Origin of the sequence: Streptomyces sp. HPF1205, assembly GCF_020400825.1 — a bacterium.
Taxonomy (GTDB): domain Bacteria; phylum Actinomycetota; class Actinomycetes; order Streptomycetales; family Streptomycetaceae; genus Actinacidiphila.
In genome coordinates, this window is record NZ_JAINVH010000001.1 from 403699 (window position 1) to 459837 (window position 56139).

Below are 56139 nucleotides of genomic sequence, written 5' to 3' on the forward strand. Positions count from 1 at the left end.
GAGCACGGCGACCTGACCCCGAGCCTGAAGCTGAAGCGGCCGGTGGTGGAGCGGGAGTTCGCCGGGCTCATCGACGAGATGTACGCGGGCTCGCGGGAGGCGTGACGCCGGCCGGCCCGGCCGCCCGTCGTCGCCCGTCCGCCCGTCGTCGGTCGCTCGTCGTCGCCCGGCCGCCCGTCGTCGGCCGGCCCCGGCCCGCCCGTCCGCTGCTCGCGCGCCGGTGCACGATACTGGAGTAATGCCTTCCGTACTCCCCGACGGGGAACCCGTGCCCGCGGACGGCGCCCTCCCGGCGCACGCGCTGGACGGGGCCGCCGGCCGGCCGCTCGGGTTCTACCTGCACGTGCCCTATTGCGCGACGCGCTGCGGCTACTGCGACTTCAACACCTATACGGCCAGTGAGCTGCGCGGCTCGGGCGGCGCTCTGGCGTCCAGGGAGAACTACGCCGACGTGCTGGTCGACGAGGTGCGGCTGGCGCGCAAGGTGCTCGGCGACGACCCGAGGCCGGTTCGTACCGTGTTCGTGGGCGGCGGCACGCCCACCCTGCTGCCCGCCGAGGACCTGGGGCGGATGCTCGGGGCGATACGGGAGGAGTTCGGGCTGGCGCCCGGCGCCGAGGTGACCACCGAGGCGAACCCGGACTCGGTCGACCCGGCCTATCTGGACCGCTTGCGGGCCGCGGGCTTCACACGGGTGTCGTTCGGGATGCAAAGTGCCCGGCCGCACGTGCTGCGGGTGCTGGAGCGTACGCACACGCCGGGCAGGCCGGAGCGGTGCGTGGCCGAGGCGCGCGCGGCCGGGTTCGACCACGTCAACCTCGACCTGATCTACGGCACCCCGGGGGAGTCCGACGACGACTGGCGGGCCTCGCTGGACGCCGCGATCGGCGCCGGGCCCGACCACGTCTCGGCGTACGCGCTGATCGTGGAGGAGGGCACGCGGCTGGCCCACCGGATCCGGCGCGGCGAACTGCCGATGACCGACGACGACGTCCACGCCGACCGCTACCTGATCGCGCAGGAGCGGCTCGCCGCGGCCGGGTTCTCCTGGTACGAGGTCTCCAACTGGGCCACCACGCCGGCCGCCCGCTGCCGCCACAACGAGCTGTACTGGACCGGCGCGGACTGGTGGGGCGCGGGCCCCGGCGCGCACAGCCACGTGGGGGGAGTGCGCTGGTGGAACGTGAAGCACCCCGGTGCCTACGCCCAGGCGCTCGCGGAGGGTCGCAGCCCCGGGGCGGGCCGGGAGGTCCTCACCGCCGAGGACCGCCGCGTCGAACGCGTCATGCTCGAACTGCGGCTCGCCGACGGCTGCCCCCTCGACATCCTGGCGGCGGCGGGCACCAAGGCGGCGGCCCGCGCCGTAAGGGACGGCCTTCTGGAGCCCGCCCCTTACGCTGCCGGGCGCGCCGTCCTCACCCTGCGCGGCCGGCTGCTGGCCGACGCGGTCGTACGGGACCTGGTCGACTGAGCCGGACACGGCCCGCCCGCCACACCCCGCCGGCGCCCGGCCGCCACATGGCGCCGTCCAGCCCGCCACGTGCCACCCGCCCGCCACGAACCGCCGGCCGCCCCGTACCTCCGCCCTTCCGCCCCTCCGGCGAACCGGCCGTCACGGCCGCGACGGGGGCTCCGTCACGAAGTCGATCAGCGCCTCGACCGCGCCCAGCAGTTCCGGCCGCAGGTCCTTGTACGACGTGACCGCCGCCAGGATCCGCTGCCACGCCTCCCCGGTCGACATGTGGCCCCACCCCAGGGCGCGGCAGACCCCCGTCTTCCAGTCCTCGCCGCGAGGGACCCGCGGCCACTCCCGGATGCCCAGCGACGAGGGCTTCACCGCCTCCCAGACGTCGACGAACGGGTGGCCGACGACCAGCACGTCGGGGCCGGTGACGGAGGCGGCGATCCGCGACTCCTTGGAGCCCGGCACGAGGTGGTCGACCAGGACGCCGAGGCGGGCGCCCGGCGAGGGGGCGAAGGCGGAGACGATCGCGGGCAGGTCGTCCACACCCTCCAGGTACTCCACCGCCACGCCCTCGACCCGCAGGTCGTGTCCCCAGACGCGCTCGACCAGCTCCGCGTCGTGCCGCCCCTCGACGTAGATCCGGCCGGCCCGCGCCACCCGCGCCTTGGCGCCGGTGACCGCGATGGAGCCGGACGCGGACAGCAGCGGGCCGCGCGGGGCGGGCGCCGCCCGCGGCCGCACGAGGGTGACCGCCTTGCCGTCGATCAGGAAGCCGCCGGGCGTCATCGGGAAGACCCGCAGCTTGCCGTGCCGGTCCTCCAGGGTGACCGTCAGGCCCTCCGCCGTCTTCTCCACCCGGACCACCGCGCCGCAAAAGCCCGTGCCCACCTCCTCGACCACCAGGTCCGGCTCCGCGGCCACCTCGGGAGGCGGGGCGGACTTCTTCCACGGTGGGCTCAGGTCCGGGTCGTAACTCCTGCTGCGCATGCGGCAGATCGTAGAGCCACCCCGCCTCCCGCGAGCCGAGCCGCGCCCTGGGAGGCGAGCCGCGCCCTTGAGGCGGCGCCCTTGGAGCCGCATCCCTGGAGCCGCGCCTCTGGAGCCGCCCCCCGAGGTGCATCCTCCCCGAGGCGCATCCGCCCGGCACTCTAGGAGGCGAACCGCTCGGCCAGCGCGTCCCGCTGGGCGCGCAGGAAACGGGCGTCGACCACCGCGCCGTGCCCGGGGACGTAGCGGGCGGTCTCGCCGCCCCGGGCCAGCAGCGCGTCCAGGGTCGCGGGCCAGGCGGCGGGAACCGCGTCGTCGCCTGCCTGCGGGTCGCCGGACTCCTCGACCAGGTCGCCGCAGAAGACCACCGTCGGGTCGCTCGCGGTCGCGCCGGGCACGACCACCACCAGGTCGTGCGCGGTGTGCCCGGCGCCGGGGTGGACCAGGAGCACCGGACGCCCGCCCAGGTCCAGCGTCAGCTCGCTCCGCACGGGGTGGGACGGCAGCACCAGCGCCTCGGCGGCCCGGGCGGCCTCCGCCGGGTCGGTGCCGTGGCGCACCGCGTCCGCCCGCAGCGCGTCCCGTTCCCCCCTCAGGCGCTCTCCCAGCGACCGCTCGCCGTAGACGGCGGCCCCGGGGAAGGCGGCCGCGCCGAAGACGTGGTCGAAGTGGCCGTGGGTGAGCACCACGTGGGTGACCTCGCGGCCGGTCAGGGACTCGGCCTGCGCGCGCAGCTCGGCGCCTTCGCGCAGGGTGGACCCGGTGTCGATCAGCAGCACGCCGTCGGCGCCGACGACCAGGCCGATCGTCACGTCGAGGTGGGGCAGCCGGCGGCGCGCGACGCCGTGGGCGAGCTGCTCCCACCCCGGGCCCGGAGCGCCGGCCGGCTCCGTGTCGTGGGCGGATTCGGCGGATTCCACGCAGGCGACGGTATCGGCCCGGCGGCCGTCCCGCCCGTCGCCATGGCCGTACCGGGGGGTGCGGGTACGGACGGACGGGTAACCGATCGGTAGCGGTCTTGCCCCCACCTTGGCGCGTCGCCGTACACTGACTGTCGGAAAGCTGGCACTCGAAACTGAAGAGTGCCAGGCCAGGGGGCTTGGAGCCCGGACGAGGCCGTACGGCAGGAGGTGCGCGATGCTGAGCGAACGCAGACTCGAAGTGCTGCGGGCGATCGTTCAGGACTATGTCGGCACCGAGGAGCCGGTCGGATCCAAGGCGCTCACCGAGCGGCACAAGCTCGGTGTGTCGCCGGCCACGGTGCGCAACGACATGGCGGTCCTGGAGGACGAGGGCTACATCGCACAGCCGCACACCAGCGCGGGCCGCATTCCGACCGACAAGGGATACCGGCTCTTCGTCGACAAACTGGCGGGGGTCAAACCGCTGTCGGCGGCCGAGCGCAGGGCCATCCAGAACTTCCTGGACGGGGCGGTCGACCTCGACGACGTGGTCGCCCGCACCGTACGGCTGCTGGCGCAGCTCACCCGCCAGGTCGCCGTGGTGCAGTACCCGTCGCTGACCCGCTCGTCGGTGCGGCACGTGGAACTGCTGTCGCTGGCGCCCGCCCGCATCATGCTGGTGCTGATCACCGACACCGGGCGGGTGGAGCAGCGCATCGTCGACTGCCCGGCGCCGGTCGGCGAGACGCTGCTGGCCGATCTGCGGGCCCGGCTCAACAGCCGGGTCGTCGGGCGCCGCTTCGCCGACGTGCCGCCGCTGGTCCAGGACCTCCCCGAGGGTTTCGATCCGGACGAGCGTCCGACCGTCTCCGGGGTCCTGGCCACTCTCCTCGAAACCCTCGTCGAGGAGACCGAGGAGCGGATCATGCTCGGCGGCGCCGCCAACCTGACCCGCTTCAGCCACGACTTCCCGCTCACCATCCGGCCCGTGCTGGAGGCGCTGGAAGAGCAGATGGTGCTGCTGAAGCTGCTCGGGGAGGCCAAGGACTCGACCATGACCGTGCGCATCGGGCATGAGAATTTTCACGAGGGGCTCAATTCCACCTCCGTGGTGGCGGTCGGCTACGGTTCCGGCGACGAGGCAGTCGCCAAACTCGGCGTGGTCGGACCGACCCGCATGGACTATCCGGGAACGATGGGAGCGGTACGCGCAGTGGCACGTTACGTCGGACAGATCCTCGCGGAGTCGTAAGTGGCCACGGACTACTACGCCGTACTCGGCGTGCGCCGGGACGCCGGCCCGGACGAGATCAAGAAGGCGTTCCGCCGGCTCGCCCGAGAACTGCACCCGGACGTGAACCCGGACCCGAAGACCCAGGAGCGGTTCAAGGAGATCAACGCCGCTTACGAAGTCCTCTCCGACCCGCAGAAGAAGCAGGTGTACGACCTCGGCGGCGATCCGCTGTCCGCCGCGGGCGGCGGCGGGGCCGGCGGGTTCGGCGCGGGTTTCGGCAACTTCAGCGACATCATGGACGCCTTCTTCGGGCAGTCCTCCCAGCGCGGACCGCGCTCGCGCACCCGGCGCGGCCAGGACGCGATGATCCGGCTGGAGATCGAGCTGGACGAGGCGGCGTTCGGCACCACCAAGGACATCCAGGTGGACACCGCCGTCACCTGCGGGACCTGCAACGGGGAGGGGGCCGCGCCCGGCACCTCCGCGCAGACCTGCGACATGTGCCGCGGCCGCGGCGAGGTCTCCCAGGTGACGCGCTCCTTCCTCGGCCAGGTCATGACCTCGCGGCCGTGCCCGCAGTGCCAGGGGTTCGGCACGGTCGTGCCCACCCCGTGCCCGGAGTGCGCGGGCGACGGCCGGGTCCGCTCGCGCCGCACGCTCACCGTCAAGATCCCGGCGGGCGTCGACAACGGCACCCGCATCCAGCTCGCCGGCGAGGGCGAGGTCGGGCCCGGCGGCGGGCCGGCCGGCGACCTCTACGTCGAGATCCGGGAGGTCCCGCACCCGGTCTTCCAGCGCAGGGGCGACGACCTGCACTGCACGGTCACCATCCCGATGACCGCGGCGGCGCTCGGCACCAAGTGCCCCCTGGAGACCCTCGACGGCATGGAGGAGGTGGACATCCGCCCGGGCACCCAGTCGGGACAGTCCATCCCGCTCCACCAGCGCGGCATCACCCATCTGCGCGGCGGGGGCCGCGGCGACCTCGTCGTCCACGTCGAGGTCGTGACCCCCAACAAGCTCGACGCCGACCAGGAGGACCTGCTGCGCCGCCTGGCCAAGCTGCGCGGTGAGGAGCGCCCCACCGGCCAGTTCGCCCCCGGTCAGCAGGGCCTGTTCTCGCGCCTGAAGGACGCCTTCAACGGCCGCTGACGCGGCCGCGACGGTACGGAGTTACGTAACGGGCCGGCCCGGCCGCGTACGGTCGGCCGGGAGCCTGCCCGGGCCCGGGTGCCGCGGGCGGCTCCCGGGCGGTCCCGCGGCCGGTCCCCCGGCCGCGGGGGTGGCAGGAGCCGCCGGTCGGGGGCGTGGGAGCATGTGGCCATGTCCGCTCTGGAAGACTTCTCGGCGTACCCGATCATCCAGGCGCCGATGGCGGGTGGCGCGTCGAACGCGCAGTTGGCGGCCGCCGTGGGGACGGCGGGCGGCCTCGGATTCCTGGCCGCGGGGTACAAGACACCCGAGGCGATGTACGAGGAGATCCGCCATCTGCGGGACCTGACCTCGCGCCCCTTCGGGGTGAACCTGTTCCTGCCGCAGCCGCCGACGGCGGACCGTTCGGCGCTCGCGGTGTACGCCGAGCAGCTCGCCGGGGAGGCCGCCTGGTACGGCGCCGCGCTGGGCGACCTGGACCGCGACGGCGACGACGCCTATGACGCGAAGGTCGCCATCCTCCTGGAGGACCCCGTCCCCATGGTGAGCTTCACCTTCGGCTGCCCGGACCGGGCCGTGACGGAGGCGTTCCGGAAGGCGGGCACGTACACCGTCGTGACCGTGACCTCCCCGGCGGAGGCGGTGGCCGCCCAGCGGGCGGGGGCGGACGCGCTGTTCGTCCAGGGCGTCGAGGCCGGCGGCCACCAGGGCACGCACCGCGACGACCCCCGGCTCGACCGAGCGGGCTACGGCCTGCTCACGCTCATCGCGCTCGTACGGGAGGCCGTGCCGCTGCCGCTGATCGCCGCGGGCGGCCTGATGCGCGGCGCCCAGATCGCGGCGGCGCTCGCGGCGGGCGCGGACGCCGCCGCGCTGGGCACGGCGTTCCTCGTGACGCCCGAGTCCGGCGCCCACCCCCTGCACAAGCGGGCGGTCGCCGACCCGGTGTTCACGCACACCGAACTGACCCGCGCCTTCACCGGCCGCCCGGCCCGCGGCCTGATCAACCGCTTCCTGCGCGAGCACGGCCCCTACGCGCCGCCCGGCTATCCGCAGGTCCACCACATCACCCAGCCGCTGCGCAAGGCCGCGGCCGACGCGGGCGATCCGCAGTCCATGGCGCTGTGGGCCGGCCAGGGCCACCGGCTGGCCCGCGAGATGTCGGCCGGCGCCCTGGTGGAGACTCTGACCGCCGAGCTGACCGCAGCCCAGGAGGCGGGCGCGTGACCGCCGCCCTGGCGGCGGCCGGAGCGGGCGCCGCCCAGGAGGCCGCCCTGACCGCCGCCCAGCGCGCGGGTACGGGCGCCGCCGCCCAGGAGGCCGGCCCGACGGCCGCCCGCCCCTGTCCCGCCCGCCCGCGCGACACCCCCCTCCGCACCGGACAGGCCCTCGTATGACCGCCCCCGTCTTCCTCGTCGACCCCGCCGACCTGCGCGGCACGCCGTCGCGGCTGACCCTCGGCGGACCGGAGGGGCGGCACGCCGTGTCGGTGCGCAGGCTGCGGCCCGGTGAGGAGATCGTCCTCACCGACGGTGCCGGACGCGGCGCCTACGGGGTGGTGGCCGCGGTGGCGGGCAAGGACACCCTGGAGGTCGAGGTGCGGGAGGTGCGCGAGGAGGCCGCGCCCGCGCTGTCGATCACCGTCGTCCAGGCGCTGCCCAAGGGCGACCGCGGCGAGCTGGCCGTGGAGACCATGACCGAGGCCGGGGTGGACGCGGTGGTGCCCTGGCAGGCCGCCCGCTGCGTCACCCAGTGGCGCGGCGAGCGCGGGCACAAGTCGCTGGCCAAGTGGCGCTCGACGGCCCGCGAGGCGGCCAAGCAGGCCCGCAGGCTGCGCTTCCCGGAGGTCGCCGAGGCGGCGACGACCCGCGAGGTCGCCGCGCTGCTGTCGGCCGCCGACTTCGCCGGCGTGCTCCACGAGGAGGGCGCCGCCCCGCTGGCCCGCGCCGGCCTGCCGGCCGCCGGCTCCCTGGTGCTCGTGGTGGGTCCCGAAGGGGGCGTCGCGCCTGAGGAGCTCGCGGCCTTCGCGGAGGCCGGCGCCCCCGCCTACCGCCTGGGCCCCACCGTGCTGCGCACCTCCACCGCCGGTGTGGCGGCCACCGCTCTCCTCCTGGCCCGCACCGGCCGCTGGGACTGATGCGGCGGGCGGGTCGAAGGGTAAGGGCCAGCGGTTCAGTGGCGGTCCTGCACCGCCGGGTCGGTGAAGCCCACCGCGAAGACGGTCCGCTGTCCCGGCTGCTCGGTCAGGCCCCACAGCTCGTCCACGTGCGTGGTGCCGAGCACCGGCCAGTAGCTCAGCGCCTGCGGGGTGCCCGCCGCCCAGTTGCCGCCGGAGGCACAGGTGGTCGTGGCCCGTGTGTCGCCCACCCAGGTGTGGGAGAAGACGCCGGGCGAGGTCCCGCAGCCCTTGTGGAGGTCGAAGTTGAGGACTCCCGAGCTGTCGGTCCACGTCATGCCGCCCTGCAGGCCGTCGTAGCGGTCCGCGGTCCAGGCGTCCTGGACGACCGACGCGCCGCCGCTCGTGGTGAGCAGCCCCGGCGAGGAGGCCGAGCTCGCCGGGTTGAGCCCGTAGCGCACGATGCGCGCGCCGTTGACGGACCCGTACCACTCGCCGGTGACGAGCTTGTACGGCGTGCCGCCGGTCTTGTCCAGCGACAGCCACGAGAAGCACAGGTGGGCGGGGTCGATCGAGGTGCCGTCGCAACTGGTGGGCGTGCCCGACTGGAAGTAGCGGTGCACCTCCGGCAGGACGTACGGGTAGCCGCAGGCGCTGGAGCGGCCGCCGTGCATGCCGACGGTGGTGACCGAGGAGCCGTAGTCGTCGACCCTGGCCATCTTGTCGAGGTCGAAGACGCGGATGCCGTGCGTGGTGTCGGTGACGTAGAGGTAGTGCGAGTACCAGGCGATGCCGCCGCCGTGGCCGGTGACGAAGTCGAAGTCGGAGGCGCCGGCGCCCGTGCTGGTCGGCTCGACGAGCAGGACGTGCCGGTACTTGCCGGTGTCGCGGTCGATGAACGTCACCTTGACGACGTTCTTGGTCTTGCAGCCCGCGCTCGTCTCGTTCCCCACCAGGGCGTAGTGCCAGCTCACCGCGATCACACGGTCGCCGGAGATCGCGCCGTCCGAGCCGTCCGCGGTGCCGGTCGTGCTCAGGCCCTGCGGGTACCAGTGGGCGGTGGTGTCGTCGGAGTACGCCGACGACCAGCACCAGGCGGTGGACGTCGTCACCGGCGGCAGCGCGCCGGTCTCCGAGCTGCCGGAGCAGCCCCGCATGGACCGCAGTCCCAGCCAGCCGTCGGCCTTCCCGGCCGAGTCCTGGGTGAAGTCGGTGGTGATCACACCGGTCAGGTCGACGTGGTGCGTGAGGTAGGCGGAGTACAGGTTGCCGGTGGCCGCCTCGTAGTCCGTGTCGGTGAGCCGGAACTGGCCCGACGACAGGGTGAGCTGCGTGATGTCGGGCGCGCCGGCCGCGCCCGCCGGGGCGGCGAGCGCGGTGGCCAGTACGGCGCCGAGCGCGGCCACGAGCACCGCGAGCGTCGCGCCGAAGCCCCTGCCGAAGCCCCCGCCCGCCCCCGCGCCGAAGCCCCCGCCGGGCACGGTGCCGGACCCAGCGCCCGGAACCGTGGCCCCGCGCGTCCTGCGGGTGGTGCGTGCCGTACGTGTGCGCCTCACGCCGACCGGTCCCTTCGTCCCCCGGGGGCGAGCCCGTCGGCCCCGGCCTGCCACTGGCGGTCCTGCGGTCTTCCGGCAGGCGACCGTACCCGAATCCCGCGTGCCCGCGACAGGGCGCGGCGCGGGTGACGGACCGTCGGAGCGGGCGTCAACCGCCCGCCCGCGCGGGCTGCTTCGTCCGGGGGCAACCCGTAGGGGACGGTTCGATCGCACGGGGGATGTACGCGGCGGCCGGACGGGGGCAACGTTGGGGGATGGGACGGAACGGGAAACTCTGGGCGGTCGCGGTCCTCCTGGCGGGGGGCGCCGCGGCCGGCGTCACCGCGTGCGATCCGGCGGACGGACTGGCGGCGACCGCCGTGTCCGCCACCACCGACCAACTGGCCACCCAAGCCCTGAAACACGACAAAGTGGACGTGCAGTGGCTGTCCTGCAGCGCCACGCAGGGCAGGACCGAGGACAAGGTCGACTGCCTGGGGCGCACCAAGGACCAGAAGCAGATCTCCGTGAAGGGCTCGGTGACCAAGCAGATGGACGGTGAATGCGTACGGGGCCGGCTGACGGCCACCGTCGGCACCAGAACCGTCTTCGACGTGCGCGGCCTGGGCGAGTGCACGCCCCGGACGTCGGCCGCCCGTACTTCGGCGAAGAGTTGATCCTCGTTAGGGTGGCGGCGTGACGCACCCTTCGCCCAGCCGGCCCTCGCCGCGCGCCCCGCGGCCGGCGCAGCCCTCGTACCTGCGCAACCCGCATCCGCACGGCGACATGATCGCCTTCACGGCGGAGGACGACGTGTGGGTGGCCCCCCTGGACGGCGGGCGCGCCTGGCGGGTCAGCGCGGACAACATGCCGGTCGGCCGCCCGCGGATCTCGCCCGACGGCGAGACGGTGGCCTGGACGTCCACCCGCGACGGCGCCCCCGAGGTGCACGTGGCGCCGCTGGACGGCGGGCCCTCGCAGCGGCTGACGTACTGGGGCAGCCCGCGCACCGCCGTGCGCTGCTGGACCCCGGACGGCGGTCTCGTGGCGATCTCCGCCGAGGGCGAGGCGTCGCCGCGGCGCACGTGGGCCCGGCGGGTGCCGCTGGACGGCGGGCCCGCGGTCAGGCTGCCGTACGGACCGGTGGGCGACGTGGCGTACGGGCCCGGCGGCGCCACGCTGCTGCAGTCGGCGACGATGAGCCGGGAGGCCGCGTACTGGAAGCGGTACCGCGGCGGCACCATGGGCAAGCTCTGGCTGGACCTGTCGGGCGACGGCGAGTTCGAGCGGGTGCACGCCGGGCTGGACGGCAACATCGAGTGCCCCATGTGGGTGGGGGAGCGGATCGCGTTCCTGTCCGATCACGAGGGCGAGGGCGCGCTGTACTCCAGCCTCCCCGACGGCGGCGACCTGCGGCGGCACACCCCCCTCGGGGGCTTCTACGCCCGGCAGGCCGCCACCGACGGCACTCGCGTCGCCTATGTGGCCGCGGGCCGCGTCCACCTGCTCGACGGCCTGGACGGCCCGGCGGATCCCGACACCGCGCCCCCGGTGCTGGAGATCACCCTCGGCGGCCAGCGCACCGACCTGCGGCCGCACCCCGTGCGGGCCGCCGCCCACCTCGGCGAGGCCCGCCCCGACCACACCGGCCGCGGCAGCGCCGTCGAGATCCGCGGCACCACCCACTGGATCACCCACCGCGGCGGCCCGGCGCGGGCCCTGGCCGCCCGGCCGGGGGTGCGCACCCGCCACCCTCGGGTCTTCTCCCAGGGCACGCCGAGCGCGGCCGGATCGCACGCGTCCCTGGACGACCAGTACGTCGTCTGGGTGACCGACGCGGACGGCGACGACGCCCTGGAGGTCGCCCCCGCCACGGGCCTGCCGGCCGGCACCTCGCCGCGGCGGCTCGCCGCGGGCCGGCTCGGCCGCGTCCACGAGATCGAGGTCTCCCCGGACGGCCATCACATCGCGATCGCCTCCCACGACGGCCGGGTGCTGCTGGTGGGCGCCCAGACCGGCGAGGTGCGGGAAGTGGCCGCTGGAGACGCGGGCGACGCCTCGGGGCTGGCCTTCTCCCCGGACTCCGCCTGGCTGGCCTGGTCGCACCCCGGCCCCGGCGCGCTGCGCCAGATCAAGCTCGCGGCGACCGCCGACCTGTCCGTGGTGGACGCCACCCCGCTGCGCTTCACCGACTTCGCGCCCGCCTTCACCGCCGACGGCCGGCACCTGGCGTTCCTGTCCGAGCGCGCGTTCGACCCGGTCTACGACGCCCACGTCTTCGACCTGTCGTTCCCCAACGCCTGCCGCCCCTACCTGATCACCCTGGCGGCGACCACCCCCTCGCCGTTCGGCCCGCAGCGGCACGGCAGGCCGTACGACACCGACGACCACGACCAGGAGGGCGCCGCCGACGACGCGGCCGACTCGCAGCCCGGCGAGGACGGCGAGGACGGGGCGGAGCGGTCCAGGACGCCCGTCACCAAGGTCGACACCGAGGGCCTGGCCGACCGGATCGTGGCCTTCCCCGTCGAGGCGGGCCGCTACTCGGGCCTGCGCGCGGCCAAGGGCGGGCTGCTGTGGCTGCGCCACCCGCTGATCGGCATCCTGGGCGCGGGCCTCGCCGCCCCCGACGCGCGGCCGCCCGGCAGTTCGCTGGTCCGCTACGACCTGGCGCACCTTCGCAGCGAGGAGATCGCCGACGAGGCCGACGACTTCGCGGTCAGCGGCGACGGCGCCAGGGTGCTGATCACCCACGGCGGGTCGCTGCGGGTCGGGCCCGCCGACGGCAAGGCGGACTCGGACGACTCCGACGGCTCGGCCGGCGTCGACCTCAGCCGGATCAGGGTCACCGTCCATCCCGCCGAGGAGTGGCGGCAGATGTACGACGAGGCGCACCGCCTGATGCGGGACAACTTCTGGCGGCCCGACATGGGCGGCGTGGACTGGGACGCGGTCGGCGCCACGTACCGCCCGCTGCTGGACCGGATCGCCACCCACGACGACCTGGTCGACGTGCTGTGGGAGGTGCACGGCGAGCTGCGGACCTCGCACGCCTACGTCTCCCCGCCCGGCAACTGGCGCGACCCGCTGCACCGGCAGGGCCTGCTCGGCGCCGACCTCGCCCGCGACGAGGACGGGACCTGGCGGGTCGCCCGCGTGCTTCCCGGCGAGTCCTCCGACCCGCAGGCACGCTCCCCGCTGGCCGCGCCCGGTGTGGCGGTGCGGGTTGGGGACGCGCTGCTGGCGGTCGACGGCCATCCGGTGGAGGCGGCGACCGGACCCGGTCCGCTGCTCGTCGGGACCGCGGGCAAGCCGGTGGAGCTGACCGTCGCCCCGGCCGGCGGCGGCCCGGTGCGGCACGTGGTCGCCGTCCCGCTCGCCGACGAGGAGGCGCTGCGGTACCACGACTGGGTGGCCGGCCGGCGCGCCCGCGTCCACGAGGCCTCCGGCGGCCGGCTCGGCTACCTCCACGTACCCGACATGGTCGGCAGTGGATGGGCGCAGCTGCATCGCGACCTGCGGGTCGAGGTCGCCCGCGAGGGCCTGATCGTGGACGTCCGGGAGAACCGCGGCGGCCACACCTCCCAGCTCGTCGTGGAGAAGCTGGCCCGGCGCGTCATCGGCTGGGACGTCCCGCGCGGCGGCCGGCCCTCCAGCTACCCCCAGGACGCGCCCCGCGGGCCCGTCGTCGCCGTCGCCGACGAGTTCTCCGGCTCCGACGGCGACATCGTCAACGCTGCCGTGCGCGCCCTGGGCATCGGGCCCGTCGTCGGCACCCGCACCTGGGGCGGCGTCATCGGCATCGACAGCCGCTACGACCTCGTCGACGGCACAGGCGTCACCCAGCCGAAGTACGCCATGTGGCTCGAAGGCCCCGGCTGGGGCGTGGAGAACCATGGCGTCGACCCGGACGTCGAGGTCGTCAGGACCCCCCAGGACTGGGGCCGCGCCCGCGACCCCCAGCTCGACAAGGCCGTCGAACTCGCCCTGGCCGCCCTGGCCGCCGAACCGCCCAAGTCCCCTCCGCCGCTGCCGTGACGGGGGCCGCGACGGCGGCTGTGACGGGGGCCGTTACGGCGGCTGCGGCGGGGCCGGTCGCGGGCGCCGGCGCGCCGGTCCGGGCCCGCCGCGGACCGGTAGCATGCGCGGGAACCGACCCCACCGCACCCGACACCACACCCCACCCGACCCCACTCCACGAGAGGTGAACCCGATGGCGGGAGAGCCGCAGGCCGACTGTCTGTTCTGCAAGATCGTCCAAGGCGAGGTACCGGCGACGGTCGTGCGGGAGACCAGGACGACGGTGGCCTTCCGGGACATCAACCCGCAGGCGCCGACCCACGTGCTGGTGATCCCGCGGGTGCACTACTCCGACGCTCTGTCGCTGGCGAGCGCGGAGCCCGCCGTCGCCGCGGACGTGCTGCGGGAGGCGGGCGAGGTGGCCGCGCAGGAGAAGGTGGACGCGACCGGGTACCGGATCGTCTTCAACACCGGCCCGGGCGCCGGCCAGACCGTCTTCCACGCGCACGCCCACGTCCTGGGCGGCCGCGACCTGCAGCGCCTGGTCTGACGGACCGCCGCCGCCGATGTCCGCGCGTGAACTCGTCGTCCTGGGCACCGCGAGCCAGGTCCCCACGCGGCTGCGCAACCACAACGGCTACGTGCTGCGCTGGGACGGCGAGGGCATCCTGTTCGACCCCGGCGAGGGCAGCCAGCGGCAGATGCTGCACGCCGGGGTCGCCGCGCACGACCTCACCCGCATCTGCGTCACCCATTTCCACGGCGACCACAGCCTGGGCCTGGCCGGCGTCCTGCAGCGGATCAGCCTCGACCGGGTCCCGCACCCCGTCACCGCCCACTACCCGGCCTCCGGCCGGCAGTTCTTCGACCGGCTGCGGTACGCCACCGCGTACCACGAGGCGGCGGACGTGCGCGAGGACCCCGTCACCGAGGACGGCCCGCTCGCCGTCACGCCCGCCTTCACCCTGTCCGCGGTCCGCCTGTCGCACCCCGTCGAGTCCTACGGGTACCGGCTCACCGAACCCGACGGCCACCGCATGCTGCCCGACCGGCTCGCCGCCCGCGGCATCACCGGACCGGACATCGGCCGCCTCCAGCGGGAGGGGACCCTGCGGGGCGTCACCCTTGCCGAGGTCAGCGAGCCGCGTCCCGGGCAGCGGTTCGCGTTCGTCATGGACACCCGCATGTGCCCGGGCGTGGCCGTGCTGGCCGACGGCTGCGACATGCTGGTCATCGAGTCGACGTTCCTCGACGAGGACGCCGACCTGGCCGTCGGGCACGGCCACCTCACCGCGGGCCAGGCCGGCGCCGTCGCCCGCGACGCGGGCGTGCGGCACCTCGTCCTGACCCACTTCTCCCAGCGCTACCCGGACCCGGCCGCCTTCGCGGCCCAGGCCCGGGCGGCCGGCTTCACCGGCGAACTGACGACCGCCCAGGACCTGATGCGCGTTCCGGTGCCGAAGCGGCGCGGGTGAGGCGCGGCTACGGCAGGAAGCGCACCGGCTACGGCAGGAAGTACATCGGGTTGGGCAGCTTGAACGACTTGTCGGCGAAGCCGCCGCTCAGGTCGCTGTACTGGTCGCCGAAGTTGGCGACGATGTCGTAGCCGAGCGACTCGATGTGGGCGCGCGTGCCGGACTTGTACTCGATCGTGGTGCAGGTGGCGCCGCAGGCCAGGTACGCGGGCGGCGCGGCCTTGTTCTTCAGGTAGAGGTGGTCGGCGTCGGCCGGGGCCTTGTAGCCGACGGCGGTGAGGTTGCGTACGGTGTCGGCGCGCTGCGACTCGGGCCGGCCGGTGATCCAGAAGACCGTGTAGCCGTGCGCGGACGCCCAGTTGGCGAGGGTGTCCATGCCGAAGACGGCGGCCATGTCCTTGCTGTCCAGGTACGCCTGGTTGCTGGCCGGGGTGTAGTTGAAGCCCTGCTCCAGCTCGTAGTTGTAGGTCAGCAGGCTGGTGTCGTCCACGTCGAGGACGACGGCCGGCCTGCCGTGCCGGGTGTGCCCCGCCGCGTGCTCCAGGTACGAGGTCGCCTTCCGCTCGATGCCCTCGACCTGTTTGGCGTAGCTGCTGGAAGGGGAGGCGTAGTGCTCGCCCGAGGCGTCCAGCGTGTCGCCGTAGTACGCCTTGATCTGCGTGACCACGTCGGTGAGGTTGGGGATCTCCTTGTCGCTGCGCGGTACGGAGTTGTCGGCGGTGGCGACGCCCACGCCGTAGAAGGCGGCGCCGAGGACGGCCGCCGCGGCGGCGGTCGCGGTCAGGGCGCGGGCGGACAGTCGGGCTCTGGGCATGGCGGTGCCCTGCCTTTCGTTTCGGTGCGTCAGGCTGCTTGCGCGCGTGGGGGAGCGGCCGGGCGGCCGCGCCGGTGCGGCGAACCTAGACCCCGTCAACTGGGCTGGTCAAGGGTCGTCTACGCGCGTGGTCGCCCGTACCGCGGGCCCACCCCGCGCAGTCGGTGTCCACGCGCAGTTCAGCGCACCGCCGGCCAGCCGGAGGCGTCCAGGATCCGGCGCGCCGCCACCGGGGAGTCCACCAGCGGGTGCAGCGCGAGCGCCCGCAGGGCCGCGGCACGCGAGCCCGTCCGGGCCGCCTCGATCGTCGCCCGCTCCACCGCCTTGACGGTCAGCATCAGGCCGGCCTGGTGCTCGTCGGGCGGCGCCACCGGCAGCGGACGGGCCCCGAACGCGCCCACCATGCAGGGCACTTCCACCACGGCGTCCGGGTCGAGCGGCGCGACCGCGCCGCCGCCGGGCACGTTCAGCACCAGCGTGGTCCGCTCGTCGTACGCGATGGCCCGCATCAGCGCCAGCGCCACCCGGTCGTAGCCGCCGCCCTCCAGGTCCTCGGGCGCGCGCTGCCAGCCGCCGCCCGCCTCCCGGTTCGCCGCCATGTACGTCGCCTCGCGCTCCTGGCGCACCCGCAGCCACAGGTCGTACGCGGCCTCGTCCGGCAGCCCGTCGGCCTCGGCGAAGAACCCGCCCTGCTGGCGGTCCAGGAACTCGCCGCGGGTCGCCGCCTGCGCACGCACGGCCTCCAGGGCCTCCCGGCGGAAGTAGTAGTAGTGCAGGTACTCGTTGGGCAGGCTGCCGAGCGCGGCCAGGAACTCGGTACCGAACAGCCGGCCCTCCTCGAAGGAGCCCAGCGCGGCCGGATCGGCCAGGAGCCCGGGCAGCAGCTCGCGGCCCCCGGCGGTCAGCCGGCGCAGCCAGCCCAGATGGTTCAGCCCCACGTAGTCGTACGTCAGCCCGGGCGCGTCCGGGTCCACGCCCGCCGCCCGGGCCGCGCGGCGGACCAGGCCGACCGGGGAGTCGCAGATCCCGATCACCCGCGGCCCCAGCACGCGGGCCATCGCCTCGGTCACCATGCCCGCCGGGTTGGTGAAGTTGATCACCCACGCCTCGGGAGCGACCGCGCGCACCCGCTCGGCCAGCGCCGTCGCCACCGGCAGCGTCCGCAGCCCGTACAGCACCCCGCCCGCGCCCACGGTCTCCTGACCCAGCACCCCTTCCGCGAGCGGGACGCGCTCGTCGCGCACCCGCCCGGCCGTCCCCCCGACCCGCATCGCCGAGAACACGAAGTCGGCCCCGCGCAGCGCCTCGTCCAGCCCCCGCGCCACCATGACGCGCGGCGCCCGCGCCGGGCTCCGCTCCCGCAGCGCCGCGAGGACGCCCGTCACGACCCGCAGCCGCCGTTCGTCCGTGTCGTACAGCACGACCTCGCCGACGCCCTGTCCGCCGGGTCCGCCGGGTCCGCCCGGATCACCGGTTCCACCGGATTCACCGAGCAGGGCTCCGTAGACCAGGGGGACGCGGAACCCTCCGCCTCCGACGATCACCAATCGCATGCCCCCACCTTGTCACCGCCCCGAGCCGGCGGGCGCCGCCGCGCCCGCGGGACCGGCCGGCGGCGGGTGGGCGTGGCACGCGGGACCGCCCCCCAGAGGGGGCGGTCGTCCTACTGTGAACCAATGGACGACCAGCCCGTGCTCGACCCGCTGAGCGCTCTGCGCGCGCCGGGGGACCCGGCGACCGACGTCTACCTGACCGGGACCGTGTTCCTCGACATCATCTTCACCGGCCTGGACCGCGCGCCCGTGCGCGGCACCGAGTCGTGGGCGCGGGGGATGGGCTCCAGCCCCGGGGGCATCGCCAACATGGCGACCGCGCTGGCCCGGCTGGGCCTGCGTACGACGCTCGCGGCCGCGTTCGGCGACGACATGTACGGGGACTACTGCTGGGACAGCCTCAGCGGCGGCGAGGGCATCGACCTGACGCTCTCGCGGCGGGTCCCCGGCTGGCACTCCCCGGTGACCGTGTCGATGGCGTACGAGGACGAGCGCACCATGGTCAGCCACGGCCACCAGGCGCCGCCGCCCGAGGACGCCGTGCCGGCCTGCCCGCCCCCGGCCCGCGCCGCCGTCGCCGCGCTCGGTCACCGCGGGCGGGCGGAGGGCGAGCACGACTGGATCGCCGAGGCCGCCGCCTCGGGCACGCGGATCTTCGCCGACGTCGGCTGGGACGAGACCGGCCGCTGGGACCCGGCCGACCTCGCCGGCCTGCGCCACTGCGCCGCCTTCCTGCCCAACGCGGCCGAGGCCCTGCACTACACGCGCGCCTCCACCGCCCGCGAGGCCGCCCGCAAGCTCGCCGACCTGGTGCCGCTCGTGGTGGTCACCCTCGGCGCGGAGGGGGCCTGCGCGGTGGACTCGGCCACCGGCGAGACCGCCGAGGTGCCCGCCCTGGACGTGGAGACGCTCGACCCGACCGGCGCCGGCGACGTCTTCACGGCCGGTTTCGTCACCGGCAGTCTGGCCGGCTGGCCGCTCACCGACCGGCTGGCCTTCGCCTCCCTGTGCGCGGCGCTGTCCGTCCAGGAGTTCGGCGGCTCGCTGTCCGCGCCCGGCTGGATCGAGATCGCGAACTGGTGGGCGCAGGCCAAGGCGTACGCGGGCGAGGCCCCCGCCGGCCGCGAGGCCGTGATCCGCTTCGGCTTCCTGGAGGACCTGCTGCCGACCGCCACCCGCCCCTGGCCGCTGCGCCGCGCGGTCCCGACCATCGGCTTCCGCTCCGGATGACCCCGGGGGCGGCCCCGGGTCCGCCCGGGTCACTCGTACGGCCGCCGGTCCCGTCCCCCGCCCGTCCCGCGCCGGTCCCCCGCCCCCGACCGCCCGGCCGTCCGCCCGCGGCCCGTTCCCCGTACGAATTCCCCTCGGCTCGCCCCCTCCCGTCGTCGTACCCTTGGAAACCCAAGGCCCCCTCCGGGGGCACCGATCAGCAGAAGGCGGGTTGAGCAGGCCCTAGCGCCGGCCCATGACTCAGACACCGACAAAGCAGCAGCCGCAGCCGCCGCAGGCGCGTGCCCATTTCGTCGTCCCGGCCAAGCACCCCATGGTGACCGTCCTGGGATCGGGAGACGCCCTCCTGCGGGTCATCGAGAAGGCGTTCCCCGCCGTCGACATCCACGTCCGGGGCAACGAGATCAGCGCGGTCGGCGACGCCCCCGACGTGGCGCTGGTGCAGCGGCTCTTCGACGAGATGATGCTGGTGCTGCGCACCGGCCAGCCCATGACGGAGGACGCCGTCGAGCGGTCCATCGCCATGCTGCGGGCCGGCGCGGCGGCGGGCGCCGAGGCCGTCGAGACCCCCGCCCAGGTGCTCACCCAGAACATCCTGTCCTCCCGCGGCCGCACCATCCGCCCGAAGACGCTGAACCAGAAGCGGTACGTGGACGCGATCGACCGGCACACGATCGTGTTCGGCATCGGCCCGGCCGGCACCGGCAAGACGTACCTCGCGATGGCCAAGGCGGTCCAGGCCCTGCAGTCCAAGCAGGTCAACCGGATCATCCTGACCCGCCCCGCGGTGGAGGCCGGCGAGCGCCTCGGCTTCCTGCCCGGCACCCTGTACGAGAAGATCGACCCGTACCTGCGCCCGCTGTACGACGCCCTGCACGACATGGTCGACCCCGACTCCATCCCGCGCCTGATGGCCGCGGGCACCATCGAGGTCGCCCCGCTGGCGTACATGCGGGGCCGGACGCTCAACGACGCCTTCATCATCCTCGACGAGGCGCAGAACACCAGCGCCGAGCAGATGAAGATGTTCCTGACCCGGCTCGGCTTCGACTCCAAGATCGTCGTCACCGGCGACATCACCCAGGTCGACCTGCCCGGCGGGACCAAGAGCGGCCTGCGCCAGGTGCAGGAGATCCTCGACGGCGTGGAGGACGTGCACTTCTCCCGGCTCACCAGCACCGACGTCGTCCGCCATAAGCTGGTCGGACGCATCGTGGACGCCTACGAGCGGTACGACATCGCCGTCAGCGACGGCGCGGACCGCGACGGCGGCCGCCCGAGAACGAGCCGAAAGTAGCCGACCACCCTCATGGCGATCGACGTCAACAACGAGTCCGGCTGGGAAATCGACGAACAGGCGGTGCTGGACGCCGCCCGCTACACCCTCCAGCGCCTGCGCATCCACCCGCTGTCCGAGCTGTCGGTGATCGTGGTGGACGCGCAGGCGATGGAGCAGTTGCACATGCAGTGGATGGACCTGCCCGGGCCCACCGACGTCATGTCCTTCCCGATGGACGAGCTGCGTCCCGGCAAGGAGGACGAGGAGCCCGCCCAGGGGCTGCTCGGCGACATCGTGCTGTGTCCGGAAGTGGCGAAGAAGCAGGGCGAGGAGGCGCCGACCCGGCACTCCATGGACGAGGAGCTGCAGCTCCTGACCGTCCACGGCGTCCTGCACCTGCTCGGCTACGACCACGAGGAAGCCGACGAGAAGGCCGAGATGTTCGGTCTGCAGAAGGCCATCCTGGACGACTGGCGCACCGAGCGCGGCCTGCTGGGGCCCTCTCCCGCCCCCACCACCCACTGACGGCGGCGGCAAGGCAGGGAAAGACCCGCTCATGATCGTCTCCGCCGTCCTGCTGGTGATCGTCGCGTGGCTGGCCGCCTGCGCCGAGGCCGGCATCGCCCGCGTGTCCCGGTTCCGCGCCGAGGACGCGCTGCGCTCCGGCCGCCGCGGCGCCGCCAACCTGCTCGCGGTCACCTCCGACCCCACCCGCTACCTCAACGTGGCCCTGCTGGTGCGGGTCGGCTGCGAGACGGCCGCGGCCGTCCTGATCACCGTGGTGTGCGACCGCAACTTCGGCAGCACCGCGGAGGTGCTGGCCGTCGCCATCGGCGTCATGGTCCTGGTGTCGTACGTGGCCGTCGGCGTCTCCCCGCGCACCATCGGCCGCCAGCACCCGATGAACACCGCGACGGCCGCCTCGTACGTCCTGCTGCCGCTGGCCCGGGTGATGGGTCCGGTGCCCGGCCTGCTGATCCTGCTCGGCAACGCCCTGACCCCGGGGCGCGGTTTCAAGCGCGGCCCGTTCGCGAGCGAGGCCGAACTGCGGGCGATGGTCGACCTGGCCGAGTCCGAGTCGCTGATCGAGGACGAGGAGCGCCGCATGGTGCACTCGGTGTTCGAGCTCGGCGACACCCTGGTGCGCGAGGTGATGGTGCCCCGTACCGACCTGGTGATGATCGAGCGGTTCAAGACCGTCCGGCAGGGCATGACCCTCGCCCTGCGCAGCGGCTTCTCCCGCATCCCGGTCACCGGGGAGAGCGAGGACGACGTGGTCGGCTTCGTCTACCTCAAGGACCTTGCCCGCCGTGTTCACATCAACCGCGACGCGGAGTCCGACCCGGTCTCCTCGGTGATGCGCCCGGCGGCCTTCGTACCCGACACCAAGAACGCCGGCGACCTGCTGCGCGAGATGCAGCGCGACCGCAACCATGTCGCGGTCGTCGTGGACGAGTACGGCGGCACGGCCGGCATCGTCACCATCGAGGACATCCTGGAGGAGATCGTCGGCGAGATCACCGACGAGTACGACCGGGAGACCCCTCCCGTGGCAGCACTCGGCGACGACCGCTACCGCGTGACCGCGCGCCTGGACATCGGCGACCTCGGCGAGCTGTACGGGGTGCTGCTGGACGACGACGACGTCGAGACCGTCGGCGGCCTGCTGGCCAAGGCGCTGGGCCGGGTTCCGATCCCGGGTGCCACCGCGACCGTCCCGCTGCCCGAGGACGGCGCCGCGACCGGCCGGCGTCCCACCGCCCTGCGGCTGACCGCCGAGACCCAGGCGGGCCGCCGCAACCGGATCGGTACGGTGCTGGTCGAGCCCGTGCAGGAGGCCGCCGACGGCGGCGGCGCGGAGGCACTGGACGCGGCCGGCGGGACCTCGGGCCCGCCCCCGGCGGAGCACTGACCGGGGGCCCGGGCGGGGGTGCGGCCGGGTCGCGGCGCAGACGCGGCGAGCGGCCCGGGCCGGGGCACCGACGGTGGCGGGCCGGGGCTGGTCCGTACGGCTGACGCCGGGCGGCCGGCGGGCGTGTGCCGGGCCGTGACCGGCGGCGCGCGGCGACAGTGGTCCGGTTCCGGTCCCCTCGACACCTCCCGGAGTCCTCATGAACCGCACTGTCACGGCGGCCGTGTGCGCGGTGGCCGCCCTGCTGGTCCCCGTGGTGAGCGGGTGCGGCGGCGGCTCGTCGTCCGGTGGCCCGGCCGCGACATCGGGCCCGAGCCCGAGCCCGGGCCCAGCCTCGCCGTCCGGCGACTCCGCGTCCCCCGCCGCGTCGAGCACGCCCGTCGCCGCCACCCAGGCGATCGTCATGACCCACCCGGCGGGAAGGCTCGGCACGATCCTGACCGACGGCAAGGGGCGGACGCTCTACCTGTTCGCCGCCGACACCTCGGACACGTCGACCTGTACGGGAGCCTGCGCCGCCATCTGGCCGCCACTGGTCACGGCCGGGAACGCCAAGGCGGGCAGCGGCGTCAAGGCGGGCCTTCTCGGCACCACCAAGCGGTCGGGCGGCGTCACACAGGTCACGTACAACAAGCACCCGCTGTATCTCTTCAGCAGCGACATCAACCCCGGTGACACCAATGGCCAGGGCGTGAACCAGTTCGGCGCCTTGTGGTGGGTGCTGAACCCGGCCGGCGACAAGGTCACCCGCTGAGCGGGCCGTCCGCCGCCTAGGGTGCGCCCGGCGTCACCTCGCCGCCTTGGCCGCGAGGAACTCCCGGGCGTGGCGGTCTCCCGTGGGCCGGATCGGGGCGGACCGGGGCGGACCGCGCCCGGACCGCGCCGCTAGAAGCCGATGTGGCCGATCATGCCGACCAGGTTGGCGCCCGCCGACTGGATGGAGCCGGCGAAGCTGGTATCGGCGAGGTAGAAGCCGAAGGCGCCGCAGGCCAGCGCGTGGCTCGACTTCATCTCGCACTTGCGGCAGAGGAAGAACGCGACAAGCGCGAGGAAGCACACGATGGGTATGTGGAGAAGCATGACGAACCACCTCTGATGCGGACGTTTGCTTCGAACAGGCTAGGCGAGGGTAGCGCTGTGCGCATGTCGTGCTACGAAGGGTGATCGACGCCGGGTGCGCTGAGAAGCCCCCGCACGGGCCGGGTGCCCTGTGGACAACTCACGGTGACCGGCCGGGCGACGCCCTATGATCACGGGTATGAGTCAACCGTCCCGGCCCGCGGCCGAACTGGACCCCGAGGACCGCAAGCTCGTCACCCTGGCCAAGTCGGCCCGCGCACGCAACGGCGTGCCCGAGGGCGCCGCCGTGCGCGACGAGACCGGCCGTACGTATGTCGCGGGCAGCGTCACCCTGGAGTCCCTGCGGCTGACCGCTCTGCAGACCGCCGTGGCCATGGCGGTGGCCAGCGGGGCCGCCTCCCTGGAGGCGGCCGTGGTCGTCACCTCCGCGACGGCGCCGGCCGACGAGGACCGCGCGGCCGTCCGGGACCTGGGCGGCCCGGACACCCCGCTCATACTCGCCGGCCCGGACGGCGAGGTCACGGCGACGGTCACCGCGGGCTGAGCGGCTGCAAAGGGGCTCAGAAGGGGGCTCGGAAAGGGCTCAGACGGCGTCCGGCCCGCGCTCGCCCGTCCTGACCCGTACCGCCGTGTCCACCGGGACCGCCCACACCTTGCCGTCGCCGATCTTGCCGGTCCTGGCCGCGGCCACCAGCGCGTCGATCACCGGGTCGGCGTCCGCGTCCTCGACCAGGACCTCGATCCGCACCTTCGGCACCAGGTCGACCCGGTACTCGGCGCCCCGGTAGACCTCGGTGTGCCCGCGCTGCCGCCCGTAACCGCTGGCCTCGGTCACGGTGAGCCCCTGCACGCCCAGCTCCTGCAGCGCGGTCTTCACGTCGTCGAGCTTGTACGGCTTGACGACCGCGGTGATCAGCTTCATCCCAGGGGGCTCCTGTCGGTCACGTGCGAGGCGGGCGGCACGGGCGGCTCCGACGGGCGCACGGCGTGCGCGCCGGCGTACGGAGTGCCGTGCGTGAGTACGCCGTGATCGTAGGCGGTCTCGGCGTGCACGGTCAGGTCCAGCCCGGTGCGTTCCTGCTCCTCGCTCGCCCGGAAGCCGATCAGCCGGTCGATGCCCTTGCCGATCGCGTACGTGACGGTGAAGGCGTACGCCCCGACGGCGGCCACCGCCACCGCCTGCTTGCCCAGCTGACCCAGCCCGCCCCCGTACAGCAGTCCCTTCGGGCCGCCGGTCATGCTCGCGGTGGCCAGCAGCCCGATCAGCAGCGTGCCGGCGATCCCGCCCATCAGGTGCACGCCCACCACGTCCAGCGAGTCGTCCACGCCCCAGCGGAACTTCCAGCTCACCGCGTACGAGCACAGCACACCGGCGGCAAGTCCCACGACCACCGCGCCGAGCAGGTCCACGCTGCCGCACGACGGCGTGATCGCCACCAGGCCGGCCACGGAACCGGAGGCGGCGCCGAGCGTGGTGGCGTGCCCGTCCCGCCGCTTCTCCACCGCCAGCCAGCCCAGCAGGCCCGCGCAGCCGGCGGCCTGGGTGTTGAGGAAGGCGGCCGCCGCCAGTCCGTTGGCGCCCAGCGCGGACCCGGCGTTGAAGCCGAACCAGCCGAACCACAGCAGCCCGGCGCCCAGCAGCACCAGGGGCAGGTTGTGCGGCCGCATCGCGTCCCGGCCGAAGCCCAGCCGCGGTCCGAGCACCATCGCCAGCGCCAGCCCCGACGCCCCCGAGCACACCTCGACCACCGTGCCCCCCGCGAAGTCCAGCGCGTGCAGCTTGGCCACGATCCAGCCGCCCGAGCCGAACACCCAGTGCGCCACCGGGGCGTATACGGCCAGCGTCCACACGAGGACGAACACCACCCACGCGCCGAACCGCGCCCGGTCGGCCACCGCGCCGCTGATCAGCGCGGCCGTGATGATCGCGAAGGTGAGCTGGAAGGAGGCGAACAGCAGCGTGGGCACGTGCCCGGTGACCGATGTGGGCCCGACGCCGTGCATCCCGAGGTGCTTCAGGTCGCCGATCAGGCCGATGCCGCCCGCGTCCGTGCCGAACGCGAGCGTGTATCCGGCGACCAGCCACACCACCGTGACCAGTGCGATCGACACGAAGCTCATCATGAGCATGTTGAGCACGCTCTTGCTGCGGACCATGCCGCCGTAGAAGAGGGCCAGGCCCGGCGTCATCAGCAGGACGAGCGCGGTGGCGGCCAGCAGCCAGGCGGTGTCGGCCGGATTCGCGGCAGGGGTGCCGGCGGATGAGAGCAGCACTGGGGGTTCCCTTCGGGTCGGCGGCCAGCATCGAGGGTCACCGGCTCGCGTTTCCGGACGTGGGCGGGCGTGTTTCCGGCGTGTTTCGTGTTGCGGGGGCGTTTCCGGCGGCTCACACGGCGTTCACGCGCCCGGTGCTCCGGTGGCAGCCCGTGCGGCGGTCCGTACCGCAACCCGTGCGGCGGTCCGTACGGCATTCCGCATGGCATTCCGTGCGGCCGGGTCGAGCGGGGCAGGCGGGGGCGGGCGGTCGTACCGGCGTGCTCGTCCGCCCCCGTCATCGGGGAGAATGAACGCCATGAGCGCTCGTACCCCCTCCGCCGGCACGTCCGCCGGGACCGCGCACCGGTCCGGTTTCGCCTGTTTCGTCGGGCGGCCCAACGCCGGCAAGTCCACCCTGACGAACGCTCTGGTCGGGCAGAAGGTGGCGATCACCTCCAACCGGCCGCAGACGACCCGGCACACCGTGCGCGGCATCGTCCACCGCCCCGACGCGCAGCTCGTCCTCGTCGACACCCCCGGCCTGCACAAACCGCGCACCCTGCTGGGCGAGCGGCTCAACGACGTGGTCCGCACCACCTGGGCCGAGGTCGACGTGATCGGCTTCTGCCTGCCCGCCGACCAGAAGCTCGGCCCGGGCGACACGTACATCGCCCGCGAACTCGCCGCGATCAAGAAGACGCCGAAGGTGGCGATCGTCACCAAGACCGACCTGGTGGACTCCCAGCAGCTCGCCCGGCAGCTCATGGCCGTCGACAGGCTCGGGCGGGACCTGGACATGGAGTGGGCCGAGATCGTGCCGGTGTCGGCGGTCGGCGGGGACCAGGTCGCGCTGCTGGCCGACCTGCTCGTTCCCCTGCTGCCGGAGGGACCGCAGCTCTACGCCGAGGGCGACCTCACCGACGAGCCCGAACAGGTCATGGTCGCCGAACTGATCCGCGAGGCCGCCCTGGAAGGCGTACGCGACGAACTGCCGCACTCCATCGCGGTGGTCGTCGAGGAGATGATCCCGCGCGAGGGGCGCCCCGCCGACCGGCCGCTGCTCGACGTCCACGCCAACATCTACATCGAGCGGCCCAGCCAGAAGGGCATCGTGATCGGCCCCAAGGGCGCCCGGCTGAAGGAGGTCGGAACCAGGTCCCGGCACCAGATCGAGGCGCTGCTGGGCACACCGGTGTTCCTCGACCTGCACGTGAAGGTGGCGAAGGACTGGCAGCGGGACCCCAAGCAGCTTCGCAAGCTCGGGTTCTGAGCGGTCGGCCGTAGGGGCCGGAGGGGGTCAGCGGGCGCGGCGGCAGGGGTGCGGCCGTCCCGCCCAAAGCGCCTCCAGCAGCCGCCGGTCGCCCGGCCCGGGCGCCACCGGATCGCCGGACCGCGCGGCGGCCGCCTCCCCGGCTTCCGCGGCTTCCCCGGCCTCCGCGCGAACCATGCCGTCAGTCCGACCCGCAGCGGGTCGAGCGGCCCCAGCACCCTGACCGTCCCCGACGTGCGCAGCCGCGTGCGGCGCCGGGCCACGGTCCGGTCCGAGAGTGCGCGATCTCTAGTGGGTGCCGTTGTCGCTTGCCGGCCGATGCTTTCCGTCTCCGGGGGAAGGGAGTGTCAAGATCTGCTCGATCGCGGGCTTGAGAAAGGTGAGCGCGAGCTCGGCTCGGCGGGCGGTCCATTGCTCCGTGGCTCGACTGCGGTCCCCGTAGCGGCGCTGCCTGATATCGTCCACGACCTCCCGCGGAGCTCCCATTTCGGTGAGGACGTCGAGAGCCTCGGCCTTGGTGATCAGCTTGCCGTCCCGCAACGTCACCGTTGCTCTGGCCAGAGTCAGCATGCCGAGGTCGACCCAGATGTCGCGGGTCCAACGCTCGGGGTGGTCGAGGGACGGTCGCCAGAAGCTTGCCAGGTCGCTGATGACGAAGTCAGCGACCTGTGCGTCGGTTACCGGTGGCAGGAGTGCTGCTGGCGGTTCGCCGTATAGGACGAGCCCGAAGTCGTGCAGTTCACGCCTGGTGACCGGTGTGACTGCCCGGTGCATGAGTTCCTCGTGGGCCCAGGTGAGGTGCGAGCGTGCTGGATCATCCAGCTCCGTGACTGTGGGATAGCTGCAATGCAGCTTCGACGCGAGGGGGATGGCACTCCCCAGGCTCTCGTGTACTTCCCCGAGCCGTTGTTCCTCCGGTGCTGTGCATGGTCGGTCGAGCACGGCGATCAGGTCGAGGTCGCTGCGGCCCGGCTGGTAGTCGCCTCCGGCGAGTGACCCGTGCGCCCACACCGAAACCAGAGGCAGGACTGGCCGGATGACGCTGACGAAGTGGTCGAGGAGCCGGCCGGTGGCTTCATCTGTCATATGGGCAGTCTGTATCACACGGTAGGGACGGTGGTCGCGAAACTGTTTGGTGGACCGGTCGCCGGGCATGGCGCGCCGGCTGCGGGACCGGCGGCCCGTCCGGGGCGCGGAGCGGCCCGCGTCCCCGCGGCGCCCCGCGCCCCAACTCCCGCCTTTTTCTTGGGTGATATCCCTGACGTTCCCGACATGGCCACCTATCGTGGAACGCGACGAACGGCACGAAATGGCCGCCAGGAGGGTGTATGTCCGGGCCCACTCCGCCCCCGCCCGAGAGCGGGAGCAGCGACTCCCCCGCCTCCGCGGACGGCGCCGCGTCATCGGTGGCCGACGCGCTCTCCCGGGTGGCCGAGGGCCTGGCCGGCGAACCGGTCCTGCTGGCCGGATTCGGGGCGATGCTCCTCGTCGAGGTGGCGGGCGTGGCACTCGGCGGGACGTTCCTACTCGTCGCGTCACTGATCCTCGGCGGCTACACCGTCTCGCTCGTCACCTATCTGCTCCTGCGGCGCTCCGGCGCGGCGGACCCGGCCGATCCGGCGGACCCTCCCTCGATCGACGTCAAGGCATTAGGGGTCGTCCGGGCGCTGATCGCAAACATGGGGGGCCGCATCAAGGCGGTGCTCAGGTTCTCCTGGGACGTCAAGATCATCGACTACCGCGTTCCCCCCACGCCCGCGGCGCCGGTGGACACACCCGCGGCACTTGTGCGGACGCCCGCGGCATCAGCGGACGCACCCGCGGCACCGGTGGGATCGCAACGGCCGCCGTCCGTGAGCGACCCGCGCCCACCCGCCTCCCGCGCGCCGTACACCCCGTCACTGGCGCGTGCCAGGGACCGCGTGCTGGAGGCCGCGCGGGGCGGGAACGGCGGACGCGGTGTGCGGTGGGAAGTCGTCGCCGACAGCGGCTGCGGCAAGACGCTGCTGCTCGAAGAGGTGGCCTCCGCGCTGAAGCAGGACGGCATGCTCGTCCTGTTCATCACCGCCACCGCCCCGCAGTACGGAACGGACGGGGCCCTGGGCGCGGCCGAGCGGGAGATGGCCGACTATGCCGCCTGCCGCCGGCTCGTCGACGCGCTGGCCACGGACGTGCACCGGGCGTACGCCCCCGAAGCGGGCGAGGAGCCGCTGCTGGACGCGACCGCGGGCCTGGCCCTGGAGACCGAGCTCTTGAACGCGCGTGACACACGACCGGAGTTCAACCTCCACCTCGGGGTCGAGCACTCCCGCCACGTGCACATCGGCATCCACGGAACCATGGCTCCCTCCTGGCTCCTTGAGATGCTGCGCCGGGTGACAGGCGCCCTCGACCGTGTCTCCAGGACCCGCCCGACGGCCCTGCTCGTGGACGACACGCACGCCGTGGCCGGAACGGCGGCGGGGACCTGGCTGGCGGGCATGCTGCAGGACCTGCCCGCCGCCATGGTCGTGCATGCCGGGCGGCCGGCGTCCGCCGCCGCGCGCCCACCGGGCGTGCGGCGGATCAGGCTGGACCTGCTGCCGGCCGAGGAGACCATCGGATTCGTACGGGACCGGCTCGCGGCAGTCGGCTGGCCGCGGGCCGCGGCCACTGAGGCGGCCGGCGAGATCGCCGCGCTCACCCGGGGCCACCCGATCGGAATGGCCACCTGCGCGAGGATCGTCTGCGACTCGCTGCCGGCGGGCACGCCCGCGGAGGAGGTCCGCTCCATGCTGCTCGGCGGGGCCCAGTACTGGGACGACCACGCCTTCGAAGCCGTACGCACCTACGTCGACAGCACCGCGGCGGTCATGGTCGGCCGCCCGGTCGCCCTCTTCGACCTGCTCGTGGTCCTGCGCCGCTGCACCGCCAAGATCCTCGTGGCGGTCCTCGGCGAGCGCGAGGGAGTCACCGAGGAGCAGGCGTGCCGCCTCTACGACTGGCTGTCCGGCTGCGCGTTCGTCACGCCCTTCGACGACGACGTCAGCGAGGGCTGGCGGCTGCACGACTATCTGCGGGAGAACCTCGACCGCGGCTTCCGGGGCGACCGCCCCACCGAGTACGCCCGCCTGCACGCCGCGGTGGAGCGCCACTACCGGGCCCGGATGAACTTCGACGAGGACCGGGCCGAGCTCGGGGAACAGCCCGCCCACGCGGCCGGGGCGCGCTACGAGAGCCCGGACTGGCAGCGCGACTCCCAGGAATGGCTGTACCACGTGGGGCAACTGCCCCGCGAGGACGCCGCTGCCGGTGAGCGGGCGATGATCCGGCTGTTCCTGGAGGCGTTCTACTGGTGGGACACCGAGGTGCCCTCCAGCTACTGCGACCAGCTCATCGCCGCCTACCGGGCACTGCCCGGCGGGAGCGGCCTGTGGTGGGTGCCGTGGCTGGACAAGTTGCGAACCGGCTACGTCTCCGGACGCGCCAACCAGGTGCCGGGCCGGGACCGGGAGCGCTGGGAGCAGGCCGGGGAGGCACTCAACGCCCTGTGGACGCACCTGCGCCTGCGGCGCGGGCACATACCGGCCGACCCCGACCTGCGGCGCATCTACATCATCCACTGCCAACTGCGCGGCGACGTCACATGGTTCGGCAGCGACGGCACCGAGGCGGACCGGGAGCGCGCCGCCGCCTGGTTCCGGGCGAGCGGCGAGGCGTGCACCGAGGAGGAGGAACGGTGGATCGGCAACTGGGCGGCCTGGCAGGTGGGCGACCTGTGGGCCACCACCGATCCGGCCCGCGCCCGTGCCCTCCTCGACGGCCTCGAAGAGATCGTCGTCGAGGAGGAGGACTACGAGCTGCCGGTGTGGCTCGCCGGGACCTTCGCCGACATCGCCTGTGCCGAGAACGACCCGAGGCGGGCCTTCGACGCCCACCTGCGCGCCGTGCTGCACGCCTTCGTCTACCACGTCCGCCAGGAGACCGACGAGCAGTACCCCAACCGGTACACCGCCTCGCTCTACACAAGCGTCCTGACCGCTCTGGAACGACAGGCACGGGCGACCGTCGACGCCGGTCTCCCCGAGGAGGTCGCCGCCGCGAAGGCCAGGGGCCGGGCCTTCTTCGCCCCGTACTGGCGGCACATCGGCCAGGACCCGGGAGACACCTTCGGTCAGCCGTCCCCACCGGCCGAAGCGGACCTGGGTACCCGTCTGACGGCGTTCTTCGAACGGGCGGACTGGATGCTGCGCCACATGGCCGATGAGCTGGAGAGGTCCGTCGAGGACCCGGTACCCGATCCGCCCGCGCCCTGAACCCGCGGCCGGAGGTGGGCAATCCCGCCCGCAGGAAGGTCCGGTCTGCCACCCTGGTCAGCAGCGCCCGGGCCGTGGCCGACCAGGTACGCACACCGGCACGGTGACCGGCCCGGTGACCGGCACGGACCACACACGACCGGCGTCGTCGACCCGGCGCCGAGAAGGGCGGCCCCCATGCGGCTCGTCGACATCGGCTTGGACAGCCCTCTGCTGGAGACGGTCTACGAGGACCTGCTCGTGCCCCATTTCCCGGCCGAGGAGATGGTCACCCCCGCCGAGCTTCGTGCCGGGCTGGAGGCGGGGCTGCTGTGGATCTCCGCCGCCGTCACGGAGGGCCGGCCGGTGGGGGCCGCCGTCGCCGAGTGGTCCCCGCACAGCCGGGTGCTGCTGCTGGCCTACATGGCGGTGCGCTCGCAGGCGCGCTCCTCGGGCATCGGCGGCGCCCTCATGGCCGGGATCCACGGCGACTGGCAGGACCGGGTCCGCCCGCTGCTCACCCTCGCCGAGATCGAGCACCCGGCCGCCCACGCCCCGCACCCCGAGCACGGTGATCCGAGCGCCCGGATGCGCTTCTACGCCCGGCACGGCGCCCGCGCCCTGGACATTCCCTACTTCCAGCCCGCCCTGCGGCCCGGCGCCGCCCGGGTGCCGGGCATGGTGCTGGCCGTGCTCGCCACCGCCCCGGAACTGGCGGACGCCCAGGTGGTGCCCGCCGAGCCCGTGCGGGACTTCATGACCGAGTACTTCGAGCAGACCGAGGGCGGCGTGCCCGAGGATCCCGCGACCGCCGCCATGTTCGCCGCGATGCCCCCCGGCGGTATCCGGCTGCTGCCCGTCGACGACCCCGCGGCGCTGCCCTGCACCTCGCTCGTGTGACCCCCGTAACGGTTCCGGCGGCCGCTGCGAAACTGATACAACGTCACGGAACGCCACGCGCAAGGTAACGAATTGACGTCGGCATTGCGCAACAGATGCACCGTCATGAATCCCCTGGAGCGCTCACGGTGAAGTTTTCACCACTGGCACCACGAGTTTCACGCGCGGCGCTACGGAACGGTGATAGTTGTTACGTATCTTCTGCCCGGTCTTTTCCCGGGCGGTACGAACAACCCGCGATTGCCGCTACTCTCGGCGTCCGACGTTCGCGTCACGACGCCGAGAGACGGAGCACAGACGCCATGAGCAACGACGTACCGCCCCCGCACCAGCCGCCGAACCAGCCCCCCGGCGAGCAGCCGTACGCGAACCCCTACGGGCAGGCCGCGTACGGGCAGCCGCAGCAGCCCGCCGGCGCCCCCGCCGCCCGGGCCCCGTTCGACCCGAGTTCGGTGAACCGCCTGGACTGGGCGATCCTCGCCATCGGACTGCTGGTGTTCGTCTTCTCCTTCTTCGACTACTACTCGTGGGACTTCGGCAAGGTACTCGGCATCAACGTCGGAAGCGTGAGCTGGAGTGCCTGGCATTTCTCCCACGGGCTGTTCATCGCCTGGTTCGCGATGGTGTTCTCCGTCGTCGCGGCCGTGATCCTCGCCGTCGAACTCTTCGTTCCGACCGTGAACCTGCCCAAGCCGGGCCGCGTTCTGACGTTCGACGCCTTTGCCGTGAGTTTCGTGCTCTACCTCATCGCCATCTTCGCCCACTCGGATTTCGGTCCGGCCGGCGGCCACGCGTTCAGCTTCTGGTTCAGCCTGGTGCTGTCCGCCGTGGGCACGCTCACGGCGCTGGTGCGGGCGCAGCAGACGGGCACGGCGCTGCCCGGCCCGGTCGCCAACCTCCCGCGCATCGGCGGCTGATCGCCCGGCCCGCGGTGGGGCGGCCCCGGCCCGGGGCCGCCCCACCGCCGTTCCTCCCGCCGTCCTCCCGCCGCCCCCGCCGTGCCCCCCACCGTCCACCGTCCGGAACGGCGTGGACGGCGGTCGCCGCCGCGTCCTAGCGTCCCCTTCGGATCACCGAGCCAGTGACCAGTGAGGGGACGCGCATGACACGCTTGCGGCTGCGCACCGCCGGACCGGACGACTCCGAGGGCATCGCCCTGCTGCACGCCGACAGTTGGCGGCGGCACTACCGGGGGGCGTACGCCGACGCCTTCCTCGACGGCGATGTCGCCGCCGACCGCCGGGCCGTGTGGTCGCGGCGGCTCGCCGACCGGGAGGCGCGCTCGGCCACCGTGGTGGCCGAGGACGGCGGGGAGGGCGGGGACCTGGTGGGCTTCGTCCACGTCGCGTTCGACGCCGACGACAAGTGGGGCAGCCTCATCGACAACCTGCACGTGAGGCACGCCCGGCGGCGCGACGGCATCGGCACCGCCCTGATCACGCGCGCCGCCCGGGCCGTCACGGACGAGGCGGACGGCGACGCGGTCCACCTGTGGGTGCTGGAGCAGAACACCCAGGCCCAGGCCTTCTACCGCGCCTTCGGCGGAGTCTGCGTCGAACGCGTCCCCGTCTCACCCCCCGGCGGCGTCCCCGAACGGCTGAACGGCAACCCCACCAAGCTCCGCTTCGCCTGGGCGGACGCCACCCTGCTCACCCGGCCGACGGTCTCCTGACCGGCCCCCGACACCGCCCGCGACGCCGATCACCCCCGGCGCCCCAGACTCCGCTCGATGCGCGCACGGACATCCAGGGCCCGCGGATCCGTGTACGGGTCCAGCAGGGCGAGCGCCGCCTCCCATCGGCCGCGAGCGGCTTCGGGGCTGCCGGGGTGAAGCGCGCCGGCGAGGTGGTCCAGTTCGAGCGCGTGCTGCCACGAGTCGCCCAGGCCCTCGTGCACCGCGGCCGCGCGGCGGTGGAAGGCGATGGCCTCTTGGGGCCGGTCGAGGGCCGCGTACGTCAGCCCCGTGCCGCGCCAGGCCAGGGCCTCGCGGCTGCGGTCACCGAGCCGGCGGTTCAGCGTGGCGGAGCGCTGGTACGAGGCCAGAGCGTCGCCGTACCGCCCCATGGCCCGCTGGACGTCGCCGAGGGTGAGCAGCCAGAAGCCCTCCAGCGTGTGGTCACGGAAGTCCAGCGCGACGGCCATCGCCGCGTCGGCGCATCGCAGGGCCTCTTCCGTCCGTCCTCCTTCGAGGTGGAGGGCGGCCATGACGCGCCGGATGTTCCCCTCACCGCGCCGGTTGTCCAGGGAACGGTGGGCGGACAAGGCCTCCTCGGCCGTTGTGGCGGCCTGCGCCAGACGTCCCGCGCTGAGGTGCGTGCTCGCGACGTTGGACAGGGCGGTGGCGGCCAAACGCTGCTGGTTCTCGGCGCGAAAGAGGGTCACCGCCTGCTCGAAGTGTTCGGCGGCGAGGTCGAGCCGGCGCAGGCGTAAGTGAATCAGTCCGAGGAGATTGAGCGCGTCGGCCTCCTCCAGCCGCCTGCCGGAACCACGGGCGAGGACGAGCGCCCGGCCGAGACTGTCCAGACCCTCGTCGAAATGATTGGTCGCCCTTTGCGCCTGGCCGAGGTCGAGGAGAAGGAGAAGCTGGGCGCCTTCGTCCCCCAGCCGGACCGCCGCCTCCAGCCCCGCGCGTCCCGAATCGATCCAGTCCCGCTCCGCGGCCGAGGGCGGCAGCGCCCGCCAGAGCACCGCCGCGAGTTGCCAGGTGAGCCGGTCGAGTCCCGACGCGGCAGCAGCTCGGACAAGCCCGGGAAAGATGGTGAACTCGCGTTCCACCCAGTCGGCGGCGGCGTTGTAGTCGGCGAATGCCAGGGGCGGTACGGCAGCGGACGATTCCGGCAGTGCCAGGTGTTCCTCGGTCGGGCCGATCCAGCTCTGGGCCGCGTCGGCCGTGTGCAGATACCAGTCCAGAACGCGCTGAAGCGCGGCGTGGCGCTGCTCATCGGACTCTTCCGTCTGCGCCTGTTCGGTGGCGTAGGCTCGCAGCAGATCGTGGAACTCGTAGCGGTCCGGTGCGGTCTGCTCCAGCAAGTGGGCGCCGACCAGGTCGTCCAGGAGCTGCCGGGCACGGCTGACGGTGATGCCGGCGAGGGCGGCCGCCGCGTGCAGGCTGAACTCCGCGCCCGGATGCAGGCCGAGAATCCGGAACAGCCGGGCGGCCTGTTGCGACAGGGCACGGTACGACCAGGCGAACACCGTGCGGACCGCTTCGGCCTCCTCGTCGGCACCCGTGCTCAGCGCGTCCCACAGCGCCGACTCGTCGCGGAGGTCGGCGATGAGGTCGTCCAGACGCATGTACGGGCGGCTGGCCGCGCGTTCGGCAGCGATACGGAGTGCGAGGGGGAGCCGGGCACAGAGACGGGCGAGCTCGGTGAGCTCGTCCTGGTCGTCCTCGGCCCTGTAGCCGTTGGTGACCGCACGCAGTAAGGCGACAGCCTCCGGCTCGGGCAGCGTGCCCAGGGTCAGCCGGCGGGCTCCTTCCCTTATGGCCAGGCCGGACAGGCGGTCCCGGCTCGTGATGACGACCAGGCTGTTTCCGCTGCCGGGCAGCAGGGGGCGGACCTGTCCGGACGTGGCCGCGTTGTCCAGGAAGACCAGCACCCGGCGGTCGGCCAGCAGCGTGCGGTACAGCGCCGCCGCGTCGTCGAGCTCCTGCGGCACCTCCGAGGCGGGTACGCCGAGCGCCCGCAGGAACCCGCGCAGGGCCTGCAGCGCGGTGACCGGCTCGCCGGGGTCGTAGCCGCGGAGATTGACGAAGAGCTGCCCGTCGGGGAAGCGGTCCTTGACCTGATGTGCCCAGTGCAGCACCAGCGAGGTCTTGCCCGCGCCCGCCGTACCCGCCACGACGTGCACCGAGACCACCACCGAAGCGCCGTCCGGGCCCGTCACGACCGCGTCGAGCCGGCGAAGTTCCTCGGTCCTGTTGACGAACGTGGGCACATCGGCGGGGAGCTGCCGGGGCACGGGGCCACCGCGGTCGGCGCCGGGGGAGTGGTGGAAGTGGATGTCCCCGGTGACGCTCCCCGCCTGCACCACATGCCCCGACGTCCCGGACAGGTCGTTGCGTGACTCCGGGGGCCTGCTGCTGTTTTCTTCGGACGTGCTGATGCGAGTGCTCCGTTCAGACGGCCGCGGGTGGCGGGAGGTGAGCGACGACACGGTCGAAATAGGAAAAGATGTCCTCCGCTGTCGCGTAGGCGTCCCTCAGATACGCCACCCAGGGGTCGACGATCTCCGGATCGGTGAAGCGCACCGCTCCGTCGGCTGCCCCGGCATCGGTGTAGAGGACGCGGTAGAGGACGACGTCGTCCTGAACGACCAGTTCGGGAAGAGGGCTGTCCGATTCGGCGGCGGCAACCGCCTTCGCGGGAAGAATACGCACACGTTCCCCGTACTCGGCGCTGAGGCGGAGCGAGTGCAACTCCCACTGCACATAGGGAGTCAGTGGCTCCTCGACCACCCGTACCCGGTGGAACACGGCTCCACGGGCGGTTTCGTCCGCCGCGATCCCGCGCAGTTTGTCCCGGCGCGCCTCGATCAGGCGCAGCGCCTCGTCCCACTCACCGCGGCGCAGCGCCTCCCGGCTCGGGTTGCCGGCCTCCTCGAAATGCTGTCGCCGCTCCAGCTTCCACGAACTGCCGCCGCGGATCGCGGAGTCACGAATCGCGAACTCCCGCTTGTACGCGGCCTGGCCGACGAGCTCACCGCGGCCCAGGGGAAGGGGCGGGACGCGGAGATCAAGCATCGGGAATGTCCGCCTTCGCGGCAGTGAGCATGTTCCCGGGGATGACGACCAGCCTCTCGCCGCCTCGCAGCGCCACACCTTCCGGCAGGCGCGGAGCGTACTCCGCGGTCAGGTCGCGGCCGATGACGGCGATGTCGCCGTTGCTCAACTGCCAGATGTCCGGGCATTCGTCCCGCCCGTCGGAATTGCCCAGCTCGGCCGCCGACTTGCCGAGTCGCTTGACGAATAACGCCGACGGATCGGCCTCCCACGAGTTGCCCACGACTGCCTCCCGACATCCCCTGCTGTCACGGAAAGTACGCAATCATGTTACTCCGGGTGATGGTTCGCGCGCGCCCGGAACCGGCCATTACTGCGCTGGATGCCGGTTGCCGGTGACCGTCGGCGGCCCCGCGCCCGATTTGGGGCCGCCGTTGCCTCTGGGCCGGCAGCCTTCCCGTCAGGCGCGCTCGACCGCGTACGAGAGGAAGGCGGTCCACGCCTCGGGGGCGAAGTCGAGGCGCGGGCCCTCGGGGCTTTTCGAGTCGCGTACGTGGACGGTGGCGGGGGTGGCCGCGACCTCGATGCAGTCGGCGCTTTCGTTACTGCTGTAGCTGCTCTTGAACCAGCGCAGGTCGCCGGCGCTGTCGGCGGAGGGCTTGGTCGTCATGTCTCTCCCAGGACCTTCTCGATGAATGCCAGCGACTCTCGTGGCGTGAGAGCCTGCGCCCGGATGATCCCATACCGGGCTTCCAATGCCCTGAGCTCGGCCCGATCAGTGATCAAGCGATCGAAGCTCTGTACTGAGATGTGACCAACTGTGGGGCCGTTCCTCGGTTCCAGCAAGCGCAGCTCGCCGCCCATTCCCGCGTGGTCCTCGCGATCCGTCGGCATCACCTGGATCTCCACGTTGCGCAACTGGCCCAGCTCCAGTAGCCGTTCGAGTTGGCCACGCAGCACAGCTTTGCCACCCAACGGACGTCGGAGCGTCACCTCCTCCTGTACGAAGCTGAGGACGGGCGCCGGCTGACGTTTGAAGATGTCCTGCCGGGCCATGCGCGCGGCGACGTAGCGCTCGATGGTTTCTTCACTGAGGGACGGGCGGCGCATCCCGTACAAGGCCTCGGTGTAGTCCTTGGTCTGCAGCAGCCCCTGGATGTTGTGGTTGCTGTAGGCGTAGACGGCGACCGACTCCGCCTCCAGCCTCGCCAGGTCCCGTACGCCCTTCGGGAGTCGGGCCTGCTCCACGTCCCGCTTGAAGAGGGAGAGCGCGCCTCCCGCGCTCAGCACCTCGTCCGCAGCGTCGAGGAACTCCGGCTTGGCCGCGCGGCGTCCGCATTCGACCGATGACACCTGTTCCTCGCTGTAGCCGATGCGCCGGCCGAGTTCGGCCTGTTTCAGCCCGGTGCGCTCACGCCAGTACTTGACGTGCCGGCCGACCGTTTTGAGGATGTCGTCGCTGCCCTCCTCCCAGTCGCGTTCTTCCGCGCCGCCGCCCGTCCGCCCTGTTCCGGTCGTCGTTCCGGTCGTCATTGACCCCACCTCATCGTTCGCTTGCCTGGCCGTGCGCCTGGCGGGCCGGACACGGCGGTGCGGCAGCCGTACGCGTAACGCTCCGTACCGGCACCGCTACTTTTCAGCCTAGTTACGGTCCGCCACGCTCTGTCACGTGAACGATGAGATCTCCCCCGACTAAAGAGAATTTTTCATCGCGGCTGTCGGCAACCAGGCGCGGCAGCGACGCCCGCGCGGAACGCCGTCCGCCGACCTGGGGCGTGGCCCCGAGGGGCGTCGGCAAGACGGTCCGGGCCCAGGTGCCGGCGGGAGACAAATCCGGTCCGGGGCGACCCGCACTTCTCCGGCCGCCGTACCGCGAACCGGACATCGGGTGACTTTGCCGGAACTCCGCGTCAAAAGCATTGCGTTGAACCGCGTCGCGCGTCCGCGTAATTCCCCAACCTCTGGACTACCTCAAGTTCGGTCGGATTGCTTGACCGTGCGGGTTCCGCCTCCGTAGGTTCAGGCCATGACAACTCCGAGAACGGAGTTTCGGGGTCTCGCCATTGTGCGAGAGACAGGAGACCTCCCTTGACCAGGGGGAAATACAGAATGAGTGGCCTGCTGCTCGCGGCGGGCACTCTCGCGGCGGCGGCCGCAATGCTTCAGCCGGTGTCGGCTCAGGCCGAGGGCACGGGTTCTTCGGATACCTCGGGTGCGTCGGCGACGTATTCCGATTTGCTCGCCAGCGGTGATCCGATACCGCTGGACTCGGCGAGCACTCCGGAGGCGCAGAAATTCGACTCCGTAGCGGCGGGCTCCGGTATGTCCGCCGCGGACCGGCAGCAGATGCTGGAAAGCGGCTCGTGGGTGAGCTACCCGGTCTACGCCACTGTTTCCGTCGACGACGGGGTCAGTGACGATGACGACGACGCGACCTCCGCGATCAGCGGCGTGCAGTCGGTCGTGACCATGACGCCGCAGGTCAGCGGAGCCTTCGACACGGCGTCGAGCTCGGACGGCACGGCGGTGGAGGACGCGGCGCCGGACGGCAGCGGCTACATCTGCACCGGTGCCACCAACCCGACATACACGATCTACGCGATGAATGTCGCGAAGCGCAAGATCTACCGCTATTCCCTGCACGAGGGCTACTGCCGGGAAGCGTTCCAGCAGATCGTGACCAGCTTCGACTCGGCCCCCACAATACACCACCACGTGTACAAGTGGGCCGCGTTGGCCGGCTGGAGCTGGGGCGGCCAGGATCTTTCCGGAAGCAAGGGCCCGGAATACTACAAGACACTCGGGAAATCGCACGGCGGCGTCAAGACCTGGCGCGAGGGGCAGTTCAACTACTCCCCGATCCGCGTACCCGTCGGCCAGGTCCAGTTCTTCCCCTGGATCCACCAGTACGGCCGCGGCAACGGCACCGTCAAGGACACCTGGGACATCGACTGACACCTGAGTCGCCGAATACCTCGGCATTCCCCGCACGGAGATAACGTGATGCGCCGCCCGGGCCCGACCCGGGCGGCGCATCGCCGTTCATGACAGGTCCTTCAGTCGGGTCGCGAAGCCACGGCCGGGGAATTCCGCGGCGGCGCCGGCCTCCGCCACCACCACGCACGCAATGGGAGCCGTCTCGGCGTCATCCGGTCGCGGTCGCCCGCCGCGCGCATGCTCTATGCGACCGAAATGTTGGTCAGATCCAGCCTGTGAGGTCGCCCACGAAGTCGTCGTACGAGCGGTTGCTGCCGCGTGGGGAGGGGATCAGCCGACGGGTGAGCGCCTCGCGGGCCACCGCCGGGCCGTCGCTCTCCCGGAACACCGGCAGGCCGAGCCCGCGCCTGAGTTCCTCCTTGGCGTCCCTGATACGCCCGGTGTCCTTGTCCAGGAGCTTCGAAGGCACCTTCCACCGCGGACGCACGTGCCGGAAGGCGTCCGGGAACAGCAACAACCAGCTCTCGCTTTCCCAGGCGGCGAGCGCGAGAGCCGTGCGGAACTGCGGACACTGGCGGGCCAGTTCGTCGGTGAGCGCCTTGCGGATCCGGTCGTAGCCGCTATCCGCGTACCCGTCCAGATCCTCGTGGACGACGAAGCCGAGCAGGTCGGCGCGCTCTCGGAGGGCCTTTGCACGGGCCTTCCCGGCCAAGGTCTTCACGGCGGCGGCCAGTTCCGCGCCGGACTTCCCACGCAGCCGCACCGGGTCGTTGATGCGGACCAGTTTGGCGGTCTCGCTCAGATCAGGCCGGTGCGCCCGTATCAGCTCGGCGAGGATCTGGCAGTCGTTCTGGTCCTCACCGGCGAGCACGATGACGCCCCGCGTCTGACCCTTGGACGTCCGCCCGCCGGCCTGTCGCCCGCCCGGGGTCACAGCTCACCTCCGGTGAGGTCGCCGCCGAGGACACCTGAGAACCACAGCTCTCCGAGGGGCTGTTCGCCGGACTCCTCGACGATGGTCTTCACCTCCTCCACGGTCAGCGCGGGAATGATCGAAGCGCCGTCGTCATCGCGGTCGCACACCACGAACTCCTCCGGCCGCAGCCGGTTGACCAGCGCGGGGGAGTGGGTGGCCACGATGAACTGCGTCCGCTCGGCGGCTTCGCGCAGCCGCTGCACGACGAGTTCCAGGGCTTGCGGGTGCAGCCCGTGGTCGATCTCCTCGATACAGGTGAACGCCGGTGGGTTCGGGTCGTAGAGCAGGGCGAGCAGTCCCAGCAGACGGACCGTGCCGTACGACGCGTCGGCGAGCGGCGTCAGCCGGCGCAGGCCGTGTTCGCGCAGGACGACGGTCAACTGGTCCGTGGAACCGCCGACCTCCTCGAACTCGATGTTCTCCAGTTGCGGCAGGACGGTCCGGGCGTCGGCCACTAAATCGTCCCAGATCTCCTCGCGGCCGCTGAGGTGAATCAGGAATCCGGCCAGGTTCTCGGCGTGCGGCGAGAGCGTGGCGAAGTCCGCGCCGCGCAGGCGGGTCGGCTGTCGGGCGGCCGCCACGTCGACGTCGAAGACCCGGAACGACGACAGTCGGTCGGCTACACGCGTTACCTCGTCGCCGCCGTCGGCGGGCCCGAGCCGGGGCAGCGTGGACAGACCGCTGCTGAGCCTGCGGATACCGAAGCTGCCGCTGTCCTTCGTCTGTCCTGCCCGTTCATCGACGACGCGAGCTTCCTCGCCGGCGATGGTGATGCGTCGGCCGCGTCCCTGCTTGCGCTTGAACGCGAAGCTCTCCTCACGCGACAGGGTGTACCGCGTGCCTCGGCCGTCCCGGTTCGACGGCTGGGAGCGGCGACGGATGACGAGGTTGTACTCGTCGGGTGCGTTGCGCGACGCGTTACTGGTCCAGGTCGCCTTCAACTGGATGCGCATCGAGGTCGGCGGCCGGCTCCCGCCCCAGAAGGCCACCTCGTCGAACCCGCCGCGCGCGTCGAGCGCCGGCTGGAGGTCGGTCCGGATGATGTCGGCGAGAAGGTCGAACACCTTCAGCACGTTCGACTTGCCCGCGCCGTTCGGTCCCACCAGCACGGTGAGGGGACCGAGCGGCACCGTCACGTCGCGCAGGCTGCGGAAGTTCTCGACGTGGAGTTCCAGGAGGCGGCCAGGCATGGGAAACCTATCGGCTGGATGTGGGGACGGCATACCTGCTGTGGCACGGTGGCGGCGCTGCGTGAGCTGTCATGCACGGTCCAGTGCTGCTCTGAGATCTGCCATGAACGCCTGCCAGGAAGGCAACTGGGACACCGGCCCGTGGGGGTCGAGCGCTTCCAGGAGTTTGTGCCGGTGCCGCGGGAAGCGGCTGCGGAACGTGGCCAGACGGCGTCCGGAGACACCACTCGCCGTTGCCAGCGTCTCCTGTAAAAGCTTCTTCGGATCGCTGATCCGTTCGACGGCACTGCCCTTGGGCAGATCGAGCTTCATCCGCCCACGGGGATTTTCCGCGACTCGGCGGATGGCCGCTTCGTCGAGGAGTATCCAGGCTTCCAGGGCTCGCACCGGTACAACAGCTATGCAGGGGCGACCAGGCCACTCCGATGTGACGGCCGCGGCCACCTCCTGGTGCCGCTTCTCCGGAGTCACACCATCTGCGTCCCGGTGCACGATCACCAGGTCATATGCATCTCCGAGATTCCGTGCGGCACGGAGTTTGTCCGCCACGGCATGGCATTCGGTGAACCCGAGGCGGCCGAACTCCGGTGCGGTCACCACGGCTTGTGTGCCGCCTTCAGCTGCCACCGCCTCGATATGGGGCACCAGCCCATTGTCGCTCGTTCCCTCGCCGGTGAAGAGGATGCGCAGGGTCACGCCGCCCCCAGATCGAGGGTGATCTGAGCACCGGGAGGTGTGGTCAGGTACGGGAGAATGTCTGCTTTGGTGACATAGTCCCGCCTCCCGTCCGTGACGCGCCAGGTGCCTTCCAGCGGGCGCAGCCGGAGGCCGTGGGTCAGTGTGCCGTCCTCCGTCCGCTGCATGGTCGCGTCCGCGAAGAGCAGATCTTCGGGGGAGACGAGCTGTACGACGCCAGGCGAGTGCGTGTTGATGAGAACCTGCCGGAAGGGATTGTCCGGTCCGGGCTCCTCGGTGGGGTCCACCGCGAGTTCCTGGACGAGTTCCACCATGGGGTTGAGGTTTGCCGGATGGATGCCGTTCTCCGGCTCCTCCATGCAGATCATGCCGCGCACGGTGGGATCCTCGAGCAGCACGCACAGCGCGAGGAAGCGAAGCGTGCCCTCGGACAGACTGCGTGCCGGCAGGAGCATTCCGTCCGACTCCCGGACCTGGACCGTCAGCAACTGCCGCACCTCGTCCTGGTCCACCCCGAGTTCGCGGACCTGTACCCCCGTCAGATCCGACAGCCGACCGGCCACACGCGCGTACACCTGGTCGGGATCTGTCCCGGGCAGGGTGTGCGCGACCCGGTAGAGGGCTGCGGGTAGGTGCGAGCCGTCGACATCCATGCTCTGTGGATCCATGTAACGGTCCGCGCTGCGCAGAGCGGAGGGTTCGAGGGCGAGTCGGCGCCACGACTCCATCTCTCGCCGGGCGGCGAGGATCGTCGGGTCGTCGCTCGATGTGATGGTCGAGACGACCGTGGCCGGGGCACGTGAGGCCGCGGCCGGCTTGGGCTGGCCGCGGCTGCCGCCGTCTTGGTGGATCTTGACGATGGGCTCGCCGGACGACGCGTCCGCGTCGGTCGAGATGTAGGGCGCGCCGCTGCGGTGTCCGATGATGACCTCGTTGCGGAAACGGCCGGCACTGTGGGGGAAACGCATGTGGCTCTTGGCGGCGCCTTTGGTGACGTGCTGCAGGTTCTCACGGAGTAGTGTCAACCGTCCGAACCGGTCCAGACCCGAGGGTTCCTGATAGCCGATCTCCAGCTCGTAGCGCAGGAAGGTGGTCGTAGGTTTGGCGACCCGTCCGAAGTCGTCTTCGATCACCGGAGGGACGATCATTTCGGCAGCGAAGCGCATGCGGTGCTGTCCCGCCCCGTAGCCCTTCCAGAAAAGATCCCTCGGATCGCCGTGGCGATCGCCGTGAACCCCGCGGACCTCTTGCGCGGCCTCCATCATGGAACGGTCGGCAAGGAGGGACAAGAACTGGATCGCGTCGAACACGTTCGACTTGCCGGTACCGTTTTCTCCCGCGATACAGGTGAACGGCCCGAAGTCGATGGACAGGTCCAGCAGGTTCTTGAACCCGTGGACCTCCAACCGGGTCAGCATCGCCCCTCCGTCTTGTTCGGCTTCCACGGATGGATGGTCACCTTCCATGCGTGGAAGATCGTGGGTCAGCGTATCCGGGAACGCTGACATGGGTCTGTGTGTCTGGCGTGGTCATTCCGCCGAGCGACGGGGTGCGCCGGCCTCAGGTGTCCAGGCAGTGCAAACGAACAGCCGCGTCAGTCTGGCGCCCGGCGGGGTCGACGTGAACGACATTTCGAACTCGTCGGTCCCCGTGAGGCCGGGGCGGGCTTCCCCGCGTGCGGCCCCGGTTCGACCCGCCGGGGCGTGGTCGGGCGCGCTCCGGTGGGGCGGGCGGTCTTTGAAAGGAACGGGAGAAGAACCCGCCAAACCAAACCCCTCGGGGGTCAACTGTTGCCGCTAAACCGCTCGTTCGGGTGATGAATCGTCCTGATTTCGGAGTATTGCGATACGGTCGGCGACGACAACCGCACACATGCTTCGGCCCCCGGTAGGACTGGCATCCTGGTCCGAGGGCCTGACCACATAGGAAGCAAACCCCTTCCCCATGGCTGACCCGCAGTCTAACGCGAACGTGCCCGCGCAGCAGCTTCCCGAGGGCGCGCCCTCCTCAGGAGTGATCCACGTTCGGCACCGGCACCGCGACCGGTTCACCATCGTCGGCAACCATCTCGCCCAGCATCCACGGCTTTCGGCGGTCGCGATCGGGCTCGCGGTCCACATCCTGTCGCTGCCCGACGGGGCCTCGGTCACCGTGAAGGCGCTGACCCTGCGGTTCCGGGAGGGGGAGACGACCATCCGGCGGGCGATGAACGAGCTGGAGGAGGCGGGGTACGTCGTCCGCCGCCGGGTTCCGCTCGGCCGCGGGCGGTTCGCCACGCGGACGTTCGCGTACGACAGGCCCGGGTACGCGCCTGACGACGACCGGCGGCATCGGGCGGGGCGGGAGCCGCAGCGGCCTTCGCCGCGACCTGAGGTCCCAGGCGCCCGGCAGCCGGTCGCCGCCCCGTCTCCCGGGCCGCCTCCCGCCTCGCCTCCTCGGCCGTCTCCCGGGCCGTCTCGCGGCGGGCCGTCTCTCCCCGCGCCCTCCGGGCCGGCGGCTGATCTGCTGGCACGGCTGCGGCTCGCGGACCCCCGGCTGCTGCTGTCCGCCCGGGACATCGCGCAACTCCTCCCCGCGGTGGACACATGGCTGGCCCGCGCCGCCACTCCGGTGCAGATCGCGCGAACCCTCACGGCGGGATTGCCGCCCGAGCCCGTGCCCATTCACCATCCGGCCCGCCTTCTGGCCCACCGGCTGACAGTCCTGCTCCCGCCTCCGCTGCCCGCCGAGGCCGGGCCTGCCGAGCGGCCGGCACCGCTGCACACCTGTGACGGGTGCGACCGCGCCATCCGCACGCACGACCCGCACGCCCTTTGCGCAGACTGCCGGCGAGTTGCCGCTGCCGCGTAGCCCCTGGCTTCGCCGGGAGTCGCCCAACAGGTGGTCGGGCGGGCCGGGGAGGGGCATCGTGAGGGGGAGCGGGCCGTGACGGGCGGGTCCGAGCCGAGAGGACGGAGCGGGACGATGACCGTGAAGGTGTTGCTGGTGACCGGGGACGCGGCGGAATCCCTGGAGGTGATGTACCCCTATCAGCGGTTGACGGAGGAGGGGTACGTGGTGGAGATCGCCGCGCCCGCGCGCAAGAAGCTGCGGTTCGTGGTGCACGACTTCGAGGACGGCTTCGACACGTACACGGAGAAGCCGGGGTACACGTGGCCGGCGGACCTGGCCTTCGAGGAGGTCGACCCCGCGCAGTACGCCGCCCTGGTGGTGCCGGGCGGCCGGGCGCCGGAATATCTGCGGAACAACCCCGACCTGCGGCGGATCGTCGAGCACTTCTTCACCGAGGGCAAGCCGGTCGCCCAGATCTGCCACGGTCCGCAGATCTCCGCCGCGGCGGGCGTGCTGTCGGGGCGGCGTACGGCCGCCTACCCGGCGCTGGAGCCCGATGTCGTGGCGGCCGGCGCCGAGTACGAGGACGGCGACGCGGTCGTCGACGGCACCCTCGTGTCGGCCCGGGCCTGGCCCGACCACCCCGGCTGGATGCGCGCCTTCGTCGACCTGCTGCGCAAGACCGCCCCGCCCGCGTGACCCGGTGACGGACCTACGCCCCCTCGCCCAGCACGGCCTGGATGAGCTCGCGCTGGGCGGGGGTCAGGTGCGGGTCGGCGCACTGGATCGTGCGGCCGTCGACCGTGATCTCGTAGGTGAAGCCGTCGGGGACGCCGTGCGCCCCCGAGCGCGGGGCCTGCGCGGCGACCTCGCGGGCCAGGGCCTCCAGGAACGAGCCGTCGGCCCGGCCGGACGTGTCGACGGCCGCGGTCCGGCCGATTCCGGCGAAGCCGCCGCTGCGGTTCACTTCGATGCGCACGACTCCACCGTAGTCATACCCGGGTCACACCTGCTCGGTCTGGGTGGGCTGCGGCTGCTGCGGCACGGCGGGCGCCGCCCCGGGCACGGGCACCCCGACCTGCGTCCACGCCTTCACCACCGCCTTGAGCTGCTCTCCCTCGCCGTACCGCGCCTTGGCGGCGGCCGCGGTGGCGGCTGCGAAGTCGGTGAACCGGGCGCTGGAGTGCAGCGAGCCGCCGGTCAGCGTGTCGTACCAGATCTGGCCGGCCTGCTCCCAGGCGTTGCCGCCGAGGGCGGCGGCCACCAGGTAGAAGGCGTGGTTGGGGATGCCGGAGTTGATGTGGACGCCCCCGTTGTCCTGCGAGGTGGTCACGTAGCCGTTCATCGTGGCCGGCTGCGGGTCCTTGCCGAGCCGCGGGTCGTCGTAGGCGGTGCCGGGCTCCTTCATGGAACGCAGGGCCTTGCCGCGCACGCCCGGGGCGAGCAGGTCCGCGCCGATCAGCCAGTCGGCCTCCTCGGCGCTCTGGCCGAGGGTGAACTGCTTGATCAGGCTGCCGAAGACGTCCGAGACCGATTCGTTCAGCGCGCCGGACTGGCCGTAGTAGTCGAGGTTGGCGCTGTGCTGGGTGACGCCGTGCGTCAACTCGTGGCCGATCACATCCACCGGAATGGTGAAGTCGAGGAAGATTTTCCCGTCCCCGTCGCCGAACACCATCTGCTCGCCGTTCCAGAAGGCGTTGTTGTAGCCCCGCAGGTAGTGGACGCTCGCGACGAGCGGCAGCCCGGCGCCGTCGATGGAGCGCCGGGCGTACGCCTTCAGATACGTCTCGAAGGTGGCGCCGAGGCCGTCGTACGCCCGGTTGACGCTCGCGTCCTTGGACGGCGGGCCGCCCTCGGCGCGGACCTCGGAGCCCGGCAGGGCGTCCTGGTGCCCGGCGTCGTGGATGGTGCGCCGCGGACGGTCCTGGTGGTGGGACGCGGCCCCGGCGGCGACGCCCTCGCCGCTCAGGACGCCGTGGACCGCGTTCAGCCCGCGGCGGGTGCGCTCGCGCGCGTCGTGCTCCAGGGTCCGGCGGGCGGTGGCGGACAGCTCCGCGTCGCCGGCCCGGGCGAGGCTGTCGAGAATGTGTGGCGGCACGATCGTGCAGAAGACTCCCATGTACGCAATGTCGCACGTCCCGCACGCAGTGTCACTGTCACGGGCCCGGGATTGACGAAATGGTGGGAAGCATCATGGCTTTGCTGGACAAGGCCCTCCGTCTTGCATACTGAGAGGACGTACGCATCGGCTGTGTGATCCACGCGGCACTCGGCTAAGGTCTTGTCCATCATGCGTTTCGGGCTGCTTCTTCTTAGCTGCCGCGGCGAGGGCCTGTAGTCGTAGGCCGACCCCCTCCCCGCGGAGTTCGGCGTTGCCCAGCCGTCGGCCGTCCCCGAGCGGACCTCCCGAGGAGCACGAGCCCAGATGACCACGCAGAACCGTGTCGGCCGCGCCACGCCCGTCACCGCCGCGACCGTACGCCAGCGCCCCAGCGGAATGCCGATCCACAAGTACACGCCGTACGAGCAGGTGGAGCTGCCCGACCGCACCTGGCCGGACGCCCGCATCACCCAGGCGCCCCGCTGGCTGTCCACCGACCTGCGGGACGGCAACCAGGCGCTCATCGACCCGATGTCACCGGCCCGCAAGCGGGAGATGTTCGACCTGCTGGTGCGGATGGGCTACAAGGAGATCGAGGTCGGCTTCCCGTCCTCCGGCCAGACCGACTTCGACTTCGTGCGCTCCATCATCGAGCAGGAGGCGATCCCCGAGGACGTGACGATCTCCGTCCTGACCCAGGCCCGCGAGGACCTGATCGAGCGGACCGTGGAGTCCCTGCGCGGCGCGCGGCGGGCCACCGTCCACCTGTACAACGCGACCGCGCCCCTCTTCCGGCGGGTCGTCTTCCGCGGCACCCGCGACGAGGTCAAGGCCATCGCGGTGGACGGCACCCGGCTGGTGATGGAGTACGCCGACAAGCTGCTCGGCGACGAGACGGTGTTCGGCTACCAGTACAGCCCGGAGATCTTCACCGACACCGAACTGGATTTCGCGCTGGAGGTCTGCGAGGGCGTGATGGACGTCTGGCAGCCCGAGGAGGGCCGCGAGATCATCCTGAACCTGCCCGCGACCGTGGAGCGCTCCACGCCCTCCACCCACGCCGACCGCTTCGAGTGGATGTCGCGCCACCTGTCGCGCCGCGAGTTCGTCTGCCTGTCGGTCCACCCGCACAACGACCGCGGCACGGCGGTCGCCGCGGCCGAACTGGCCCTGATGGCGGGCGCCGACCGCATCGAGGGCTGCCTGTTCGGGCAGGGCGAGCGCACCGGCAACGTGGACCTGGTCACCCTGGGCATGAACCTGTTCAGCCAGGGCGTGGACCCGCGGATCGACTTCTCGCAGATCGACGAGATCCGCCGCACCGCCGAGTACTGCAACCAGATGGAGATCCACCCGCGCCACCCGTACGCGGGCGACCTGGTCTACACCGCCTTCTCCGGCTCCCACCAGGACGCCATCAAGAAGGGCTTCGAGGCCATGGAGGCCGACGCCGCCGCCAAGGGCGCGAGTGTGGACGACATCCCGTGGGCGGTGCCTTACCTGCCGATCGACCCCAAGGACGTCGGCCGCTCCTACGAGGCGGTCATCCGCGTCAACTCGCAGTCCGGCAAGGGCGGCGTCGCCTATGTGCTCAAGAACGAGCACAAGCTGGACCTGCCGCGCCGGATGCAGATCGAGTTCTCGAAGATCATCCAGGCGAAGACCGACACCGAAGGCGGCGAGGTCACCGCGGCGGAGATCTGGTCGGTGTTCGAGGACGAGTACCTGCCCACGCCCGGCAACCCGTGGGGCCGGGTCACGCTGCGGTCGGCGCAGACCTCCACCTCCAGCGACGGCACCGACGCGCTGACCGTCGAGGCCGTGGTGGACGGCGAGGAGACCGTTCTGCGCGGCACCGGCAACGGGCCGATCTCGGCGTTCTTCGACGCCCTGGCGGCGATCGGCATCGACGCCAGGCTGCTGGACTACAGCGAGCACACCCTCAGCGAGGGCGCTTCCGCGCGGGCCGCCTCGTACATCGAGTGCGCCATCGACGGCAAGGTGCTGTGGGGCATCGGCGTCGACCCCAACACCACCCGCGCCTCCCTGCAGGCCGTGGTCTCCGCCGTCAACCGCGCGGCTCGCTGATCACCCTTGACGTGGGCCGCGGGTCGTCCCCCAGGGGGCGGTCGCGGCCCACGCCACCGCGGCGGCGGTTCGCGTGCCCGAGCCGGCCGCGTGCCGCGCGCCCAACCCTTCGGCCGCCTGGCCGCCCGTTCGCCCGCGCGGCGTCCGCCCGCCCGTTCGCCCGCGTGCCGCCGGCCCCGGTGCCGCCCGTCCCCGTGCCCCCACGCGTCCCCGTACACCCGCCACGTGCGGTCACCGGCGGCAAGCACGGCGAATTGCCCCCGTACGCGGTACTGACTGCGGATCCCCGGTGTGGCTAACATCACGGCAGTACGGCACCGTGGCCGGTCGACCTTCAGCGCGCATACGGGCCGCTACGTGGTGCGTACCGGGACGAGGACGGCCGGAGGGTGCAGCGAGATGAAGCTGGGGCTGTGTATCTGGGGTGTGCGAACCACCTGGCACACCGAGGACGACGGCGAGTTCTTCTGCCCCGACTGCGGCGGCGACCGCGCCTACCACCGCAGGACCGGCACCCGCCGCCTGACCGTGCTGGGCGTGCCCCTGCTGCCGAGGGGCTCTGCGGGCGTGGTCATCGAGTGCACCGCCTGCCACCGGCAGTACGGGGACGAGGCGCTGCTGCGGCCCACCACCACCCGGTTCTCGGCGATGCTGCGCGACGCCGTGCACACCATCGCCCTCGCCGTGCTCACCGCCGGCGGAGCGGCCGGCCGGCCGGCGCGGGAGGCCGCGGTGGGCGCCGTCCGCTCGGCCGGGTTCACCGACTGCACCGAGGACCAGCTCCTGGGCCTGCTCGCCGCCATTGTCGCGGACGAGGGCCGTTACAGGGCGTCCGACGAACTCGGCCCCGACTCCTTCGGCGACGCCGACGCCGTCGACGGGTGCGGAAGCTGGCTGTCCATCGAGCTGCACGAGGCGCTGGAGCCGCTCGCCGACCACCTGCTGCCGCAGGGCCGTGAGCGCGTCCTCCTCCAGGGCGCCCGTATCGCCCTGGCCGACGGGCCCTACCTGCCGGCCGAACGCGAGGTACTCGAAGCCGTCGGCCGCTGCCTGTCCCTGCCCCAGAACGACATCGACCGCCTGCTCGCGGCCGCCGCGGCGACGGCCTTCTGAGCCAACTCCCCGCGTGGGTTCCCCGCAGGCGTCGGCCCGACCCCGCCTGCCCGTCGGCTGCCGGTTACTCCCCGGGGACTAACCACCGTCGTCGTCCCCGCCGCCGAGGCCACCGCGGCCCAGGCGGCGGTACGGGCGACCCCGGGCGTTGCCGGCGTGGCCGCCGGACGCACCGGCGGGGGCTGGACCGAGATCGCCGCCTACCCGGCAGCGGCCCCGGACAGCCCCGCGGAACACGCCACGATCACCAGGCTGCGGGCGGCCACGGCCCCCGACGGCGGCCTGGTCGGCGGGGCGGACGCGCAGCGCATGGACACCGCCACCACCGCCTCCCGGGACCGCGGGATCGTCGTCCCGCTCGTCCTCGGCGCCGTCTTCCTGCTGCTCGCCGGCCTGCTGCGGAGCCTGGCCGCGCCGCTGCTGCTCACCGCCGCGACCGTCGCCGTGTGGGCCGCGGCCCTCGGCATCGGCGGCCTCGTGTTCGGGCCCGTCCTCGGGTTCCACGGCATCGACCCGGGCCTCCCCCTGCTGAGCTTCGTGTTCCTGGTGGCCCTCGGCGTCGACTACGGCATCTTCCTGACCCACCGCATGCGCGAAGAGGCCGGCCGGGGCGCCGACCCCCACCGCGCCACCATCGCCGCGCTGGAGTCCACCGGCGGTGTCATCGCCTCGGCCGGCGTCGTCCTCGCCGCCACCTTCACCGTCCTGACCACCCTGCCGCTGGTGATGATGGTCGAGATGGGCCTGGTCATCGCCGTCGGCGTCCTCCTGGACACCTTCGTCGTGCGCACCCTCCTCGTGCCGGCCGCCGCGACGCTCCTGTCCCACCGGCTGTGGTGGCCCTGGCTCCCGGCCGCCCACCGCCGGGAGCACGCGCGGCCGGCCGAGGGGACGGGGGAGAGGACGGCGGCCCGGTAGCCGCTCCGGCCCGCACGGCACCGCGCCGGCCTGCCCGCGCGTGGAGTTATCCACAAGTCCCCGACAACTCTCCGCGCCGCGAGCCGCACGTCCCTCAGGATGGAGCCATGGCAACAACGTCCACGTCCACGAGCCTCGCGCCACCGAGCGCAAGCCCGGGCACGGGCACCGGCCCGAGCACCGGGGTGCGCGCGGGTGCGGCCGTGCGCGCCCACGATCGGCCGGTCCCCGCCGGCCGGGTGGGCGCGCGCGATGTCGCGCCGGCCGCCCTCGTGTTCGTGGTCGAGGCAGCCATCGCCCTGTTCCTTCCCGAGGGCGTCGCCAGCCACCGGCCCGACGCGCTGGGGTGGCTGCTGCTGGCGGGCAGCGCGGCCGTGCTGGTGTGGCGCAGACGGCACCCGATGTGGTGCCTGCTGGGCATGGTCGCCGTCGTCGCCCCCTACCACTACCTGGAGTACCTCCAGGAGGCCCCGATCCTGTCGAGCGTGGTCGCCCTGTACGCGATCGCGGTCGCCGGACCGCCGACCAGGACCTTCCTGGTGATACCCACGGTCGTGCTGCTCATGGCCGGCGTGATGTCGACCATAGGCAAGCCCCACGCGGGCACGGACATGCTGCGCAGCGCGGGCTGGATCGTGGCGGTCGCGGTGGCCGGCGAGGTGGTCCGCATGCACCACGAGTACGTGGCGGCGATCATGGAACGGGCGGAACGGGCCGAGCGGACAAGGGAGGAGGAGGCGGCCCGCCGGGTGGCCGAGGAACGGCTGCGGATCGCCCGGGACCTGCACGACCTGCTCGCCCACAGCATCACTCTGATCGGTGTGCAGACCTCCGTCGCCGCGCACGTCCTGGTCGCCGACCCGGACCGGCTGGACCGGGAAGCCGTCGCGGGCGCGCTCGACGCCATCGCGGAGACCTGCCGCGAGGCCCGCGCCGAACTGCGCACCACCTTGCGGGTGCTGCGGGCCGACGAGCACGGGCCGCTGCCGGACCTGGCGGGCATACCCGCGCTGACCGGGGCCGCGGAGGCGGCCGGCGCCCGGGTCGAGCTGACCGTGGACGTGGGCGCCGAGCCGCCGCCCGCGGTGGGGGCGGCCGCCTACAGGATCGTGCAGGAGTCGCTGACCAACGCGGTGCGCCACTCGGGCGCGGCCGCCCCGCACATCACGGTCGCCGTCCGCCGGGACGGCCCGGGCCTGCGGCTGCTGATACGTGACGACGGGCGGCGGACGGCCGGACCCGCGGCCGGCGGGGCGCACGGCGGGCCCGCCGTGCCCGGCGCGGCGGGTACGGGCGGTGCGGGCACCCGCGGCGGTGCGGGCACCCCCGGCGGCCCAAGTGGCCTTGGTACACCTGGCAGCCCCGGCACCCTCGGCGGCCTCCGCGCCCCTGGGGCCACCGGCACGCTCGGCGGCCTCGGCAATCCCGGCGCCCACGGCACGCTCGGCGCCCACGGCACGCTCGGCACCCACGGCACGCTCGGCGGCAATACGGGCGGTCCCGCCCTCGGCGGCAAACCCGGCCGGGCGGAGGGCGCGCGGCGTGCGGACGGTGGCGGCCGGGCGGAGGGCTTCGGCCGCGCGGAGGGCTTCGGCATCATCGGGATGCGGGAGCGGGCCCGCAGCGTGGGGGGCACGCTCACCGCCGGGCCGAGGACCGACGGGCCCGGGTTCGAGGTGACGGCCGAGCTGCCGTTCACCGTGGACCGCGGCGCGCCCGAGCACGGCCGGGAGCAGGACCGCCCCGAGCGCCCGCGGCCGCAGCAGCACCCCGGGGACAGCCCGCTCGCCCACCGAGGAGACCGCGGATGACCACACCCGAGCCGATCCGGGTGCTGCTGGCCGACGACCAGACGCTGGTACGGGCCGCGTTCGCGATGCTCGTCGAGTCCGCCCGCGACATGGAGGTGGTGGGACAGGCCGGTAACGGCGCGCAGGCCGTCGCGCTGGCCCGCAGCGCCCGCGCCGACGTGGTCGTCATGGACGTCCGCATGCCGGAGACGGACGGCATCGAGGCGACCCGGCGGATCGCCGCGGACGACGACCTGGCGGGCGTGCGCGTCCTGGTGCTCACGACCTACGACGACGACGAGAACGTGGTGGCGGCGCTGCGGGCGGGCGCGTCCGGGTTCTTGGTCAAGGACACCAGGCCCGCCGACCTGCTGGACGCGATACGCACCGTGGCCGCCGGGGACTCGCTGCTGTCGCCCGGGCCCACCGCCAAGCTGATCGCCCGGGTGCTGCGGCTGCCCGACCGGCCGCCGGTCAGCGCGCCCGCGCCCGCCCGGCTCGCGGGCCTGTCGGAGCGGGAGCGCGAGGTGCTCACCATGGTGGCCAGGGGCCTGAACAACGCCGAGACCGGCGAGGCGCTGGGCCTGAGCCCGCTCACCGCCAAGACCCACGTCAGCCGGATCATGGGCAAGCTCGGCGCCCGCGACCGCGCCCAACTGGTCATCGCCGCCTACGAGTCCGGGCTGGTCGCGCCCGGCGCCGACCGCTGAGCCGGCGCCGGTCCCGGAAGTCCGCCCGCACCGGGGACGGCGCGCGCGGGACGTGAGCGAGAATGGACGGCATGAGTCTGTTCCGCGACGACGGCATCGTGCTGCGCACCCAGAAGCTGGGTGAGGCGGACCGGATCATCACCCTGCTGACCCGCAGGAACGGCAGGGTGCGGGCGGTGGCCAGGGGAGTGCGGCGCACCAAGTCGAAGTTCGGCGCCCGGCTGGAGCCGTTCAGCCACGTGGACGTGCAGTTCTTCGCGCGCGGCGGCGAACTGATCGGCCGCGGCCTGCCGCTGTGCACGCAGGGCGAGACCATCGCGCCGTACGGCGGGGCGATCGTCACCGACTACGAGCGGTACACGGCCGGCACCGCGATGCTGGAGACCGCCGAGCGGTTCACCGACCACGAGGGCGAGCCCGCCGTGCAGCAGTATCTGCTGCTGGTCGGGGCGCTGCGCACGCTCGCGGCCGGGGAGCACGACCCGCGGCTGGTGCTGGACGCGTTCTTGCTGCGTTCGCTGGCCGTCAACGGGTACGCGCCGAGCTTCGACGACTGCGCGCGGTGCGGAATGCCCGGCCCCAACCGGTTCTTCTCGGTCGGCGCGGGCGGTGTGGTGTGCGGTGACTGCCGGGTGCCCGGAAGCGTCGTACCCTCACGGGAAGCACTGGAACTGCTCGGCGCGCTGCTGGGCGGCGACTGGGAGACCGCGGACGCGTGCGCGCCGCGGCACTGCCGGGAGGGCAGCGGCCTGGTGGCGGCGTACCTCCAGTGGCATCTGGAGCGCGGGCTGCGGTCGCTGCGGTTCGTGGAGAGATAGCGGCGCACCGTCACATCGGCCGCCGGAAGATCGTCAGGAGAAGAACGAGCATGGCACGTCGCGGGATTCTGGGCCGTAACCGGACCGCGTACCGCACCCCCGACCCCCATCCGTCCGGCGCGCGGCCCCCGAAGCTCCCCGGCGAGCTGGTCCCCAAGCACGTCGCGATCGTCATGGACGGCAACGGGCGGTGGGCCAAGGAGCGCGGCCTGCCCCGCACCGAGGGCCACAAGGTCGGCGAGGGCGTCGTCCTCGACGTCCTCAAGGGCTGCCTGGAGATCGGCGTCAAGAACCTGTCGCTCTACGCGTTCTCCACCGAGAACTGGAAGCGTTCCCCCGACGAGGTCCGCTTCCTGATGAACTTCAACCGCGACGTGATCCGCCGCCGCCGCGACGAGATGGACGAACTGGGCATCCGCATCCGCTGGGCCGGTCGCATGCCCAAGATGTGGAAGTCGGTGGTCCAGGAGCTCCAGGTCGCCCAGGAGCAGACGGTCGGCAACGACGCGATGACCCTTTATTTCTGCCTCAACTACGGGGGCCGGGCGGAGATCGCCGACGCCGCCCAGGCGCTCGCCCGCGACATCGCCGCCGGCCGCCTGGACCCCGGCAAGGTCAACGAGAAGACCTTCGCCAAGTACCTGTACTACCCGGACATGCCCGACGTGGACCTGTTCCTGCGCCCCAGCGGCGAGCAGCGCACCTCCAACTACCTGATCTGGCAGTCCAGCTACGCGGAAATGGTGTTCCAGGACGTGCTGTGGCCCGACTTCGACCGCCGCGACCTGTGGCGTGCGTGCGTGGAGTACGCCTCCCGCGACCGCCGCTTCGGCGGGGCCCTGCCGAACGAGGCGGAGAGGCGCTAGCTGTATTGACCCGCGCCGCGCCCCCGCACCGCCCGCCCGGCGCCCCACTCTCCGGCGGGCGCGCCCACTCCCGGCGGGCGCGCTCCCCGCGCTCCCCGCGCTCCCCGCGCTCTCTAGCCGCGGGCGGCGCCGCCGGCCGCGCAGTCCGCGCACGTACCGAAGATCTCCACCGTGTGGGCCACGTCCACGAAGCCGTGGTCGGCGGCGATGGCGTCGGCCCACGTCTCGACGGCGGGGCCCTCCACCTCGACGGCCTTGCCGCAGCCGCGGCAGACCAGGTGGTGGTGGTGCCCGCCGCCCGAGCAGCGGCGGTAGACGGACTCGCCCTCGCCGGTGCGCAGCACGTCGATCTCGCCGGCGTCGGCGAGGGACTGCAAGGTGCGGTAGACGGTGGTCAGGCCAACGGAGTCGCCGCGGTGCTTGAGGATGTCGTGCAGGTCCTGGGCGCTGCGGAACTCGTCGACCTCCGCGAGGGCCGCCGCCACCGCGGCCCGCTGCCGGGTCGAACGGCCACGCACGGGATTCTTGGCGGTGGTCACCGTGTCCTCCGTCGGTTCGTCCGGGTGGTTCGGCCGGGGCGGGCCGGGTTCCCGCCGGCCCTCGTCCGGCCCGGCTGGAGTCCGTCGCCCGTCCATTGTGCCAGGTCGGGGTCCCGCGGGCGGCGTCCGCGTACCGCAGCGCGCCGCGGCCCGGCGGCCCGGCCGGACGCGGACGCGGCGGGCCGGACGATACAGATTTGGAAAGCCCCCCGCACCCGCCGGTAATCTGGGACGACTGACCGCTTCGTCGTACTGAAGAGAGCACCGTGGCCGCCGACAAGATCGACACCATCGTCAGCCTGAGCAAGCGCCGTGGCTTCGTTTTCCCGAGCAGCGAGATCTACGGCGGATCCAAGGCCGCCTGGGACTACGGGCCGCTCGGCGTCGA

The 56139-nt window shown here is 72.6% G+C and carries 53 protein-coding genes and 1 pseudogene (2 of these 54 cut by a window edge); 33 read left to right on the forward strand and 21 right to left on the reverse strand.

Features of this window, described 5'->3' with window-relative positions; genetic code table 11:
- Positions 1-105, forward strand: partial view of a long-chain fatty acid--CoA ligase gene (locus tag K7G61_RS01650; protein WP_225844651.1) — the 3' end only. Its footprint begins 1776 nt before the window's first position; only the last 105 of its 1881 coding nucleotides appear in the window; the start codon falls outside the window, past its left edge; it ends in the stop codon at positions 103-105.
- 133 nt (positions 106-238) lie between these two features.
- Complete coding sequence (hemW, locus tag K7G61_RS01655; protein WP_225844652.1) at positions 239-1471, forward strand: radical SAM family heme chaperone HemW; 1233 nt, start codon at positions 239-241, stop codon at positions 1469-1471.
- A gap of 141 nt (positions 1472-1612) precedes the next feature.
- On the opposite strand, the gene K7G61_RS01660 is transcribed toward hemW, so the two are convergent.
- Complete coding sequence (locus K7G61_RS01660; protein WP_225844653.1) at positions 1613-2452, reverse strand: DUF3097 domain-containing protein; 840 nt, start codon at positions 2450-2452, stop codon at positions 1613-1615.
- Between the two features lie 161 nt (positions 2453-2613).
- A complete protein-coding gene (locus K7G61_RS01665) occupies positions 2614-3372 on the reverse strand; it encodes an MBL fold metallo-hydrolase (RefSeq protein ID WP_225844654.1) in 759 nt (252 codons plus the stop codon).
- Positions 3373-3589: 217 nt separating this feature from the next.
- Here K7G61_RS01665 and hrcA point away from each other — a divergent pair, with 217 nt between their 5' ends.
- From hrcA to K7G61_RS01690, 5 genes are all read left to right on the forward strand, one after another.
- On the forward strand, positions 3590-4606 hold the full coding sequence (gene hrcA, locus K7G61_RS01670; protein WP_225844655.1) for a heat-inducible transcriptional repressor HrcA: 1017 nt from the start codon (positions 3590-3592) through the stop codon (positions 4604-4606).
- Positions 4607-5740 (forward strand): molecular chaperone DnaJ, encoded by a 1134-nt coding sequence (gene dnaJ, locus K7G61_RS01675; protein ID WP_225844656.1) that lies wholly within the window; start codon positions 4607-4609, stop codon positions 5738-5740. It begins immediately after the preceding gene.
- A gap of 171 nt (positions 5741-5911) precedes the next feature.
- A complete protein-coding gene (locus tag K7G61_RS01680) occupies positions 5912-6967 on the forward strand; it encodes a nitronate monooxygenase (protein WP_225844657.1) in 1056 nt (351 codons plus the stop codon).
- Positions 6964-7137, forward strand: coding sequence for a hypothetical protein (locus K7G61_RS01685; RefSeq protein WP_225844658.1), 174 nt, complete (start codon positions 6964-6966; stop codon positions 7135-7137). The genes K7G61_RS01680 and K7G61_RS01685 overlap by 4 nt, the downstream gene beginning before the upstream one ends.
- Entirely contained in the window at positions 7134-7877 is a 744-nt protein-coding gene (locus tag K7G61_RS01690; RefSeq protein WP_225844659.1) for a 16S rRNA (uracil(1498)-N(3))-methyltransferase, read from the forward strand. The genes K7G61_RS01685 and K7G61_RS01690 overlap by 4 nt, the downstream gene beginning before the upstream one ends.
- A gap of 35 nt (positions 7878-7912) precedes the next feature.
- Here the strand turns inward: K7G61_RS01690 and K7G61_RS01695 are convergent, their stop codons facing one another.
- The gene (locus K7G61_RS01695) at positions 7913-9412 is read right to left on the reverse strand and encodes a hypothetical protein (protein ID WP_225844660.1); all 1500 of its coding nucleotides are present in this window, start codon (positions 9410-9412) and stop codon (positions 7913-7915) included.
- Between the two features lie 254 nt (positions 9413-9666).
- Between K7G61_RS01695 and K7G61_RS01700 the strand changes: the two genes are divergently transcribed.
- The 4 genes from K7G61_RS01700 to K7G61_RS01715 all read left to right on the forward strand — a co-directional run bounded on the left by K7G61_RS01700 (position 9667) and on the right by K7G61_RS01715 (position 14886).
- A complete protein-coding gene (locus tag K7G61_RS01700; protein WP_225844661.1) occupies positions 9667-10068 on the forward strand; it encodes a hypothetical protein in 402 nt (133 codons plus the stop codon).
- 109 nt (positions 10069-10177) lie between these two features.
- Entirely contained in the window at positions 10178-13429 is a 3252-nt protein-coding gene (locus K7G61_RS01705) for a S41 family peptidase (RefSeq protein ID WP_225844845.1), read from the forward strand.
- A gap of 175 nt (positions 13430-13604) precedes the next feature.
- Complete coding sequence (locus K7G61_RS01710; RefSeq protein WP_225844662.1) at positions 13605-13961, forward strand: histidine triad nucleotide-binding protein; 357 nt, start codon at positions 13605-13607, stop codon at positions 13959-13961.
- A 16-nt stretch (positions 13962-13977) separates the two neighbouring features.
- On the forward strand, positions 13978-14886 hold the full coding sequence (locus K7G61_RS01715) for a ribonuclease Z (RefSeq protein WP_225844663.1): 909 nt from the start codon (positions 13978-13980) through the stop codon (positions 14884-14886).
- Positions 14887-14914: 28 nt separating this feature from the next.
- On the opposite strand, the gene K7G61_RS01720 is transcribed toward K7G61_RS01715, so the two are convergent.
- The gene (locus K7G61_RS01720) at positions 14915-15700 is read right to left on the reverse strand and encodes an HAD family acid phosphatase (protein ID WP_225844664.1); all 786 of its coding nucleotides are present in this window, start codon (positions 15698-15700) and stop codon (positions 14915-14917) included.
- A 179-nt stretch (positions 15701-15879) separates the two neighbouring features.
- A complete protein-coding gene (locus K7G61_RS01725) occupies positions 15880-17253 on the reverse strand; it encodes a 6-phospho-beta-glucosidase (RefSeq protein WP_225844665.1) in 1374 nt (457 codons plus the stop codon).
- A gap of 123 nt (positions 17254-17376) precedes the next feature.
- Here K7G61_RS01725 and K7G61_RS01730 point away from each other — a divergent pair, with 123 nt between their 5' ends.
- From K7G61_RS01730 to K7G61_RS01750, 5 genes are all read left to right on the forward strand, one after another.
- Positions 17377-18483: a carbohydrate kinase family protein gene (locus tag K7G61_RS01730; protein ID WP_225844666.1), complete on the forward strand. Its 1107-nt coding sequence runs from the start codon at positions 17377-17379 to the stop codon at positions 18481-18483.
- Positions 18484-18718: 235 nt separating this feature from the next.
- Positions 18719-19780: a PhoH family protein gene (locus K7G61_RS01735; RefSeq protein ID WP_225844667.1), complete on the forward strand. Its 1062-nt coding sequence runs from the start codon at positions 18719-18721 to the stop codon at positions 19778-19780.
- A 12-nt stretch (positions 19781-19792) separates the two neighbouring features.
- On the forward strand, positions 19793-20287 hold the full coding sequence (ybeY, locus tag K7G61_RS01740; protein WP_225844668.1) for an rRNA maturation RNase YbeY: 495 nt from the start codon (positions 19793-19795) through the stop codon (positions 20285-20287).
- Positions 20288-20318: 31 nt separating this feature from the next.
- Positions 20319-21674, forward strand: a complete 1356-nt coding sequence (locus K7G61_RS01745; protein ID WP_225844669.1) for a hemolysin family protein — start codon at positions 20319-20321, stop codon at positions 21672-21674.
- Positions 21675-21873: 199 nt separating this feature from the next.
- On the forward strand, positions 21874-22428 hold the full coding sequence (locus tag K7G61_RS01750) for a hypothetical protein (RefSeq protein ID WP_225844670.1): 555 nt from the start codon (positions 21874-21876) through the stop codon (positions 22426-22428).
- 131 nt (positions 22429-22559) lie between these two features.
- On the opposite strand, the gene K7G61_RS01755 is transcribed toward K7G61_RS01750, so the two are convergent.
- On the reverse strand, positions 22560-22754 hold the full coding sequence (locus K7G61_RS01755) for a hypothetical protein (RefSeq protein ID WP_225844671.1): 195 nt from the start codon (positions 22752-22754) through the stop codon (positions 22560-22562).
- A gap of 166 nt (positions 22755-22920) precedes the next feature.
- On the opposite strand from K7G61_RS01755, the gene K7G61_RS01760 reads away from it, so the two are divergent.
- Positions 22921-23298 carry a cytidine deaminase gene (locus K7G61_RS01760; RefSeq protein ID WP_225844672.1) on the forward strand — a complete coding sequence of 126 codons (378 nt, stop codon included), beginning with the start codon at positions 22921-22923 and terminating at the stop codon, positions 23296-23298.
- Positions 23299-23337: 39 nt separating this feature from the next.
- Here the strand turns inward: K7G61_RS01760 and K7G61_RS01765 are convergent, their stop codons facing one another.
- Entirely contained in the window at positions 23338-23676 is a 339-nt protein-coding gene (locus K7G61_RS01765) for a P-II family nitrogen regulator (RefSeq protein WP_225844673.1), read from the reverse strand.
- Positions 23673-25028, reverse strand: a complete 1356-nt coding sequence (locus tag K7G61_RS01770; protein ID WP_225844674.1) for an ammonium transporter — start codon at positions 25026-25028, stop codon at positions 23673-23675. The genes K7G61_RS01765 and K7G61_RS01770 overlap by 4 nt, the downstream gene beginning before the upstream one ends.
- A gap of 289 nt (positions 25029-25317) precedes the next feature.
- On the opposite strand from K7G61_RS01770, the gene era reads away from it, so the two are divergent.
- Positions 25318-26280 (forward strand): GTPase Era, encoded by a 963-nt coding sequence (gene era, locus K7G61_RS01775; protein WP_225844675.1) that lies wholly within the window; start codon positions 25318-25320, stop codon positions 26278-26280.
- 288 nt (positions 26281-26568) lie between these two features.
- Here the strand turns inward: era and K7G61_RS01785 are convergent, their stop codons facing one another.
- Entirely contained in the window at positions 26569-27366 is a 798-nt protein-coding gene (locus K7G61_RS01785; protein ID WP_225844676.1) for a nucleotidyltransferase domain-containing protein, read from the reverse strand.
- Positions 27367-27608: 242 nt separating this feature from the next.
- Between K7G61_RS01785 and K7G61_RS01790 the strand changes: the two genes are divergently transcribed.
- The 4 genes from K7G61_RS01790 to K7G61_RS01805 all read left to right on the forward strand — a co-directional run bounded on the left by K7G61_RS01790 (position 27609) and on the right by K7G61_RS01805 (position 33126).
- Positions 27609-30575 carry a hypothetical protein gene (locus tag K7G61_RS01790; protein ID WP_225844677.1) on the forward strand — a complete coding sequence of 989 codons (2967 nt, stop codon included), beginning with the start codon at positions 27609-27611 and terminating at the stop codon, positions 30573-30575.
- A 177-nt stretch (positions 30576-30752) separates the two neighbouring features.
- Positions 30753-31454 (forward strand): GNAT family N-acetyltransferase, encoded by a 702-nt coding sequence (locus K7G61_RS01795; RefSeq protein WP_225844678.1) that lies wholly within the window; start codon positions 30753-30755, stop codon positions 31452-31454.
- 302 nt (positions 31455-31756) lie between these two features.
- The gene (locus tag K7G61_RS01800; RefSeq protein WP_225844679.1) at positions 31757-32371 is read left to right on the forward strand and encodes a hypothetical protein; all 615 of its coding nucleotides are present in this window, start codon (positions 31757-31759) and stop codon (positions 32369-32371) included.
- Between the two features lie 185 nt (positions 32372-32556).
- Complete coding sequence (locus tag K7G61_RS01805; RefSeq protein ID WP_225844680.1) at positions 32557-33126, forward strand: GNAT family N-acetyltransferase; 570 nt, start codon at positions 32557-32559, stop codon at positions 33124-33126.
- 29 nt (positions 33127-33155) lie between these two features.
- On the opposite strand, the gene K7G61_RS01810 is transcribed toward K7G61_RS01805, so the two are convergent.
- The 5 genes from K7G61_RS01810 to K7G61_RS01830 all read right to left on the reverse strand — a co-directional run bounded on the left by K7G61_RS01810 (position 33156) and on the right by K7G61_RS01830 (position 37710).
- Positions 33156-35489 carry a tetratricopeptide repeat protein gene (locus tag K7G61_RS01810; RefSeq protein WP_225844681.1) on the reverse strand — a complete coding sequence of 778 codons (2334 nt, stop codon included), beginning with the start codon at positions 35487-35489 and terminating at the stop codon, positions 33156-33158.
- An 85-nt stretch (positions 35490-35574) separates the two neighbouring features.
- A complete protein-coding gene (locus K7G61_RS01815; RefSeq protein ID WP_225844682.1) occupies positions 35575-36198 on the reverse strand; it encodes a DUF6879 family protein in 624 nt (207 codons plus the stop codon).
- Positions 36191-36460 carry a hypothetical protein gene (locus K7G61_RS01820; RefSeq protein ID WP_225844683.1) on the reverse strand — a complete coding sequence of 90 codons (270 nt, stop codon included), beginning with the start codon at positions 36458-36460 and terminating at the stop codon, positions 36191-36193. The genes K7G61_RS01815 and K7G61_RS01820 overlap by 8 nt, the downstream gene beginning before the upstream one ends.
- A gap of 177 nt (positions 36461-36637) precedes the next feature.
- The gene (locus tag K7G61_RS01825; protein ID WP_225844684.1) at positions 36638-36847 is read right to left on the reverse strand and encodes a DUF397 domain-containing protein; all 210 of its coding nucleotides are present in this window, start codon (positions 36845-36847) and stop codon (positions 36638-36640) included.
- The gene (locus tag K7G61_RS01830; RefSeq protein WP_225844685.1) at positions 36844-37710 is read right to left on the reverse strand and encodes a helix-turn-helix transcriptional regulator; all 867 of its coding nucleotides are present in this window, start codon (positions 37708-37710) and stop codon (positions 36844-36846) included. The genes K7G61_RS01825 and K7G61_RS01830 overlap by 4 nt, the downstream gene beginning before the upstream one ends.
- A gap of 576 nt (positions 37711-38286) precedes the next feature.
- On the opposite strand from K7G61_RS01830, the gene K7G61_RS01835 reads away from it, so the two are divergent.
- A complete protein-coding gene (locus K7G61_RS01835) occupies positions 38287-39132 on the forward strand; it encodes a hypothetical protein (protein WP_225844686.1) in 846 nt (281 codons plus the stop codon).
- A gap of 244 nt (positions 39133-39376) precedes the next feature.
- Here K7G61_RS01835 and K7G61_RS01840 read toward each other — a convergent pair whose 3' ends face one another.
- From K7G61_RS01840 to K7G61_RS01855, 4 genes are all read right to left on the reverse strand, one after another.
- Positions 39377-40048 (reverse strand): hypothetical protein, encoded by a 672-nt coding sequence (locus K7G61_RS01840; protein ID WP_225844687.1) that lies wholly within the window; start codon positions 40046-40048, stop codon positions 39377-39379.
- Entirely contained in the window at positions 40045-41280 is a 1236-nt protein-coding gene (locus tag K7G61_RS01845; protein ID WP_225844688.1) for an AAA family ATPase, read from the reverse strand. The genes K7G61_RS01840 and K7G61_RS01845 overlap by 4 nt, the downstream gene beginning before the upstream one ends.
- Positions 41281-41349: 69 nt before the next feature.
- Positions 41350-41976, reverse strand: a complete 627-nt coding sequence (locus K7G61_RS01850; protein WP_225844689.1) for a DUF4276 family protein — start codon at positions 41974-41976, stop codon at positions 41350-41352.
- Positions 41973-43421: an AAA family ATPase gene (locus K7G61_RS01855; protein WP_225844690.1), complete on the reverse strand. Its 1449-nt coding sequence runs from the start codon at positions 43419-43421 to the stop codon at positions 41973-41975. The genes K7G61_RS01850 and K7G61_RS01855 overlap by 4 nt, the downstream gene beginning before the upstream one ends.
- 499 nt (positions 43422-43920) lie before the next feature.
- On the opposite strand from K7G61_RS01855, the gene K7G61_RS01860 reads away from it, so the two are divergent.
- Both K7G61_RS01860 and K7G61_RS01865 read left to right on the forward strand, forming a co-directional pair.
- On the forward strand, positions 43921-44826 hold the full coding sequence (locus K7G61_RS01860) for a helix-turn-helix domain-containing protein (RefSeq protein ID WP_225844691.1): 906 nt from the start codon (positions 43921-43923) through the stop codon (positions 44824-44826).
- A 114-nt stretch (positions 44827-44940) separates the two neighbouring features.
- On the forward strand, positions 44941-45507 hold the full coding sequence (locus K7G61_RS01865) for a DJ-1/PfpI family protein (RefSeq protein ID WP_225844692.1): 567 nt from the start codon (positions 44941-44943) through the stop codon (positions 45505-45507).
- A gap of 13 nt (positions 45508-45520) precedes the next feature.
- On the opposite strand, the gene K7G61_RS01870 is transcribed toward K7G61_RS01865, so the two are convergent.
- Together K7G61_RS01870 and K7G61_RS01875 are read right to left on the reverse strand one after the other, a co-directional pair.
- Entirely contained in the window at positions 45521-45787 is a 267-nt protein-coding gene (locus K7G61_RS01870; protein WP_225844693.1) for a protealysin inhibitor emfourin, read from the reverse strand.
- 24 nt (positions 45788-45811) lie between these two features.
- Complete coding sequence (locus K7G61_RS01875; protein WP_225844694.1) at positions 45812-46927, reverse strand: M4 family metallopeptidase; 1116 nt, start codon at positions 46925-46927, stop codon at positions 45812-45814.
- Positions 46928-47233: 306 nt separating this feature from the next.
- Between K7G61_RS01875 and leuA the strand changes: the two genes are divergently transcribed.
- The 7 genes and pseudogenes from leuA to K7G61_RS01910 all read left to right on the forward strand — a co-directional run bounded on the left by leuA (position 47234) and on the right by K7G61_RS01910 (position 55212).
- Positions 47234-48997: a 2-isopropylmalate synthase gene (leuA, locus tag K7G61_RS01880; RefSeq protein WP_225844695.1), complete on the forward strand. Its 1764-nt coding sequence runs from the start codon at positions 47234-47236 to the stop codon at positions 48995-48997.
- Between the two features lie 399 nt (positions 48998-49396).
- Positions 49397-50110, forward strand: a complete 714-nt coding sequence (locus K7G61_RS01885) for a TerB family tellurite resistance protein (protein WP_225844696.1) — start codon at positions 49397-49399, stop codon at positions 50108-50110.
- An 84-nt stretch (positions 50111-50194) separates the two neighbouring features.
- Positions 50195-51028 (forward strand): annotated as a pseudogene (locus tag K7G61_RS01890) (MMPL family transporter); the annotation flags it as partial.
- Between the two features lie 107 nt (positions 51029-51135).
- Positions 51136-52839, forward strand: coding sequence for a histidine kinase (locus K7G61_RS01895; protein WP_225844697.1), 1704 nt, complete (start codon positions 51136-51138; stop codon positions 52837-52839).
- The gene (locus K7G61_RS01900) at positions 52836-53528 is read left to right on the forward strand and encodes a response regulator transcription factor (protein WP_225844698.1); all 693 of its coding nucleotides are present in this window, start codon (positions 52836-52838) and stop codon (positions 53526-53528) included. The genes K7G61_RS01895 and K7G61_RS01900 overlap by 4 nt, the downstream gene beginning before the upstream one ends.
- A 71-nt stretch (positions 53529-53599) precedes the next feature.
- On the forward strand, positions 53600-54346 hold the full coding sequence (gene recO, locus K7G61_RS01905) for a DNA repair protein RecO (protein ID WP_225844699.1): 747 nt from the start codon (positions 53600-53602) through the stop codon (positions 54344-54346).
- A gap of 50 nt (positions 54347-54396) precedes the next feature.
- The gene (locus K7G61_RS01910) at positions 54397-55212 is read left to right on the forward strand and encodes an isoprenyl transferase (protein WP_225844700.1); all 816 of its coding nucleotides are present in this window, start codon (positions 54397-54399) and stop codon (positions 55210-55212) included.
- Positions 55213-55325: 113 nt separating this feature from the next.
- Here K7G61_RS01910 and K7G61_RS01915 read toward each other — a convergent pair whose 3' ends face one another.
- Entirely contained in the window at positions 55326-55751 is a 426-nt protein-coding gene (locus tag K7G61_RS01915; RefSeq protein ID WP_225844701.1) for a Fur family transcriptional regulator, read from the reverse strand.
- Between the two features lie 266 nt (positions 55752-56017).
- On the opposite strand from K7G61_RS01915, the gene K7G61_RS01920 reads away from it, so the two are divergent.
- Positions 56018-56139: the start of a glycine--tRNA ligase gene (locus K7G61_RS01920; protein ID WP_225844703.1), read on the forward strand. 1261 nt of this gene lie beyond the right edge of the window; the window shows 122 of its 1383 coding nt (coding positions 1-122); the start codon lies at positions 56018-56020; its stop codon lies beyond the right edge, outside the window.

Bases quoted from the DNA above. Each gene is read 5' to 3' on its own strand.
- hemW (WP_225844652.1), top strand. From the start codon at position 239: ATGCCTTCCGTACTCCCCGACGGGGAACCCGTGCCCGCGGACGGCGCC.
- K7G61_RS01660 (WP_225844653.1), bottom strand. From the start codon at position 2,452: ATGCGCAGCAGGAGTTACGACCCGGACCTGAGCCCACCGTGGAAGAAG.
- hrcA (WP_225844655.1), top strand. From the start codon at position 3,590: ATGCTGAGCGAACGCAGACTCGAAGTGCTGCGGGCGATCGTTCAGGAC.
- K7G61_RS01680 (WP_225844657.1), top strand. From the start codon at position 5,912: ATGTCCGCTCTGGAAGACTTCTCGGCGTACCCGATCATCCAGGCGCCG.
- K7G61_RS01690 (WP_225844659.1), top strand. From the start codon at position 7,134: ATGACCGCCCCCGTCTTCCTCGTCGACCCCGCCGACCTGCGCGGCACG.
- K7G61_RS01700 (WP_225844661.1), top strand. From the start codon at position 9,667: ATGGGACGGAACGGGAAACTCTGGGCGGTCGCGGTCCTCCTGGCGGGG.
- K7G61_RS01705 (WP_225844845.1), top strand. From the start codon at position 10,178: ATGATCGCCTTCACGGCGGAGGACGACGTGTGGGTGGCCCCCCTGGAC.
- K7G61_RS01710 (WP_225844662.1), top strand. From the start codon at position 13,605: ATGGCGGGAGAGCCGCAGGCCGACTGTCTGTTCTGCAAGATCGTCCAA.
- K7G61_RS01715 (WP_225844663.1), top strand. From the start codon at position 13,978: ATGTCCGCGCGTGAACTCGTCGTCCTGGGCACCGCGAGCCAGGTCCCC.
- K7G61_RS01720 (WP_225844664.1), bottom strand. From the start codon at position 15,700: ATGCCCAGAGCCCGACTGTCCGCCCGCGCCCTGACCGCGACCGCCGCC.
- K7G61_RS01725 (WP_225844665.1), bottom strand. From the start codon at position 17,253: ATGCGATTGGTGATCGTCGGAGGCGGAGGGTTCCGCGTCCCCCTGGTC.
- K7G61_RS01730 (WP_225844666.1), top strand. From the start codon at position 17,377: ATGGACGACCAGCCCGTGCTCGACCCGCTGAGCGCTCTGCGCGCGCCG.
- K7G61_RS01735 (WP_225844667.1), top strand. From the start codon at position 18,719: ATGACTCAGACACCGACAAAGCAGCAGCCGCAGCCGCCGCAGGCGCGT.
- ybeY (WP_225844668.1), top strand. From the start codon at position 19,793: ATGGCGATCGACGTCAACAACGAGTCCGGCTGGGAAATCGACGAACAG.
- K7G61_RS01745 (WP_225844669.1), top strand. From the start codon at position 20,319: ATGATCGTCTCCGCCGTCCTGCTGGTGATCGTCGCGTGGCTGGCCGCC.
- K7G61_RS01750 (WP_225844670.1), top strand. From the start codon at position 21,874: ATGAACCGCACTGTCACGGCGGCCGTGTGCGCGGTGGCCGCCCTGCTG.
- K7G61_RS01755 (WP_225844671.1), bottom strand. From the start codon at position 22,754: ATGCTTCTCCACATACCCATCGTGTGCTTCCTCGCGCTTGTCGCGTTC.
- K7G61_RS01760 (WP_225844672.1), top strand. From the start codon at position 22,921: ATGATCACGGGTATGAGTCAACCGTCCCGGCCCGCGGCCGAACTGGAC.
- K7G61_RS01765 (WP_225844673.1), bottom strand. From the start codon at position 23,676: ATGAAGCTGATCACCGCGGTCGTCAAGCCGTACAAGCTCGACGACGTG.
- era (WP_225844675.1), top strand. From the start codon at position 25,318: ATGAACGCCATGAGCGCTCGTACCCCCTCCGCCGGCACGTCCGCCGGG.
- K7G61_RS01785 (WP_225844676.1), bottom strand. From the start codon at position 27,366: ATGACAGATGAAGCCACCGGCCGGCTCCTCGACCACTTCGTCAGCGTC.
- K7G61_RS01790 (WP_225844677.1), top strand. From the start codon at position 27,609: ATGTCCGGGCCCACTCCGCCCCCGCCCGAGAGCGGGAGCAGCGACTCC.
- K7G61_RS01795 (WP_225844678.1), top strand. From the start codon at position 30,753: ATGCGGCTCGTCGACATCGGCTTGGACAGCCCTCTGCTGGAGACGGTC.
- K7G61_RS01800 (WP_225844679.1), top strand. From the start codon at position 31,757: ATGAGCAACGACGTACCGCCCCCGCACCAGCCGCCGAACCAGCCCCCC.
- K7G61_RS01805 (WP_225844680.1), top strand. From the start codon at position 32,557: ATGACACGCTTGCGGCTGCGCACCGCCGGACCGGACGACTCCGAGGGC.
- K7G61_RS01815 (WP_225844682.1), bottom strand. From the start codon at position 36,198: ATGCTTGATCTCCGCGTCCCGCCCCTTCCCCTGGGCCGCGGTGAGCTC.
- K7G61_RS01825 (WP_225844684.1), bottom strand. From the start codon at position 36,847: ATGACGACCAAGCCCTCCGCCGACAGCGCCGGCGACCTGCGCTGGTTC.
- K7G61_RS01830 (WP_225844685.1), bottom strand. From the start codon at position 37,710: ATGACGACCGGAACGACGACCGGAACAGGGCGGACGGGCGGCGGCGCG.
- K7G61_RS01835 (WP_225844686.1), top strand. From the start codon at position 38,287: ATGAGTGGCCTGCTGCTCGCGGCGGGCACTCTCGCGGCGGCGGCCGCA.
- K7G61_RS01845 (WP_225844688.1), bottom strand. From the start codon at position 41,280: ATGCCTGGCCGCCTCCTGGAACTCCACGTCGAGAACTTCCGCAGCCTG.
- K7G61_RS01860 (WP_225844691.1), top strand. From the start codon at position 43,921: ATGGCTGACCCGCAGTCTAACGCGAACGTGCCCGCGCAGCAGCTTCCC.
- K7G61_RS01865 (WP_225844692.1), top strand. From the start codon at position 44,941: ATGACCGTGAAGGTGTTGCTGGTGACCGGGGACGCGGCGGAATCCCTG.
- K7G61_RS01875 (WP_225844694.1), bottom strand. From the start codon at position 46,927: ATGGGAGTCTTCTGCACGATCGTGCCGCCACACATTCTCGACAGCCTC.
- leuA (WP_225844695.1), top strand. From the start codon at position 47,234: ATGACCACGCAGAACCGTGTCGGCCGCGCCACGCCCGTCACCGCCGCG.
- K7G61_RS01885 (WP_225844696.1), top strand. From the start codon at position 49,397: ATGAAGCTGGGGCTGTGTATCTGGGGTGTGCGAACCACCTGGCACACC.
- K7G61_RS01895 (WP_225844697.1), top strand. From the start codon at position 51,136: ATGGCAACAACGTCCACGTCCACGAGCCTCGCGCCACCGAGCGCAAGC.
- K7G61_RS01900 (WP_225844698.1), top strand. From the start codon at position 52,836: ATGACCACACCCGAGCCGATCCGGGTGCTGCTGGCCGACGACCAGACG.
- recO (WP_225844699.1), top strand. From the start codon at position 53,600: ATGAGTCTGTTCCGCGACGACGGCATCGTGCTGCGCACCCAGAAGCTG.
- K7G61_RS01910 (WP_225844700.1), top strand. From the start codon at position 54,397: ATGGCACGTCGCGGGATTCTGGGCCGTAACCGGACCGCGTACCGCACC.